The sequence below is a fragment of the Colwellia psychrerythraea genome, assembly GCF_000764225.1.
In the GTDB taxonomy this organism is placed as follows: Bacteria; Pseudomonadota; Gammaproteobacteria; order Enterobacterales; family Alteromonadaceae; genus Colwellia; species Colwellia psychrerythraea_D.
On the sequence record NZ_JQED01000005.1, the window covers coordinates 230,687 to 288,357 of the forward strand.

53 protein-coding genes (2 of these 53 running past the window's edge) are annotated in these 57,671 nt (G+C 38.1%); 21 read left to right on the top strand and 32 right to left on the bottom strand.

What is annotated here, in order from left to right; genetic code table 11:
- From ND2E_RS18110 to ND2E_RS18095, 5 genes are all read right to left on the bottom strand, one after another.
- Positions 1-354: the 5' end (the start) of a methyl-accepting chemotaxis protein gene (locus ND2E_RS18110; RefSeq protein ID WP_033092398.1), read on the bottom strand. 1,248 nt of this gene lie to the left of the window's left edge; only the first 354 of its 1,602 coding nucleotides appear in the window; its start codon is at positions 352-354; the stop codon falls past the left edge of the window.
- Between the two features lie 215 nt (positions 355-569).
- The gene (locus ND2E_RS18105; RefSeq protein ID WP_190277797.1) at positions 570-2,129 is read right to left on the bottom strand and encodes a bacteriohemerythrin; all 1,560 of its coding nucleotides are present in this window, start codon (positions 2,127-2,129) and stop codon (positions 570-572) included.
- A 35-nt stretch (positions 2,130-2,164) separates the two neighbouring features.
- The gene (locus ND2E_RS0121200) at positions 2,165-4,213 is read right to left on the bottom strand and encodes a GGDEF and EAL domain-containing protein (protein WP_052056227.1); all 2,049 of its coding nucleotides are present in this window, start codon (positions 4,211-4,213) and stop codon (positions 2,165-2,167) included.
- A 265-nt stretch (positions 4,214-4,478) separates the two neighbouring features.
- Complete coding sequence (locus ND2E_RS18100) at positions 4,479-5,255, bottom strand: DUF4097 family beta strand repeat-containing protein (protein WP_033092400.1); 777 nt, start codon at positions 5,253-5,255, stop codon at positions 4,479-4,481.
- 149 nt (positions 5,256-5,404) lie between these two features.
- Positions 5,405-6,394 carry a YeiH family protein gene (locus tag ND2E_RS18095; RefSeq protein ID WP_033092401.1) on the bottom strand — a complete coding sequence of 330 codons (990 nt, stop codon included), beginning with the start codon at positions 6,392-6,394 and terminating at the stop codon, positions 5,405-5,407.
- 208 nt (positions 6,395-6,602) lie between these two features.
- Here ND2E_RS18095 and ND2E_RS18090 point away from each other — a divergent pair, with 208 nt between their 5' ends.
- Positions 6,603-7,478 (top strand): LysR family transcriptional regulator, encoded by an 876-nt coding sequence (locus tag ND2E_RS18090; RefSeq protein WP_033092402.1) that lies wholly within the window; start codon positions 6,603-6,605, stop codon positions 7,476-7,478.
- A gap of 10 nt (positions 7,479-7,488) precedes the next feature.
- Positions 7,489-7,788, top strand: coding sequence for an ATP-binding protein (locus tag ND2E_RS18085; RefSeq protein WP_033092403.1), 300 nt, complete (start codon positions 7,489-7,491; stop codon positions 7,786-7,788).
- 19 nt (positions 7,789-7,807) lie between these two features.
- On the opposite strand, the gene ND2E_RS18080 is transcribed toward ND2E_RS18085, so the two are convergent.
- On the bottom strand, positions 7,808-8,788 hold the full coding sequence (locus tag ND2E_RS18080) for a WD40 repeat domain-containing protein (protein ID WP_033092404.1): 981 nt from the start codon (positions 8,786-8,788) through the stop codon (positions 7,808-7,810).
- 336 nt (positions 8,789-9,124) lie between these two features.
- On the opposite strand from ND2E_RS18080, the gene ND2E_RS22145 reads away from it, so the two are divergent.
- The 3 genes from ND2E_RS22145 (at position 9,125) to ND2E_RS18075 (ending at position 10,184) form a co-directional block, all read left to right on the top strand.
- Complete coding sequence (locus ND2E_RS22145) at positions 9,125-9,490, top strand: hypothetical protein (RefSeq protein WP_223303524.1); 366 nt, start codon at positions 9,125-9,127, stop codon at positions 9,488-9,490.
- 18 nt (positions 9,491-9,508) lie between these two features.
- On the top strand, positions 9,509-9,640 hold the full coding sequence (locus tag ND2E_RS23455) for a hypothetical protein (RefSeq protein WP_263281868.1): 132 nt from the start codon (positions 9,509-9,511) through the stop codon (positions 9,638-9,640).
- A 130-nt stretch (positions 9,641-9,770) separates the two neighbouring features.
- Complete coding sequence (locus tag ND2E_RS18075) at positions 9,771-10,184, top strand: hypothetical protein (protein ID WP_033092405.1); 414 nt, start codon at positions 9,771-9,773, stop codon at positions 10,182-10,184.
- A 61-nt stretch (positions 10,185-10,245) separates the two neighbouring features.
- Here ND2E_RS18075 and ND2E_RS18070 read toward each other — a convergent pair whose 3' ends face one another.
- Entirely contained in the window at positions 10,246-11,136 is an 891-nt protein-coding gene (locus ND2E_RS18070; protein ID WP_033092406.1) for a TIGR01777 family oxidoreductase, read from the bottom strand.
- Positions 11,137-11,225: 89 nt separating this feature from the next.
- Between ND2E_RS18070 and ND2E_RS23035 the strand changes: the two genes are divergently transcribed.
- Together ND2E_RS23035 and ND2E_RS18065 are read left to right on the top strand one after the other, a co-directional pair.
- Positions 11,226-11,378, top strand: coding sequence for a hypothetical protein (locus ND2E_RS23035; RefSeq protein WP_190277798.1), 153 nt, complete (start codon positions 11,226-11,228; stop codon positions 11,376-11,378).
- A 169-nt stretch (positions 11,379-11,547) separates the two neighbouring features.
- Positions 11,548-13,359 carry a methyl-accepting chemotaxis protein gene (locus ND2E_RS18065; protein WP_223303525.1) on the top strand — a complete coding sequence of 604 codons (1,812 nt, stop codon included), beginning with the start codon at positions 11,548-11,550 and terminating at the stop codon, positions 13,357-13,359.
- Positions 13,360-13,477: 118 nt separating this feature from the next.
- Here the strand turns inward: ND2E_RS18065 and ND2E_RS18060 are convergent, their stop codons facing one another.
- From ND2E_RS18060 to ND2E_RS17995, 15 genes are all read right to left on the bottom strand, one after another.
- The gene (locus ND2E_RS18060; protein ID WP_033092408.1) at positions 13,478-13,819 is read right to left on the bottom strand and encodes a YdbL family protein; all 342 of its coding nucleotides are present in this window, start codon (positions 13,817-13,819) and stop codon (positions 13,478-13,480) included.
- Positions 13,820-13,827: 8 nt separating this feature from the next.
- The gene (locus ND2E_RS18055; protein ID WP_033092409.1) at positions 13,828-14,010 is read right to left on the bottom strand and encodes a YnbE family lipoprotein; all 183 of its coding nucleotides are present in this window, start codon (positions 14,008-14,010) and stop codon (positions 13,828-13,830) included.
- Between the two features lie 13 nt (positions 14,011-14,023).
- On the bottom strand, positions 14,024-16,687 hold the full coding sequence (locus ND2E_RS18050; protein ID WP_033092410.1) for a YdbH domain-containing protein: 2,664 nt from the start codon (positions 16,685-16,687) through the stop codon (positions 14,024-14,026).
- A gap of 145 nt (positions 16,688-16,832) precedes the next feature.
- The gene (locus tag ND2E_RS18045; RefSeq protein WP_033092411.1) at positions 16,833-17,555 is read right to left on the bottom strand and encodes a hypothetical protein; all 723 of its coding nucleotides are present in this window, start codon (positions 17,553-17,555) and stop codon (positions 16,833-16,835) included.
- 266 nt (positions 17,556-17,821) lie between these two features.
- Entirely contained in the window at positions 17,822-19,393 is a 1,572-nt protein-coding gene (gene ahpF, locus ND2E_RS18040; protein WP_033092412.1) for an alkyl hydroperoxide reductase subunit F, read from the bottom strand.
- Positions 19,394-19,632: 239 nt separating this feature from the next.
- Complete coding sequence (gene ahpC, locus ND2E_RS18035) at positions 19,633-20,202, bottom strand: alkyl hydroperoxide reductase subunit C (RefSeq protein WP_033092413.1); 570 nt, start codon at positions 20,200-20,202, stop codon at positions 19,633-19,635.
- Between the two features lie 279 nt (positions 20,203-20,481).
- On the bottom strand, positions 20,482-21,069 hold the full coding sequence (locus tag ND2E_RS18030; RefSeq protein WP_033092414.1) for a PEP-CTERM sorting domain-containing protein: 588 nt from the start codon (positions 21,067-21,069) through the stop codon (positions 20,482-20,484).
- 229 nt (positions 21,070-21,298) lie between these two features.
- Positions 21,299-22,198, bottom strand: coding sequence for a DNA-binding transcriptional regulator OxyR (oxyR, locus tag ND2E_RS18025; protein ID WP_052056228.1), 900 nt, complete (start codon positions 22,196-22,198; stop codon positions 21,299-21,301).
- A gap of 152 nt (positions 22,199-22,350) precedes the next feature.
- Positions 22,351-22,968 (bottom strand): LysE family translocator, encoded by a 618-nt coding sequence (locus tag ND2E_RS18020; RefSeq protein WP_033092415.1) that lies wholly within the window; start codon positions 22,966-22,968, stop codon positions 22,351-22,353.
- A 264-nt stretch (positions 22,969-23,232) separates the two neighbouring features.
- Positions 23,233-23,358, bottom strand: coding sequence for a hypothetical protein (locus ND2E_RS23460; protein WP_263281869.1), 126 nt, complete (start codon positions 23,356-23,358; stop codon positions 23,233-23,235).
- Between the two features lie 208 nt (positions 23,359-23,566).
- Entirely contained in the window at positions 23,567-24,598 is a 1,032-nt protein-coding gene (locus ND2E_RS18015; protein ID WP_033092416.1) for an isoaspartyl peptidase/L-asparaginase family protein, read from the bottom strand.
- An 86-nt stretch (positions 24,599-24,684) separates the two neighbouring features.
- The gene (locus ND2E_RS18010; RefSeq protein WP_033092417.1) at positions 24,685-26,100 is read right to left on the bottom strand and encodes a Na+/H+ antiporter NhaC family protein; all 1,416 of its coding nucleotides are present in this window, start codon (positions 26,098-26,100) and stop codon (positions 24,685-24,687) included.
- 395 nt (positions 26,101-26,495) lie between these two features.
- Positions 26,496-26,687 (bottom strand): hypothetical protein, encoded by a 192-nt coding sequence (locus tag ND2E_RS18005; protein WP_033092418.1) that lies wholly within the window; start codon positions 26,685-26,687, stop codon positions 26,496-26,498.
- 188 nt (positions 26,688-26,875) lie between these two features.
- A complete protein-coding gene (locus ND2E_RS18000) occupies positions 26,876-28,066 on the bottom strand; it encodes an anhydro-N-acetylmuramic acid kinase (RefSeq protein ID WP_033092419.1) in 1,191 nt (396 codons plus the stop codon).
- Entirely contained in the window at positions 28,059-29,555 is a 1,497-nt protein-coding gene (locus ND2E_RS17995; protein ID WP_033092420.1) for an OapA family protein, read from the bottom strand. Before ND2E_RS17995 ends, ND2E_RS18000 begins: the two co-directional genes overlap by 8 nt.
- 514 nt (positions 29,556-30,069) lie before the next feature.
- Between ND2E_RS17995 and tyrS the strand changes: the two genes are divergently transcribed.
- The 9 genes from tyrS (at position 30,070) to ND2E_RS17950 (ending at position 43,645) form a co-directional block, all read left to right on the top strand.
- Positions 30,070-31,269: a tyrosine--tRNA ligase gene (gene tyrS, locus ND2E_RS17990; RefSeq protein WP_033092421.1), complete on the top strand. Its 1,200-nt coding sequence runs from the start codon at positions 30,070-30,072 to the stop codon at positions 31,267-31,269.
- Positions 31,270-31,554: 285 nt separating this feature from the next.
- Positions 31,555-32,949, top strand: coding sequence for a DcaP family trimeric outer membrane transporter (locus tag ND2E_RS17985; RefSeq protein WP_033092422.1), 1,395 nt, complete (start codon positions 31,555-31,557; stop codon positions 32,947-32,949).
- Between the two features lie 15 nt (positions 32,950-32,964).
- On the top strand, positions 32,965-33,966 hold the full coding sequence (gene glsA, locus ND2E_RS17980; protein ID WP_033092423.1) for a glutaminase A: 1,002 nt from the start codon (positions 32,965-32,967) through the stop codon (positions 33,964-33,966).
- A 561-nt stretch (positions 33,967-34,527) separates the two neighbouring features.
- Positions 34,528-36,705, top strand: a complete 2,178-nt coding sequence (nosR, locus tag ND2E_RS17975; protein WP_395858395.1) for a transcriptional regulator NosR — start codon at positions 34,528-34,530, stop codon at positions 36,703-36,705.
- Positions 36,706-36,784: 79 nt separating this feature from the next.
- Complete coding sequence (gene nosZ, locus ND2E_RS17970; RefSeq protein ID WP_033092424.1) at positions 36,785-38,686, top strand: TAT-dependent nitrous-oxide reductase; 1,902 nt, start codon at positions 36,785-36,787, stop codon at positions 38,684-38,686.
- Between the two features lie 1,300 nt (positions 38,687-39,986).
- Entirely contained in the window at positions 39,987-41,375 is a 1,389-nt protein-coding gene (locus ND2E_RS17965) for a nitrous oxide reductase family maturation protein NosD (RefSeq protein ID WP_033092425.1), read from the top strand.
- Positions 41,376-41,379: 4 nt separating this feature from the next.
- Complete coding sequence (locus tag ND2E_RS17960; protein WP_052056229.1) at positions 41,380-42,324, top strand: ABC transporter ATP-binding protein; 945 nt, start codon at positions 41,380-41,382, stop codon at positions 42,322-42,324.
- Positions 42,324-43,142 (top strand): ABC transporter permease, encoded by an 819-nt coding sequence (locus ND2E_RS17955; protein ID WP_033092426.1) that lies wholly within the window; start codon positions 42,324-42,326, stop codon positions 43,140-43,142. Before ND2E_RS17960 ends, ND2E_RS17955 begins: the two co-directional genes overlap by 1 nt.
- Positions 43,142-43,645, top strand: coding sequence for a nitrous oxide reductase accessory protein NosL (locus ND2E_RS17950; RefSeq protein ID WP_033092427.1), 504 nt, complete (start codon positions 43,142-43,144; stop codon positions 43,643-43,645). The genes ND2E_RS17955 and ND2E_RS17950 overlap by 1 nt, the downstream gene beginning before the upstream one ends.
- A 72-nt stretch (positions 43,646-43,717) precedes the next feature.
- On the opposite strand, the gene ND2E_RS17945 is transcribed toward ND2E_RS17950, so the two are convergent.
- Positions 43,718-44,608, bottom strand: a complete 891-nt coding sequence (locus tag ND2E_RS17945) for a TraB/GumN family protein (RefSeq protein WP_052056230.1) — start codon at positions 44,606-44,608, stop codon at positions 43,718-43,720.
- A gap of 223 nt (positions 44,609-44,831) precedes the next feature.
- On the opposite strand from ND2E_RS17945, the gene ND2E_RS17940 reads away from it, so the two are divergent.
- From ND2E_RS17940 to ND2E_RS17925, 4 genes are all read left to right on the top strand, one after another.
- Complete coding sequence (locus ND2E_RS17940) at positions 44,832-45,317, top strand: DUF4136 domain-containing protein (protein ID WP_223303526.1); 486 nt, start codon at positions 44,832-44,834, stop codon at positions 45,315-45,317.
- A 100-nt stretch (positions 45,318-45,417) separates the two neighbouring features.
- Positions 45,418-45,741 carry a ribonuclease E inhibitor RraB gene (locus ND2E_RS17935; protein WP_033092429.1) on the top strand — a complete coding sequence of 108 codons (324 nt, stop codon included), beginning with the start codon at positions 45,418-45,420 and terminating at the stop codon, positions 45,739-45,741.
- A gap of 22 nt (positions 45,742-45,763) precedes the next feature.
- On the top strand, positions 45,764-46,420 hold the full coding sequence (locus ND2E_RS17930) for a lysophospholipid acyltransferase family protein (RefSeq protein WP_033092430.1): 657 nt from the start codon (positions 45,764-45,766) through the stop codon (positions 46,418-46,420).
- A gap of 177 nt (positions 46,421-46,597) precedes the next feature.
- Positions 46,598-49,228, top strand: a complete 2,631-nt coding sequence (locus ND2E_RS17925; protein WP_455549941.1) for a TonB-dependent receptor — start codon at positions 46,598-46,600, stop codon at positions 49,226-49,228.
- A gap of 112 nt (positions 49,229-49,340) precedes the next feature.
- Here the strand turns inward: ND2E_RS17925 and ND2E_RS17920 are convergent, their stop codons facing one another.
- The 9 genes from ND2E_RS17920 to acuR all read right to left on the bottom strand — a co-directional run bounded on the left by ND2E_RS17920 (position 49,341) and on the right by acuR (position 57,298).
- On the bottom strand, positions 49,341-49,994 hold the full coding sequence (locus tag ND2E_RS17920; protein ID WP_033092432.1) for a trimeric intracellular cation channel family protein: 654 nt from the start codon (positions 49,992-49,994) through the stop codon (positions 49,341-49,343).
- Positions 49,995-50,084: 90 nt separating this feature from the next.
- Positions 50,085-51,050 (bottom strand): cobalamin biosynthesis protein CobD/CbiB, encoded by a 966-nt coding sequence (locus ND2E_RS17915; RefSeq protein ID WP_033092433.1) that lies wholly within the window; start codon positions 51,048-51,050, stop codon positions 50,085-50,087.
- A gap of 31 nt (positions 51,051-51,081) precedes the next feature.
- Positions 51,082-51,813, bottom strand: coding sequence for a 5'-methylthioadenosine/S-adenosylhomocysteine nucleosidase (mtnN, locus tag ND2E_RS17910; protein WP_033092434.1), 732 nt, complete (start codon positions 51,811-51,813; stop codon positions 51,082-51,084).
- 84 nt (positions 51,814-51,897) lie between these two features.
- Positions 51,898-52,647, bottom strand: a complete 750-nt coding sequence (locus ND2E_RS17905; protein WP_033092435.1) for a pantothenate kinase — start codon at positions 52,645-52,647, stop codon at positions 51,898-51,900.
- Positions 52,644-53,645, bottom strand: a complete 1,002-nt coding sequence (gene birA, locus ND2E_RS17900) for a bifunctional biotin--[acetyl-CoA-carboxylase] ligase/biotin operon repressor BirA (RefSeq protein ID WP_033092436.1) — start codon at positions 53,643-53,645, stop codon at positions 52,644-52,646. The genes ND2E_RS17905 and birA overlap by 4 nt, the downstream gene beginning before the upstream one ends.
- Complete coding sequence (murB, locus tag ND2E_RS17895) at positions 53,638-54,714, bottom strand: UDP-N-acetylmuramate dehydrogenase (protein ID WP_033092723.1); 1,077 nt, start codon at positions 54,712-54,714, stop codon at positions 53,638-53,640. The genes birA and murB overlap by 8 nt, the downstream gene beginning before the upstream one ends.
- A 148-nt stretch (positions 54,715-54,862) precedes the next feature.
- Entirely contained in the window at positions 54,863-55,519 is a 657-nt protein-coding gene (locus ND2E_RS17890; RefSeq protein ID WP_033092437.1) for a nitroreductase family protein, read from the bottom strand.
- Between the two features lie 126 nt (positions 55,520-55,645).
- A complete protein-coding gene (gene acuI / locus ND2E_RS17885) occupies positions 55,646-56,629 on the bottom strand; it encodes an acrylyl-CoA reductase (NADPH) (protein WP_033092438.1) in 984 nt (327 codons plus the stop codon).
- 45 nt (positions 56,630-56,674) lie between these two features.
- Complete coding sequence (acuR, locus tag ND2E_RS17880; protein WP_033092439.1) at positions 56,675-57,298, bottom strand: acrylate utilization transcriptional regulator AcuR; 624 nt, start codon at positions 57,296-57,298, stop codon at positions 56,675-56,677.
- Positions 57,299-57,626: 328 nt separating this feature from the next.
- On the opposite strand from acuR, the gene ND2E_RS17875 reads away from it, so the two are divergent.
- Positions 57,627-57,671, top strand: partial view of a hypothetical protein gene (locus ND2E_RS17875; RefSeq protein WP_033092440.1) — the 5' end (the start) only. 282 nt of this gene lie beyond the right edge of the window; the window shows 45 of its 327 coding nt (coding positions 1-45); the start codon lies at positions 57,627-57,629; the stop codon falls past the right edge of the window.

Below are 57,671 nucleotides of genomic sequence, written 5' to 3' on the forward strand. Positions count from 1 at the left end.
AACAGCAAACAACACGCTGATTTCTTCAACAATAACGGGGTATTCTTGGTGCGATGATAATGCACCGCTGGCCATCAACAATTGTTCAAGACCTTGATTTTTCTCATTGATAACATTAGCGAATTCACCTGCCTCGATCATAGTACCGTACAAGCCGTACGCTGCTATTTGAATAGCATCTAAAGACTGTTTCACTTGTTGCAAATCACTTAACTCAGGTAGAGTTGCCCCAATAAACTGGCTAGTCCGTTGTTTTACTTCACTCGCAGCACCAAACAAGGTTACTGAAGCCGCAATGGCGACAAATAACACTAATAAGTAACCTAGTAAGACTTTTTTACTAATTGAAACCATTTAATTTCTCTTGAGTTAATAAGCTGAGCAGCATACATTTATACACTAAAAAGAAAGCAAGTATAGGGATTCCTCATAAAAATAGCGTTTCCTCAGAGCTGTACCCCACCTCTTTTCGGATAATAACTATAAGGTTAGTAAAATAAAACTATCAGCTTGAGGTAGCATCAAGGTAAATATCACAAAGCGACATAATAACAATTTCACCCCTAGGGTTAAGTAAAGCTCGACTCTTCTATAGATAACGCATAAGACTTATATTCCATATCTGCTTTTAAGATATGCTTCGCAAGCCAATTATAAAGAAACATAGCTATTTTATGGTGTACGTCAATATCATAATCATCGAGTTTCCCCCGTAATAAATGAAATTTTTCTCTTAATTCTCCATGTTTGTTAATATGTTCTTCGGTATCTGGATAATTAATTTGTCTTAATAAGTTTTCTTCCGCTTCAAAGTGCAGATCAATATAAGAGGATAGGCTTTGGAATAGCATAATCGCGGCTTCCTTATTATCTTGATGGAAGAAATCGTTGATCATAGCAAAGAGCACTTTATGCTGTTCATCAATTTCTGTATTGCCTATCGAATATTCCTCAATCCATGCAATGCCAACTTTATCGGCTACTTTATTATGAGAGATAATCTCTATTGGGTTTTTAACCGCTTTAGTCACACTATTTAAAATAGCACTTTTCTTTAATGGTTTAATCAGATAACCGCTTAAACCAAATGGAATCCAGCGCTTAATCTCCAATTTATCTTGATCATGTGCATAAGCGATCACAGGCATTTTATTACCTGCTTCGCGAAGTGTTCGTGTGATTTCCAGACCATTAATACTCGGTAAATCATAAGCTAACAGTGCAACATCAGGTTTAAAAGATTCAATTTTTTCTAGGGCGGCCTGACCATCATTCACCAAAGCCCATCTAAAGACAGTGTCAGCAAATATTTCCTCAATAACTCTAGCAAACATATCAGAAGGCTCAGCAATGAGTACTTTATAGCGCGATGTTTTCGGACATTCATTTTCAGGTGTATCTTTTGTTAAAAGCTCAGTATTAACACCAACCACTGATTTATTTTTTGGTATTTGGAGCTTTTCAAAGCCTAGTTTTATAGATTGATTATTGGCCTTTAATTTTATTAACTGGTCTAGAATCGTTTGAATGCTAGCCGACAGGTTTTCACTCATCTCTCCAACCGAAAGACCTATTAAGTTCTGCAAAACTCTTTTAGCTTCCTCATTATCTAGTGATTCATTCGCTGCCGATAAAATTGCACTTTCACATTGATTTACTCCTTCCGTAAATGATTTTTTCAAGGCAACGCCATGCTCTATACATGATGCCAATTCATCTTCACCATCGGAAATAAGTTGCTCTAAACTGCTATTTTTATGGTTTTCTATTATCTGTAATTCCTGCAATAGCACCAGTTTTAATCGGTATGGCTCGTTTAACGGGTTGATAATGACATAATTATCAAAAAGGCCATTTTCACAGGCTAAATAAGCACGGTAGGTTTCACGATTGCTAATCAGTAAAATAGCGCTATGGGGTGCAATTTTTTGTTCGTATTCTTCTAAATAATTTATATAAAACTGAATGGTATTTTTAACATTATTAGACGCCAATAATAAAACTTTAGGTTTCAGTAAAGTGATCTCGTGCAGCTTTTTTGGATTATATCTGTAAGATTTAAATGAAAGCTCTAATTCCAGTATTTGTTGAATAGCTGGTTCTACGCTGTCACGATCTTGGTAAACCATAATAACATCGGGGTGATTTGCTAAGGTTATTTGACTCATGAGTTATTCACCACTTGAAGTATTTTTCGCTCTTTATGTTGCAAAGTAAAGTCGGTGAGCCAATCTTCAAAATCATGTGCTCTAAGAGGGCGACTATAAAGGTAACCTTGTTGGTTAAAGCAGCCTAATTCACTTAATTTATCAGCTTGTTCCTGTGTTTCTATGCCTTCAGCAATCAAACCGACTTTAAAAGTTTTTGACAATAAAATGGTTGCCATCACAATAGCTACATCTTCAGAGCTGTGTTCAATATTATCGACAAAGCACTTATCAATTTTAACATTATCAATGGGTAAGTTTTTCAACCGTTGTAAGGAGGAATATCCGGTACCGAAATCATCAATAGCTACTTTAACCCCTAACTCTCTCAACGCCAATAAAATAGGAGTATGGTAGTTATTGTCTTCTGAGAAGAGTGACTCTGTTACTTCAAGTTCAATAGACTCAGCTGGCAGCATTTCATCGATTAATGTCTTTTTAACTTGGCCAAGCAGATCATTTCGTTCAAATTGGCGTAATGATACATTAATCGCCATCACGCCTGTGAAGACGTTATTAATACGCCACTGTCTAAGTTGATGACATGCTGTTTTTAATACAAAATAACCCAACTCTTTAATTGAACCATTTGCTTCGGCAATGGGAATAAATAAATCTGGAGTGATAATCCCTTGCTCTGGATGATTCCATCGAATTAAACATTCAACCCCGTATACTTGATAGGTTTCAGTATTAATTTGTGGCTGATACCACACTTCAAATTGATCCTTTTCAATGGCTTGGAAGATTTCACTTTCAAGCTCTAATCTTTGCTGTATAAATGATTTTTCTTTAATATCAAAAAATGAATAGTGATTACCCCCTGATTTTTTTATCTTATACATGGCAATATCTGCAAACGAAATAAGTTCTCGTACATCTTTAGAGTCTGCAGGAAACTGACTAACACCAATGCTAATCGAGGTTTTAAATTCTCCATATTGAGTATGAAAAGATTTTTCAAAAAGAGAGAGTATTTGTAAACAGATTTTATCGAGGTTTTTTAATGCTTTTTCGCCTTCAATAACGACAATGAACTCATCACCGCCTGTGCGCGCTATAATGTCATTACTTCGTAACTTAGTTTCAAGCCTGTTAGCCACGCTCTTTAATAGTTCATCTCCAACATCATGCCCTAACGAATCATTAATCATTTTGAAGCGGTCTAAATCACAAAAAAGCACGGCAAAATAAGTCGGCTGCTCTTGATTAAGAAGACATAAATGTTTTAGTTTTTCAAAAAGTAGATGCCGATTAGGTAGGCTAGTTAAAGAATCATGGTAGGCATGAAAGTGTAGTTCTTCTTCTGATTTCTTTCGATTGGTAATATCGGTGAACTGACATATATAATTAGATATTTGACCATGCTTGTCTCTGATACTACTGATATTAAGCCATTCTGGGTAAACCTCACCATTTTTACGTTTATTCCAAATCTCTCCTTGCCAAGCACCTTGACTAATTATTTCTTTCCAAAACTTTTTATAAAAATATTTATCTTGTTTTCCCGAGTTTAAAATTGCTGGTGTTTTACCAACAACTTCTCTTTCTGAGTAACCAGTAATTTCTGAAAAACTTCGATTAACCGTTTGGATAAAACCTTTATTATCAGTCACGATAATAGCTTCATTTGTGTGATCGAATATTTGTTCAATAATAGACGTTTTAGCAATTTCGACGTAATTACATTCTTGGATAAAGAGTAATATCTGTGTTAAATCTTGAGTCTGCTGACGAAAATAGCACACTTTTATTGGAAGATTACTGCCATCTTTTCGTATGAGGGTTGAATGATAATGCCCAAAAATATCACTTTTATTTGAAAAAACTTTTTTGGCCGAACAGATCTCAAAATCATCAATTTTTTTGCCGAGAATTTCTCCTTTTTCAAAGCCAGTCATCACAAGATATTGAGCACTAACGTCCACTAATTCACCAGCTAGATTTAGTGTCAATATAGCAATATCAACATCTGATTGTGTTAGTCCCTTATCTAAAAACAGCATCCTTGATAATTCCTTTTTGAAGATGAGAATTCACTACTGAAATATATTCTTCATATACTTATATATTAGTTATAATTCAATATAATGCAATTTTTTTACCTTACCTGTATTGTCTCTTTTTTGTACACCTCTATGACGTAACAAATAAAGGCGTAATCAATTTTTTTATCAGCAATCAAGGTTTTTTGGACATAAAAAAAGCGCAATAGCTAACTATTACGCGTTAAAAATAATTGTAGAGGTAAGCTGAATTAACAGTTCTGCGTTATATCTCTTTTATACGCACACTACCACCGCTGGTTTTTAATACTAATTCAGGACCACCACCATTGATCTCGCCTTCAATTGAACGTTTAGTGGTCTTTCCATCCACAACAAACTCGCTAGATACACGACCACCACTCGTTTTAGCAGAAAGATTTACCGCAACATCTTTTGCTAAATAGGCGGTAATCGAACCACCAGAAGTTTTTACTTTGCTATCTTTAGTCGGATTTGTTGGTAATTTAAGTTTAATGCTGCCGCCCGAAGTATGGGCATCAATTTTTCCAATGATATTATCAAGATCCAAACTGCCTCCTGACGTTTTAATATCAACATTCCCCTGTATATCTTCTAATGAAATAGAACCACCGGAGGTATAAGCGTCGACTTCTCCTTCAAGATCTTCAATTTCAATAGAGCCACCGCTGGTATTCAGCTCGACATTATAACTTTGCGGTAAAGTCACTTTATAAGTGATTCTAATATGGCTATTACCAAAGCTACTTCGATCGAAATCACCTTTTATGCTGATATCATCTCCATTCTTTTTGAAACTGACATCCATATCATCTTCATTTTTTCCGGTCACTTCTACTTCAACTAATACAGTTTCTTTTAGGTGGGTTTCAATATCAATAGCGCCAACATCAGTCGCAATTTTCAGTAAACCGCCATTAGCAACCGTAAACTCTTTATTAATTGTTTTTGCCTGCAAACCACCAGCCATTAATAAAAGTGCTATCGGGGCATAGGTAAAAGCATTTTTCACGTTTAACATTGGGTATCTCCATATATCGTTATTAAAAGATTCATAGCAATCCGGTTGATTTACCAAACACTTTGCCAAAATTTTATTCATTGCTAAGTGAGATGCAACATAGCAGTAAAAGGTTTAAATTTAATAGTTAATTAAATGCTTCTGACTCATTAGACTAAACACGAACTTAAGAAGAAACCACCTAATATGAGAATAATAAACAGCAAGAATGCTAGTATCAGAGGCTTAGGGCCTGCTTCTTTAATAGTTGCCCACTGAGTTTGCGCACCTAAAGCCGTCATTGCCATCGCTAAAGAAAATTGACTCGAAAAACTCAATACGGTTTTAATAGCTTCAGGTAAAATAATGATGCTATTCATCATAGCCGAAGCCATAAAGCCAAAAACAAACCAAGGAATAGTAATAATATGCTTTTTGCATTTGGTGTCGCTATCTCGATTAAGACGATTCAGTGCGACACTTAACATGAGAATAAAAGGCGCTAACATCATTACTCGAATAAGCTTAACCACGACGGCTGTTTGCATCGTTTCGCCATTGATACTTTGTCCGGCAGCAACCGCTTGTGCTACTTCATGAGCAGTACTCCCAATATAAATACCAAAAGACTGGTTAGTCATATCAACCCACTGATAAATAAATGGATAAATAAACATAGCTAAAGTACCAAAAAGTACAACGGTTGCGATGGCAATTGTAATATGTTGTTGTTTTGGTTTAAGAACAGATTCAGTGGCGAGTATGGCTGCTGCACCACATATGGCACTACCCGCTGCCGTTAAAATGGCAACATCACGATGTAGCTTCAAGACTTTAATACCGACAACAGTCCCGACAGTAAAAATAGTACTAATCATCACTAAATCAATGACAACAGCTTGCCAACCTACCGCGATTATTTGTTGAAAACTCAAGCCAAAACCAAATAAAACGATACCGAACCTAAGTAGCTTTTGTTTGCAAAAATTTGCAAAACCTTGATCATGTTTATCTGCCACTCTCAACGAAAAATGCCCATAAAACATGCCAAAGACAATCGCTAATGGCAAGGCACTCAAGCCAAAAGCTGAAACTTGTTCGACTTTTGCTAAGGCTATTGCTAACAGCGCAATAATGGGAAAAACGATATAGGTAGGCATAAGGCATCTCTTTAGGTATTTATGCGTGACCTCAAAAGAGTAATCACTTTATGGAATATAATATAACCGAAGGTTTTAGATAAGAATAATGGATTGATTCGATGTATAGTATCCATAAAACCGAATTAACTGTGCTAGATTAAAACCGAGTTAATACTGGGTTAATTACCCAATACTCAGGTCAATAATTCCTAAGGTAAATGAATCTATGAGTATATCGATAAAAAAACTTCAACTGTTTGAAGCAACTGCACGCTTAGGAAAATTAACTAAAGCAGCCAGTGAACTCTCTTTAAGCCAATCCGCCGCTAGCCAAGCGTTAAAAGAATTAGAAGTGAGTTTAGGTTACCCATTATTTGAACGGACGGGTCGAGATTTATTGATCACCGAGAATGGTCTTAAATCGTTGCCTAAAGTTCGCCAAATAAGCGATTTACTCGATAGCCTAAAACTGGCCAACTTAAACAGCATGAGTGGTGCCTTGAGAGTGGTTGCCAGCGCTACTATCGCCACTTATTTATTGCCTCAGTTGATTGCAAAATTTGTAAACGTTTATCCTGATGTTACACCTGAAATACATATTGGCAATACCCAAATGGTGATAGATTATCTAGACAAGGGTAAAGCCTCTATTGGTTTAATAGAAGGCCCCGCAGTACATAGACATTTACAAATTACACCTTGGCGAGTCGATAAATTACAAGTTTTTTGTTCACCCGAACATTCATTGGCAAAAGGCGCAATTATCACTCTCGAGCAGCTGCAGCAACACTCATGGGTATTGCGTGAACATGGCTCAGGAACACGCGCCATATTTGATGCCGCAATTGAGCAAATGGGTGCCCAAATTAGCTTGGGCATTGAACTGACGAGGCAAAGTGCTATTAAAGAATCGGTCAAAGCCGGTTTAGGTTTAGGCTGCTTGTCGCAGCTTAGCATTGCTGAAGAACTAAATAATGGTGGGTTAATTGCCTTGCATTCCCCGTTAAACCTGTCTCGTCGGTTTGCATTAGTCACCAATAAAAATAGCTATCACAATTCACTAAGCCAAACATTTTTTGATTTTTTAATCTCTGAACCTTAAACAAATAACGATGAGAGATGAACCTAAGCAGAGCAACAAAAGCAACAAAAGAGAAGAAAACTTGTGTGCCAGAATAGCATTAAACACTTTTTTAAATATTCGTGAGCAGGCAGTCATTGACATGGCAGATAGTGGTAAAGCGGTTGATAATAAAAATATGACACAAATTTTTGTGCCTTTATTCACCACAAAAAAAGAAGGCTCAGATATCGGTTTAGCGTTAACAAAACAACTAATGTTAGCGCAAGATAGCAAAGTTGCTGTGCGCAACAATAAACAAGGTGACGCAACCTATAGTTGCGCTTTTTAAGTGTTGCGCCAATTTTGATTTACTCGCTATGGTTAGGTAGCTGCCATTGTTCAAATAAACCATCACTATTGATCGTGACAATCTTATCATGATCCAAATAAGCCACACTAAGTACTGACGAACGACCCCGAGTCATTTCAGATTGCCATTCGGCAACTAATGCACCATCAGATACACGCCACAGTTTAATAACTTGTTTAGGAGATCCCGTTAAAAATAGTGAATTATCAACGGAAAATAATGAATCATTAAATTCAAAAAAGCGTAATTTGGTGTCTAATTCAGCGAGGACTTTACCGGTTGATACCTCCCAAAAAGTACGATCTTTTATTGCATCTAGTGTAAAAGCAACCTTAGCATCACCACTAATCTTGACATGATTTACCCTAGAACCGTGAGAAAACTCCTGAATATTTTCTCCTGAAGTTGTATGCCATAAACGTGCTTTTTTATCACTTGAGCCAGTAAATGCAATGGCACCATCCTCAGATAAACTCACTGAATTTATATCTAACCGATGTTTATCAAAAGTACTAACCTGATTGCGTTTAACATCAATAACACTCGCTTTACCGCTGCGAAAGCCTAATAATATTTTGCTGCCATTCTCAGAGATATCCATATCGTTAATAATATTATTGGCCACTTGCCATTCACCTATCCGTTTATTACTTTGCATCGAATATAAACGCACCGACACTTGATTTGAGACTAAATAAAATTGATTATTTTCACTAATATCAAGTAATTCGATGAATTGTGCATCATTACCCATTAAGCAATGTACGGGCGATTCTGTTTGACTTATACTCCATAAACACACGGTTTTACCATCAGCAACTAAATTAAACTGACCATCTTTAGAAAGTGCTGAAGCTGTAATAATGTTATCACTATGATTTAACGCTAATTCTGACGAACCAGTATGAACATCTTGTTGACTGCAACCCAAAAGGTTCAATACGCTTATCGCAGTTATTAGCATTACTACTTTTACCATAGTCAATTATTCCGTATAAATTTGTGATGACATTGAGAGTTATCGCCAACTATATACGATTACACTCGGTGTTGAAAATAAAGCCATATTATATCGCTTAGCCTTATGAAAATAGCAGTTACAGATGGAAATTCATCTTAGAATACCTAAGCTATAAAAGTAAGAAATAGCTAACGACTCAACGACAACGTATACTCAATAGGCTCAGTATTCTAATATGTTTAACTGTATTTAATCGTAAAATAAAGTACTTGGGAACATACGCAAATATAGCTATAGTTATCTCACTTTCACTTAATCAATTTAATTAAATATTCGGTCACAAAGGAAGTCACCATGGACAGTATTAACACTTCAAGTTTGGCAACACATTTCTCTGTCAAGGACAATTCGCATTCAGCGCAAGCCACTAAGGTGCCCGTTGCAAGTATCCCTATTGTTGATACTCCTCAACAATTAGACAGTGCGATACCAAAGAAAAGCCAGCAATTACAACCAGATCAGCTAGCGTTATCTGAAGAAGCGAGAGCTAAATCCGCTGAAGATGAAGCAAATACGAAAGAAAAAGATGATACTAAAAAAACCATAGATGCGAGTAGCTTAAGTAGTGCTATGTCACCAGAAGAAGCGGCTGCGGCAGAAAAAGCTAAAGAAAGTGATATGGATAAAAAAATTCGAGAATTATCAATGGAAATTCTCTAGTTAAGTGTCCAGATTCAGATGTTACAAGATAAAGAAGATAAAGAATCGATAAAAGAGCGCCAATCGCTTGAAGTAGACCTCGCTATGAAAGAAGGCGAACTTGAGGCATTGCTAGATGCAAAGTTACAGCAGGCTAGTGCTGGCCAATAGTCCCTAATCAATGAGAAAGTGGCGACTGTGTTCTAATAGCATTGTTATCGACATGCTAATCCACTTTTATGTCATCCATTAGTGTTAGGGCATTAAGGTCTGACCCACAGCTTCTATAGAGTAATGCCTAATGCGTATTATCATTTGCCTGTTATTTTCATTACTTTCGGCCTCAATACTTGCCGAAACAATTAAGCCCTTTAGCTCTGATGGCTGCAGTGCTTTTCCTGATGGTACCTATCAGCAGAAAGAGTTATGGTTATCTTGTTGTACCGCGCATGATTACGCCTATTGGCAAGGTGGTACATATGAAGAGAGGTTAATTGCCGATGAGCAGCTTCAGCAATGTGTTGCTAACGTTGGCGAGCCTAAAATAGCTAACCTCATGTTAACTGGTGTTCGTATTGGTGGCAGTCCATATTTACCAACACCATTTCGGTGGGGATATGGTTGGTCATACCCTCGACCCTATAAACCATTAACACCAGAAGAAAAAAGACAAATTACCCAACTAGAAACAAATTTAGTGGAAATAAATCATTAGAATACTGGTCGCTTGGTATCACTACACTGCCATCAGGCTTAAATAGTTGAACAAGTAACTGTCAGTCCTCAGTCATTAAATCTGCAAGTGCATCTATAATTTCACAATGATTAAAATGAAAACCATGACTGAGTAATTTTTGCGGATAAATGTTCTGACTTGTTAACAGTAATTCTGCACCTTGCCCCATTAAAGTAGTCAGCATGAATGCTGGTACATTAAACCAAGTAGGCCGTTTCACCTCTTTACCGAGTGCTTTAGTAAAGGCTTCATTAGTTATTGCCTGCGGAGAAGTGCAATTAATAGCACCTTCAATGCACTCTATCTGTAAGCTAAAATGAATAGCATGAATCATATCGTCGATATGTATCCACGACATGTATTGTTGCCCATGACCAAGTTTTCCACCTAAGCCTAAAGAAAAGGGTAATCGCATTTTTTCTAACGCTCCACCATCATTAGCTAATACCACCCCAGTACGTAATAACACCACACGGCAATATTCATTGGCTTTTAATGCAAGTTCCTCCCATTTTTGGCAGAGGGTATGAGCAAAATCAGGATGAGTAATTTGTGCATTTTCATGGGTTGATTCACTTCCCGTTTCACCATAATAACCGATCGCTGAGCCACTAATTAAACAACTTGGTTTGTCTTTAGACAGTGCAATCATGGCAACAATCTTCTCAGTGATTATCCATCGACTCTGACAAATATTTTCTTTTTGCTCTCGAGTCCAACGTTTATCAACAATAGGCTCTCCAGCAAGGTTAATTATCACATCAAAATAATTTTGCTCTGGTAACTGTTCAATATATTCAATATTTTGGGGTAAATATAGCTGCGCTTTTTGAGTATTGCGCGTTAAAACAGTGAATTGGTACTTGTGATGAAAGGCACTAATAAAGTGACGACCAATTAGACCTGTACCACCGGTTACTAATATTTTCATATTCACTCCGCTACATATAAAGCTATCACTCTTAAGAATACGTGAGGATTATCAAATTCGATCAATGATGAATGAAAAAGTAAAAACGAATGACATTAAGTAAAGTCGCTTTTAATTATGAGTATAGTCGCTTTAAATTAAGCCAAGGGGCAGAGTTCAAAATAATCTACGGTAGAGTCATGCCAACAATCCTGAACGGTGATATAACTTTTGCCAAGCGACCACTGCTTCTTGATATATAAATGAAATAGGCTTAAATATTCAAATATTTCAATCCATAAAGGATTCTGGCCCTAAGATGGTTACATAAAAGGTTTTATCATCATGCAATTTGGATTCAAAAATCTATTACTGATTACAATCACAATATTAGTCGGATTGTCAGTATCTTTAACCAGCTATTTTTCCTATATGAAAGAAGAAAAAACCCTGACTGCTCTTATTATTAAAGACAATAGTGCATTTGTTCAGCAACAAGCTAAGCTTATTGAAAAACAGCTCAATGAAAAGGCGCTAGGTCTAGCAAAGATTGCCAAGCTATATGATAAACAAGGAGAAGGTGGCGATATTGAGTACTTTGTTAACTTGACTCAGACTATTGCTTTTGCCATGAATCTACATAGCTCTGCGATTGGCTTTGAAAGCGGTGTGGCTTACTGGAATCAAACAAGTAATACTTGGCCTAATCACAAGTTTTCAGGCGACATTAGGACTGAATCTTATTATCAATTAGCGCGGAAATCATCAGGTACAGCAACCAGTGAGCCATACTTTGGTTCAATGACTTATTGGATCAGCATTGTTCATCAAATAAAAAATGGCATGATTTCTGTTGATATGAAATTAGATTTCTTGAATGAGTTGGTTGAAAAGTCAGCTGAAATACCAGGGGCGGTTGCACTCATATTAAACCAAGATAGCACAGTGCTAGCCTCGACAAGTCAAACGGTTGAAAACAAAAAATTAGCAACAAGTTATCCTTGGTTTAAAGAGGCCGTGTTAGGTGCTGTTAGTCAGGAAAGCAACATACAAACCTACCAATTAGATGGTGTGGATAAGCTGCTTTTTTCTCATAAAATCCAAGTAGCAGATAAGCATTGGTATTATACGCTAGGGCTTGATACAGAAGTTGCCTATGCAGAACTTTATCAAGCGAAAAAAAACGCTATTATTAGCTCATTGGCCGCAACACTGGTAAGTGTTGTATTAGTGTTCATTCTATTGCAATTCCTCTATCGACCTATTCTCGTATTAAAAGAAACAATCATGGCACTTGCTCAAGGTAACGTCGATTTAACTCAGCGACTTAAGGTAAATTCTACGGATGATCTAGGTCAAATTGCCAATGGCATTAATAGCTTTATAAAAAACCTGCAGTCAATGTTGTTAGAAATAAAAGAGGCGACAATAGCACTAGACGGCAATATTATTAAGCTAAAAGACCAATCTGAGCTTAATGCAGTAATATTAAATGGCCATGTTCAAGAAACGGAGCAAGTTGTAACAGCTATTGAAGAAATGAATGCGACAGCAGGCTCTATGGCAAGTGATATTTCTAATGTCTCTCTTCTAACCGACAGTGCTAACAGTGCTGGTCGCGAATCGATAAAAACCGTAAGCCAAGCACAAGGAACGATCGCTGAGTTGGTTTCAGATGTTGATAACTCAGTAGAAAGTGTCAGTGCAATGAGTGATAAAACCGACGGTATTAATTCCATTTTGAGTGTTATTGGTGGCATTGCCGATCAAACTAACTTATTGGCACTTAATGCTGCGATTGAAGCCGCTCGAGCTGGTGAACAAGGCCGAGGTTTTGCCGTGGTAGCCGATGAAGTACGTAGCCTCGCCAGTCGAACAAAATCCAGTACAGACGAGATTGAAAATGCCTTAGTGAGCCTACTAAAAGGCAATCAAACGGTTGTAGACTCTATGAGCGTGACAAAAGAGCGCTGCCACAAAGCGGCAACGGGCACAGGTAAAGTATCATCTAGTTTGAATGAAATGACGGAAACTGTTTCAGAAATTAATAACTTAAGCAGCCAAGTTGCCACTGCTGCTGAAGAACAAAGTAATGTTACGCATGAAGTCAGTAAAAATATGACCGCCATTAATGACATTGTTGTTGAGCTAGATACTAACGGTAAGCAAGCATTTACAGAGATCCATAGTATTAATGATATTAATCAAACCTTAACCGATATTGTTAGGCGCTTTAAAGTGTAGCTAATTTCAGGTAATCATAGACAGCTTGCTTTAACTAATAATCACAAAAAAACCGTAGCACATAAAAGCGATACGGTTTTTTATCTACAGCGCAACGGGTGTCAGTCGTTGTTGTAAGTTATTTTTTTACCCACTGCCCGTCAGCATTTTGAATTAAATGGCCTGATTGAGTTTTAGCCATAGACTTTTCACCCGCTAACATCGTGACTTGTTGCATAGTGATTTTATTTTTTCGTGCTAGGTTTAGGTAAATATCTTTCCGCTTTTTATTTACCATTTCAACCAACTCATTTACTTCAGCGCTTGCAACGACTACACCTAAATAACCGTTAGACATTTCACCGACAAGGCCTTGCTGCTTGGCTTGATCAAGAGTGACAGCCCAAGCTGAAAATGCCATGGTAGAGGCAATAATCACTAGGCTTACTTTTCTAATTGAGTGCTTTATTAATTTATTCATTGTTGCTCCTAAAAGATATCACTATCGTCACTGAAAATATCATCAAGTTCTTTATCTACTTTAACTCGAATCTCATGATCAATTTTTAAATTCAAGTTAATCGTAATTGGCTCTTTAGCACTTACTTCAACTTTATGAGTGCAAGCAGTAAATAACAAAACTGCCAGCAATGGTGCCAGTATTTTAACCATAAATATTCCTTAATTATTTTGTTCTTAAACCCTTGATAATTTTGCTTTCAAAATCCTCAGTAATATTGAGTGATTCGATTAACCCTAATAAATCATAGCTAAGATTTAAATTCAAATTTACATCGTTATCCAAATCTGGATTTCGGCCCTTAATGGCTGTATCTAATAACATATAGCCGTCATTAGCCATTGAAACATCAGACGACAGGTGGTGATAGTGCAAATTTTCCAAAGCATCAAACGCCAGCTTTAATTCAGTGCTGCTGGCTTTGAGTTCTTCAACCGCAGGGTTATTATAAACTTGGATAATACCATCACCGACATTTTTTAAGCTACCGCCATTAATGAGAAAATTTTCACCATCATAGTGAATGGGAAACAGCCCTGAGACTCTTCCTGTCACGACTATACCTTGCTTTTTATCCAGCTCGAGTAGCTTTTCTAAATCTATTTTAGTGAGTGCCACTTTCACAGGCAGGTTTGTCCTAAAAGGCCACTGCACTTGCGGTATAGCAAAACGTCCACCTAATAAGTGTCCGTGAAGGTTGTGTGCAAATAACTGTAGACTACCTGCTGAAAAATCAATAAAGGTACTTGTTGAAAAGTTCTTAATGGGAGTAGCGGTTTCAATCTTAGCAATAGTCAGATCAGGTGATAGCTGAGTCTGGTTAGGCATTGATTTGATCTTGCCATCTTGTATTGTCAGCTTATGCTGCCAATTAAACTCTTGTAGCCAAGTACCATCGACTTCCCCGGTAACATCTTGCACTATTAGCTCGAGAATCATGGGGTTAGCTAATAGATTTTCATTATTGTTAAATTGACCACTTAAGTGATAATCGATATTGCCATCAATGAGCTTTAACTCAACAGGTAGGTTTAACTTTAAAGCTAATAAATCGGTAAGCAAGACATCTTGGGCCGAAACAATCACACTTGGATGTTCCAACGCACCCGTTATGTTGGCGGTTGCAATAGGGATGTCATCGGCAATCACTTCTGTTTTTACCGCTAACTCTTCCATAGTACCACTGAGCTTTGTAGCTAACTCAAGTTTATTAATTTTGACGATAGTGGGATAATTAAGCTGCTTGATCTGACTTTTAACATCGAGTGAAAACATTACCGCGACATTCTGTTTTAGCTGCTGTAGATTTTCATTTTTAGCAATCGACACGTTACCTTGCCAATGACTGCTTAATGATTTCAAGCTAGCTTGAGTTTCAAAAGTTGGCTGTTGAGTTTTTCCTAGTGCTATCATCGCTGACTGATTAGAAGGCAAACTTAACTGAGCCAATTCGAATGCTGTTCCCTCGGCAAGTGTTAACTGCCAACTGTCGCTGCTCTGCTTCACTCCTCCAATAATACTTAGTTTTACTGGCTGTCTGCCATAAGGATGTAATTGTGCAATGCTTGCTTGGCCTGTCAGTAATAACTTAGCTTTTTGTAAATTCATTGTTAACACTGGTTCGTCGTTAAAAGTAAAGCCTACATTGCTTAACGATAGCTTTATTGGACCGTGTAAATTTCTACTAGAGATGTCGACACTATCACCGGTCAAGGTTTGCTGACTAAAATCAATTGTTAGCTTCGCTGATGGCTTAACGTTCAAGGTATTAATGGCATTATCTCTGAGCACATTTATTATCTGCTGGTCAACGGCTTGCGCTGTCAGTAGCGCAAGTAGTTTTTCTGAATTAAAAGCTAGCTGTATATTATTATCTTGATAGTTTTTACCATTCTTCGTCTTAGCATTTTTTTTCTTATCGACGTGAGTAAAGTCAAATTGTAAAGTTTCCCCCACTAATACGGCTTGCCACGATAACGTTGTCTCTAGCTCAATAGGTCCAAATGGAGAAGAACCTTGCGATAATTCAAGAGAAAAATTCGTCATTTGGTTGGTCAAGTGCAATGTATTTTGCTGCCAATCAAGTTGACTGTTAAGTTTCCCCTCAGCAGACCAATCATCATTAAGTAACAACGCTGAAATACTATGAGGAAAAACCATCTGATGTCTAACAAGAAAAGGTCTTAGTAGAGCTAAATCAGTGGCTAAACTAGCACTGATATCCTCACCACTTTTCGTCAACGCCAATGCAAGTACACTATCATGCTTTGGGTTAACTAAAGAAAAGGCAAGTTGTTGATCATGGAGTAGAAGATGACCTCGATAGGTCTGATTTTCGGTTTTTTTATTGCTGCTAAAAGTCTGGTAGTAAACCGTTTGAATATCAATATTAATTGGCATTGATAACAATGAAAGATCATGTAGTTGCTTTCTAATGAATAAAGGCAATTCACTTGGTTTTATGTTGTTTGAAGCAGAACTTCCAGAGAATTGGAAATCACTCTTAGCGCGTACTCTAGCTAGCTCAACATTTATCGATGAAATGGCATCTAAGAGATTATCTACGTCTATTTTGTTGGGGTCGAATCGCCACTCAATCAGGCTATTAATTAATTCTATTTCCACATCAGGAGAATCAATACATAAGCGGGTGATCAGCAAATCAAAGTCGTTATTTACTTCAAAATCAATGCAGCTTAACGCACTATTATACTGGCTTAGATAATCATTGACGAGTGATGTTACCACTGAGCTTCGACTATAAAATACCGCACTGAATGTGATAACAAAGACTAAGCATGTGACTAAGGTAAATTTAAACAACCGCAAAATAATCCCTTGCCTTAAAAATAACTGTGAAATAGCGTATATCCATTACCCTATAAGTACTCAAATTTAGTAGAGAGTATAATAACATTCGCTGAAGTCAATTGTACGACGAATTAAGTCACCCAGACATAACACCCTAAATAGATTACCTATACGATAACTTAATATATTGGTTCACTTTATCATTATTCAGTCGTTGTGGAGATAACCGATCAACTATTTCTAATGCCTCATGCACTTTACTGAGCCCTATTTTGTCATCTAAAGGTAATTTTTCAAATGACTCATCATTGATCGTTTCTTTTAGCAGCGCTAATGCCTCCTTAAGAGAAGTTTCAAAATCAGTATGCTGTTTCTGTTCTTCGACATTCGTCAAGATTGCTTTTGCGCTAGTTAACGCCCCTGTTAAAGCAATGATTGTTTCACTTTCTGTGACTTCTTCGTCACTGTCGCTATTCTCATCACTATCATCTTTATTTAAGCGCTCAATAAAGTCGCCAAGAAAATTAGTTAATGTGGTCGTCGACGAGATCTCATGCGATTCGTTAGTGGTACCTTCCGCTGAAGTACCGGTTAACGTGGCATATTCCCCCTTGGAAATAAGTCCAAATTGGTATAATTTTTCTTTTAATGCGCCGACATCATCAAACGTTAGCTCCGCACCGCTAAAAAATTCACTGCTAATAGCATTAATTCTTTGCGCTCTGCTTGATAAATACAAACTGTTATCAACAGCAGCAGGTTCTTCACTTTTAACACTGCTTTCTGCATATTTTTCAGTAATAGCTTGTATTTCAGTAGTATTTTGCTGACTTACAGTTGAGTTACTATTAAAAGTGGCGCTATATAGCCCTAGGTTAGTGATCATTTGGTAAATACCGTAATAAATTGACAGTTTTATTACGAGCAATTTATATACCAATTACAGAAGTTATTTTAATGACACTGACCTTAGTAGACCTTTGTTGACTCAACCGTGACACTACCTCGTATGCTTTACTCAGTCATACAAAAAACCACTTAAAAATAGTATTTAAGTGGTTTCTTTTCTAACTCACAATATCAACTGAAAAGTAATGAGTACGGTTTTATCTGATCATTCATCAATAAATTAACTCTATAGTCCAAAGTGGATTAGACATCTTGACGAATAAGGTAATCAAAAGCACCTAAGGCGGCATTTGCGCCACTGCCCATCGCAATAATAATTTGTTTATACGGACTATTGGTAACATCACCTGCGGCAAAGACTCCTGCAATACAGGTTTCACCTTGACTGCCGGCAATAATTTCACCACGATTAGTTAACTCTATTTCACCCTGTAAAAACTCAGTATTTGGCATTAAACCTATTTGCACAAAAATACCTGCCAATGCCAATGAATGTTGTTCCGTTGTATCTCGGTCAGTATAACTTAAGCTGGTCACACGTTTGCCATCACCCTGCACTTCTGTGGTTTGTGCATTAGTAATAATCGTGACATTGCTTAATGAATTAGCTTTTTTAACTAATACATCATCTGCACGTAACGTGTCGGCAAATTCTAATACTGTCACATGCTCTACAATCCCTGCTAAATCAATAGCAGCTTCAATGCCTGAGTTACCGCCACCAATAACGGCTACGGGTTTGCCTTTAAACAGTGGTCCGTCGCAATGAGGACAATAAGCAACACCTTTACCACGATATTCATTTTCGCCAGGTACATTCATTTCTCTCCAACGAGCACCCGTTGCCAACACTACTGATTTACTTTTTAACACTGCGCCATTTTCTAAGCTAACCTCAACGAGGCCCGTTCTTTCATTGCGTTTCACTTTATTCGCTTTATTACTGTTCATGATATCTACATCATATTCACGCACATGCTCTTCCAAGCTGGCGACCAGTTTTGGTCCTTGTGTCGCTTTAACTGAAATAAAGTTTTCAATCGACATGGTATCACTAACCTGACCGCCAAACCTGTCCGCAACTAAGCCGGTATTAATACCTTTACGTGCAGCATAAATTGCTGCGGCAGCACCAGCAGGCCCACCACCAACAACTAAAAAGTCATAAGTCTCTTTATTTTCTAATGCTTTAGCTTGGCGAGCACCAGCATTTTTATCTACTTTATTCAATATATCAGTTAAGGAAACACGGCCTTGACTAAATGATTCACCATTTAAATATACACTGGGCACTGCCATCACATCACGGTCAAATACTTCCGTTTGAAATAGCGCACCATCAATCATGGTATGTTTTATATTGGGGTTAATCGTTGCCATCATATTTAAGGCTTGCACAACATCCGGACAATTCTGACAACTTAATGAAATATAGGTTTCGAAAACAAAATCCCCTTCCAGGTTGCGTACTTGTTCTATTTGATCGGCCTCAATTTTTAACGGATGTGAACCACTGTGCAATAACGCCATTACTAATGAGGTAAATTCATGTCCCATGGGTAAACCTGCAAAACGTATTTCGCTATTGCTAGCAACACTGCGTACTAACATAGATGGCAGTCGTTCATTGGCTGTTTTTTCTGTGTTATTACCATTAATTTTGGTAATTAACGGTGATAATTCAGCAATTTGTGTCGCTAGTTGAGCAAGTTCTTTTGCCTTAGGGCTTTCATCAGTAAAGGTAATTAGCTCAACTGGTGTTTTTAAGTTATCTAAATAACCCTTTAATTGCGTTTGTAAATTTGTATCTAACATAATGACCTCTGAGAATATTTGATGGAAAGTGGAAAGTAATAAGGGAAAGGAACTTTAGATTTGCTACTAATTAGCAAGTGCGAAACATCCTTATTCCGCCGAAATTTGACTTTAGATTTGAATTAAATGCTTTCTGCTCAAGGCGCGAGGGCTGTAGCATAGCTTGCCTATGTGAAGCGCTCGTAACGCAGAGCAGTAAGCATTTAAACGAATCTAAGGAAAATTTGACTAATCCTAATTTAGATTTTGCCTACTAGGTCTAAAGAAGGAGCTAACGTTTCAGCACCTGGTTGCCAAGCAGCAGGACAAACTTCACCGTCATGTTCGGCAACATATTGAGCTGCTTTAACTTTACGCAGTAATTCTGAGGCACTTCGACCTATGCCTAAATCATGTACTTCCGCAACTTTAATTTCGCCTTCAGGGTTAATCACAAACGTACCACGTAGTGCTAAACCATCTTCTTCAATCATGACACCAAAGTTACGTGTAATTGCACCTGTTGGGTCACCAATCATTGGGTATTTAATTTTATTGATGGTATCTGAAGTATCGTGCCATGCTTTATGTGTAAAGTGGGTATCGGTTGATACTGAGTACACTTCAACACCCATTTTTTGTAACTCTTCATAATGGTCTGCCATGTCACCTAATTCGGTCGGACAGACAAAAGTGAAATCAGCAGGGTAGAAGAAAAATACTGACCATTTATCAGCAAGATCTTTTTCACTTAATTCAACAAACTCACCATTGTGAAAAGCAGTCGCGTTAAAAGGTAATAATTTAGTATTAATGATTGATTGGTTCATTATTGATTCCCGTTGTTTAATAAAAGTTAAGTATTTAAAAAGCTAAAATGAAACGTTCATATACTTCGTTTCGTTGAAGACGGGATTATAATAAAATGAACAGTATGATTAGGATAATCGATAGTATTTATCAAATAGATAGGAAAAAGCTATTAACAAAAATAATGAGTAAGATCTCTATAGCTCTGTGGTTAGCTTATGAAGTTTAGAAAGGTCTAAAAACAAAAAAACATCAATCATGACAATTGATGTTTTTATAATTAACTTACTAAGTATACATTAAAACGATTTCTTCGTTTTACGAGCAGCCAAACCTAAAAGGCCGATACTTAATATAGCAATAGTTGATGGCTCTGGTACTGAAACAGCTGAGAAGTTTGCTACCTCAGTTGTATGACCATCTCTCAATTGACCATACACTAGAATTGAAGCTGCACCACCATTTTCCCAGAACAATAAATCAAAAGATGTCATGCCCGTATCAGCAAAAGTCTTCCAACCACTATTTCTTAAGCCAGTGTTAGAGTCATACGTATATAGGCTATCACCGCCTAAATTAACCTCTATGCCATCATCATGGAAAAATTGTAATCCTGAATATAATGAAGTATCGATCATACCTGAAGCTGTTAATACAAATGTATTATTATGTCCTCCAGGGAAAGCCGAAGCACCATGGTGGCCCCAATCACTAAAGAAAATATTATCGCTGATAATAGATGTATCTGCCGAAATAGCGCTGTCAATAACAGACTGTGATTGTGCAATACTAGAGAGATTTGAGTTACTTTCGTAAATATTAATAAGTGTTGCATTGGCATTTAACGCTAATAATAGAGTTAGTGCCCCTAAAATGATTCTTTTCATTACTGCTATGTCCCTTGGGTTACTGTCTGTAGTCTGATGCTAAGTTGTACTTCACAAACTTTTAGCAACGATCATGCCACGATATACTTATTAAATATAAACAATAAGTTAGTGATATTTAAATGCAACTAAATAGCGTCGATGTAAAATATCAGGACACTTATTTTGTGTCAGAAATTGAGTACTTTAGCACGAAATACAAACCTAGCTTCAGTAAAGTTTTTCTAATTTAGTTAATAATATCTTTAATTGATTTTCTAACACTGGCTACTATCGCTCTAACGCATTGCATCCGTGAATAATTAGGTCTGATCACCAAAGAAATGCCACGTACAGGCACTGGTTCCTTAAACGGGCCATAATGAATCGTATCACTCGCTAAATTACCTTGCGCAGCAAGCGCAGGTAATAATGTGATGCCCATACCACTGGCCACCATATGACGTAACGTTTCTAAACTTGTCGCTTGAAAACTATTATCTTCTTTAGCGCCCGCAGAAAAACAATACCCCATGGCTTGATCTTTAAGGCAATGTCCATCTGCTAAGGTAAGGATTTTCTCATTATGTAAATCAGAAAGCGTTAACTCTTTTTTATGGGCAAGTCGATGATTTTTTGGCGTTGCCAGCATCAATGGTTCATCAAATAATTGGTATGATTCGAATTTTTCCATTTCTTCAAGATATGGTAAAATTAACACATCTAATTTACCTTCATCCAATTGCTGCAGTAACACCTTGGTCTGGTTTTCATGAAGAAAGAAGTTAATGTTGGGTAATGCGGTATTAAGCTCTGCCATGATATGTGGTAACAAATATGGTGCTAAAGTGGGTATCAAACCAAGATGTAAATCACCGGCAAATGGGTCAAGCAAGGCTTTAGCACAAGATTCAAATTGTCCTGCGGCTTGTAATACCTTTCGCGCTTCTTGAACTAACTGCTCCCCAGCAGGTGTTAACATAACATTGCGGCGATGACGCTCAACCAGTTGCAGCCCTAATTGCTCTTCAAGCTTCATTAATTGGCCACTTAGCGTTGGTTGACTTACAAAGCAAGACTGTGCCGCTTTGCCAAAGTGCTTGTGTTTATCAATAGCGGTTAAATATTCTAAATCGCGCAGCTTAATCATAGTTAAAGCCTATCCTTTAATAAAAAAACAGAGTCTTTGACTATGGTAATAGGATCACGTGATGAAAGCGAGTTTCAAGACGTATGAAAGTATAAATGTTGCCAAAGATTTACCTTGTTCTGGTATGCGACTAATTACCTACTCAACCAGTACTAACTCACTGCGAGCCAAATACCGACAGCGATCATCAAACTACCAGCAATACGATTCATCCATTTGACGTTATCACCGCGACTTAAAAACAAGCGTAAACTCTTACCACCCGAAGCGTAAGCCATCATGCTAGTGAATTCGGTAAATATGATAACGGCTAATAAAACCAGTAATTGTGGCGCTACTGCGCGATCGACATTAATAAAAGGAGGTAGCAAGGAAATCATAAAAGCCCAGCCCTTCGGGTTCGCAATCGCGGTGACAAGCCCTTGCGTGAATAAAGAATAACGGCTGACATCGCTTGGCTTATTATCACCGATTGACATCTTCCCTTTCGAATGCCACATATTAACGCCTATGTACGCTAGATATGCCCCACCCACCCATTTCAATACGTCGAACACGTCAGGATAATTAAGCATGATACCAGCAACGCCAAAAACAGCAGCTATAGCTACAAGAGCAACACCAATGAGTTCACCGATCATCATCCACATAGTGCGACGAACACCAATGCTCATACCGAGCGTCATTGCTAATGTCATGCACATACCGGGTGTGATTGAGACAAAAAAGAAGGTAGGAATAAAAACAGCAAGAGCAGCTACATCAGGCATTTGATTCACTTTTAAGTTAATGACAGGAGAATTCGGAAACACTGTACCAATAAAATGCATCATTGATTAGAAAATAATGATGAATAAACGAAATTAAAAGACTAAATACAGTATGTCCACAGCGTAACCGTGATATTAAATTTTACTGGGAATGACAAAAGTGCTGATTGCTATTAAATAAAAAGGAGAGAGAATAGAATTAATGCAGAAATGAATAATTACCGTGAGGAGCATGTGCCCCTCGCTAGTAATAAATAGTATTGCTTAACGTAAAAGCGTAAACCAACCCATCACCATAGGTAATAGTGGCATAGCAAACATTGCCACAAGGATCATTGCTAAGTGCTTGAAAGAGGCTGGATCTTTAAAATCTTCTTCATGGTGAGACATGGTCTAGTTTCCTGTACTGCGGTTAAACAACTAAAATATGGCGCGGATTCTAGCCGATATCGTTATTGATAGACAGAAAAACTTGATCTAGATCAAAGATTACAACAGCAAAACACTAAAAATAGAGTCACTAATCTTCGCATAACCAATAACTTACCAAGCAGAATTTTTTGCTATTCTATTTTGTTATTTGATATTTAGTATTTGATTAATCATCTTTAAAGATACCCACATAAGTCGCTTGGTTTGAAGATTTACTTGCTCTATACATACCTTTAGTATTGAACGGAAGGCTGATATTGCCTTTAGTATCGATGATGATCACACCGCCCGTACCGCCAACAGGCATGAGTACATCATGAATCACTTCTTTACCTGCTTGTTCAATACTCTTACCTTGGTATTGCACTCTGGCACAAATATCTGCCGCAACATTATAACGGATGAAATATTCACCGTGACCCGTCGCTGATACAGCACAAGATCTATTATCCGCAAAAGTACCTGCACCAATTACAGGGGAGTCACCAATTCTACCAAAACGCTTGCTAGTCATTCCACCCGTCGATGTTCCACTTGAGATATTTCCATTTTTATCAAGAGCGACAGCACCAACAGTTCCAACCTTGTATTCCACTTCTAATGCATTATGAGCAGCTTGGTAGTCTTTATTTTGTTGCTTCGCTTTTTCCATTTTAAACTTGGCGCGTTGCAATGATTTGTATCTATGCTCAGTATCAAATATTTTATTATCCACCAGCTCAACACCTTGAGTCTTAGCAAATTCTTCTGCACCTTCACCGCTAAGCATTACATGGACTGACTCTTCCATCACTAAACGAGCAAGGTTTATCGGGTTCTCAATGTGCTTTACACCAGCTACAGCTCCAGCTTGGCGATTTTTTCCATACATAATTGAAGCATCCATCTCATGGGTTTCATTATATGTATAAACAGCACCTTTACCTGCATTAAAAAATGGTGAATTCTCTAGAATTTTAATTGCCGTGGTAACCGCATCAAGGCTGTTACCACCTTGATCTAATACCGTATAGCCAGCTTCTACTGCTTCTTTTAGCTTTGCTCTATACGCTTTTTCTTTTTCTGGTGTAAAGCGGTTTTTCTCAATCGTTCCTGCACCACCGTGAATAGCAATTGCAAAAGGAACATCCTTTGCAAAAGCATTATTAACCATGGCTGATAAACATAAACCCGTTAATATCAGTAACAATTTTTTCATTATTTTTCCTCATCATTTTTAGTCAGCAAATCTTAGGCAATTAATCTAACGGCTGTTCAACTTATAGTAATCAAAGAAGTTATCGATTAAATCATGACAATACTTGCGATAACATAAGCTATAAGTGTTAACGCACCACCAACTAAAGCATAAGGCATTTGGGTTTTAACATGCTCAAGTAAGTCACAACCTGACGCGATAGCTGAAACACAGGTTGTATCAGAAATTGGTGAGCAATGATCTCCGAAGATACCGCCACCAAGAATAGCAGCAATGACGAGTGAAGGTGGTAAGCCAAGTGCTTGAATTAAGGGTACGCCAATAGGGATCAAAATGGCAAAAGTACCCCATGAAGTTCCCGTACTAAATGAAATAACAGCACCCGCAATAAATAACATAGGCACAACAAGAATTAAGGGTAAATACTCTCCGACAATGCCAGCAATGAAATAACCTGTGCCGAGTTCTTTCAAACTAGCGCCAAGGGTCAATGACAATAATACTATCGTTACTAACGGCAGTAATTCGCCAATACCTTTAAATCCTATATCCACTAGCTGTTGATGTTCAAATCGTTTAGAGAAACGCAATAAAAAGTAGCTAACCGCCAAGCCTAAACACGTGGCATAAAGTACCGACTTACTGCCATCACCTTGTGTAATATCACCCTGACCACTCCAGTACATAAAGAAAAACATACCGAAGACCATCGTCAATAAGGGAACCAACATGTAACGTGCTTTAGTGGCTGGTACCATACTTTCTTGTAATATGGCTTGTGATACGGTTTGTTGTGAGCTCGACTTTTGAGGCATCTTCGAATGCAAAGCTAACTCTGCCTTTTTCATTGGTCCATGTACTCTATCCGTTACCACGGTATAAACCACCATAAGCAAAGCGATGATAGCGTAGAAATTAAAAGCCACTGATCCCCATAAAATAGACACTGATGATTGTCCTAGCTCATAGTTATTCAATAGCGCTAGCACATAGGCACCCCAACCATTTAGCAGTACTAATATACATACTGGTGCGCTGGTACTGTCGATTATATAGGCTAAGCGTGCACGACTCATTTTGAACCTATCGAATAAATCACGAGACAAAATACCGGCGGTTAATACACTAAGATTGGATTCGATAAAAATAACCATGCCGGTGAACATAGTTAAACTGCCTACTTGTCGTTTACTTTTGGCAATACCGTTATGTACTAATTTTTCTACTGTTGCAGTAACACCACCTGAGTCCCTAACATAAGCCAACAAAGCGCCTATCAGTAAACTGAAAATCAAAATGCGTGCATTTCCACCTGAAGAAACCACATGAATAACACGTTCAAGTGAACCAACAAAACCATAAAAAATAACATTGTTATGGTGCTGAAATGCTAATAATAACTCAGAAACAAATACCGCGGTAAGTAAAGCAAGAATGACTTCTTTTTTCCAAATAACAATAATAATAGCGACCAAAGGAGGTAGCACAGACAACCATTCCATAAAAAACCTTAATGCATGAGTTTGATAACGAGTTCAAATAGTTTAAAGATATTCATTCTAATCGTTTACTTGGTAATAGTTGCGCAGTGTGGCAAATACCTAAGTCAGATTCAATCTATTTAACCTGAACGCTATATAAAGGCTGTTTGCCATCTTACTAAAACAACAAAACTAAAGTCTCTAGTGCCTTATGCATGTTGCAATTTATTGAGTTATCTAAATAAAAAGATATTACAACACTCACTATTTATTAAGACATCAATAAATCAAAACATTAACTTGGGATAAGGTGTGAATGACTGAGGACAGGTTATTTACTGAATGAAAATAAAAACCCGGCAGGATATTAATCTGCCGGGTTTCTAATTAATTGTTAAAGATAGATTTAAAAACCGTTAATAGTAATCATCTTCTTTATTGTGCGCTTGTGGATCTTCAATAATATCGCTGATGTTAACTTCAAAGTTATCATTACTATTGCAATCAACCATATAAATCGTATGTGTTGAGCCATCAACCCAAGTAACAGTACCGCTGCCTTTCTTACTGCCACATTTCATACCAATATGAATATCTTTAAACTCCATAAGCCCTCCTCGACACTAACTTCCAAGGTGTGCTGAGTTAGACTTCAGCACACCAAGTCAGTTCATTTTTTGAACACCCAGTAGTTAAGTATAGTATTGATGTAATGAAATACTAGTAAATTAACCCCTGATTTAGGCGTGCAGTTGCTAAACGTAACCTAGATATGGAAAAATTTTGAAAAGAAGATTTAAGGAAGAAAAGTACTACCCAAAGTACAACGTGCACTTGCGCCAGTTACCGCAGGCAGATTACTGTCTAACCCTTGATCAAAAGCGTAGGCAAGCCAAGCAAACGCCATGGCTTCAAGACTGTCGCCATCAATGTTCACAGCTTCCATCGTATGCATTTCAAAGGTTTTCCCTGAGGCATTTAAACACTTGTTAAGTGCTTCAACTAAACCGTGATTATGCACGCCGCCGCCGCACAAATAGACTTTAGCCTGTGATGTTAATGCTGTGATAGCATTGCTAATACTCTGTGCGGTAAACACCAATAATGTCGCTTGAATATTCGCGCTATCCAAGGCAAATACATCGTTATGTGAATGACTTACCTTGTTAAAAGCCATCAATTGCTGTTCAAGCCATTTAAGATGAAAATATTCTCTACCGGTACTTTTAGGCGCAGCAGCGTTGATGTAATCATCTTGCATCAACTGCGTTAGCAGTAATGGAATAACTTGTCCTGTCGCAGCCCAAGCACCACTTTTATCAAAAGAATCGTCACTGCTAGGGTGATGTTTAGCGAACCAATCATCGAGTAAAGCATTGCCAGGGCCAGTATCAAAACCCAACACCGCCTGATTAGAATTTAGTGCTGGCAAAAAGGTTATATTAGCAATACCACCTATATTTACCACAAAGCTCGGCAAGTCCGTTTGAGCAAATAGTTGCTGATGAAACATGGGGACTAAGGGGGCACCTTGGCCTCCTAATGCCATATCTTTACGACGAAACTGCCCTACCACACGGATCCCTGTCAAAGTTGCCAATGTTTGGCAGCAACCGATTTGAAGTGTATAAGGGTTATTACCTGTTGGCCGATGGCGTATGGTTTGTCCGTGATTGCCAATAGCGATAATATCGTCGGGAGTCAGCTTTTCTTGCTGAAGAAATACGTTAATAGCCTGAGAGAATAAATGAGCTAACTCAACATCTAAATGAAATGCCCGATCAACTTCATTATTTCCGGGTTGATAAAGTGAGGTAATTTTATCGGCAATAGCAGTGGTATAAGGTTGATAAAAACTGGCGATTAATTGAGGCTGTTGCTCACTGCTAGTAAACTCTACTAGCACTAAATCAATACCATCGGCACTGGTGCCTGACATTAAGCCAAGATAATATTTTCCCTCTGCTATCATTTCATTTTTATTCATTAGTCGCTATATCACTTGCTTGTGTCGACAACAATGCATTTTTAGCCCCTGATAATGCCGTTAAACGTTCATCTGCTAATAATAAAAAGTTGGCTTTGTATTTTTTAGCAATCGGCCTAGCATCAGGTAATTTAACGGTTCGTGGATTACGATGTACACCATTAAGTAAAAATTCATAATGTAAATGTGGGCCTGCCGCTAAACCAGTAGCGCCGACATAACCAATAACCTGCCCTTGTTTGACACGTTGACCTTTTTTTACTGCACGTTTAGAGAAGTGTAAGTACTTAGTTACTATGCCATTACCATGCTGAATAAAGACATAATTCCCGTTGTACTTGTTATAAGTTGCATGCGTCACTTTACCATTACCTGCCGCAACAACGGGGGTGCCAGTTTTAGCGGCGTAATCAATGCCACGATGTGCTTTCCAACGTTTTTGCACTGGATGAAAACGTTTTCGTTTAAAACTAGAGCTTATATATTTAAAATTAACCGGTGCACGTAAGAAAGCCTTACGCATACTTTTACCATCAGGGCTGTAATATTCATCATCTGTAAAACGAATCGCTTGGAATACTTCACCTTGGTTCGTTATTTCTGCCGCTAAAATATTGCCTGGACCGATATAGTCACCGTCAATATATTTCTTTTCATAGGTAATATGAAAGCTATCCCCTTCACGGATATCTAAAGCAAAATCAATATCCCAGCCAAAAATATTGGCAAAATTAATAATTTGGCTATCATTCAAGCCCGCACTAACGCCTGCATTCCAAAAACTTGAATTGATAGTGCCGTAACTAAAACTCTCTCGTATTTCTACTTCTTTGCTTTCTCGATGAGATTGGTAACTATCTCCGACTAAATTAATGAATAGGGTATCTGTTTTAGACAGAGGGTATTCAAGCGCAGCTAATTGCTTTTCCTCATTGCTGGCAATACGTAATTTATCACCCACATTCAGTTTCTTGAGTAGTTTACTCTCTTTACCTTTAGCAGTACTCACCGCATAGGTTGTTTGAGCACTAAAACCCAAACGTTTTAATATTAACGCTAAAGAATCACCACTGCGCACCTTGACTGTTTGCCAACTTAGTTGGGCAAGAGTTTCAAGTGAGTCTTGTATTTTTTGCTTTTTTTCTAATTTACCACGCACTAAGCTACCTTCATTTGGCGAACTACTGGTTTTAGCTAACGAGGGCAATTGTTCAGTTGTTACTTTGTTTTTGACTTTGCTTATACTTCGTTGTGGTAAAGCACTTTGCTTTGGTATTGTACCTTTAGGCACTATATCTTCTGGCAAAGATACCTGTATACGTTTGCCAACCTTAATATCTTCAACATCGAGATTTTCTTCACTCGAAGGAAAAATCAATAAAAGTAGTAAAAAACAACCACTGACAATTATTATCTGACGATGTAACTTAGGTAAGTTTTTAAATATTTCTAATAATTTATTCAACAGGGTACGACTCGAAACTTTCATAGCGGGAACAGAAAAATGAATAACAAATTCAGGTAATTTACCGACTATATCAAAACTGTCGTTAAACTACAGAAAAAATAGCGCGATAAAGGGCGGTGTTAGTCAATCAAAGCGAGGCCATTTGTAAACAAATGTTATTAATTATATAAAAATGCAAAGTCGCTAAGGAACATCAGCATAAATTTTGTGCATTGCTAAGAAAAAGAAACAAATGATCTTTAATTATTTATTGGTCAGAAACACCGGTAAAAACTAAAAATTAGCTTAATTCGAGTCAGTTAAGCCTTTATTGACTCTGTTTATGGTCAGGATCATCATTTCTTTTACTAAAAAAGCCATTATAAGGTTTTATCCCACTAGCAAAGTACAGTAGAATTCGACCATTAAATAAACTTTACCTAGTCACTATAACCACGCATTTATCAAAGGTGGTGCGCATCACTTCCAGCGCAACTACTCAGTAGTTATCACTTATTAATAGACTAAGTACTCAAAGCCAAACAGTGGAGTCCTAATGACCGAAGTTAACCAAGCATTCGCCGAGCTAAAACGCGGTGCCGAAGAAATATTAGTTGAAGAAGAGTTACTTACAAAGCTAAAAACGGGTAAACCGCTTAAAATTAAAGCTGGATTTGATCCAACTGCACCTGATTTGCATTTAGGCCACACAGTGTTAATTAACAAACTTCGTCAATTTCAACAATTAGGCCATGAAGTTATTTTCTTAATCGGTGATTTCACCGGCATGATTGGTGATCCAACAGGTAAAAATGTTACCCGAAAACCACTGACCAAAGAAGATGTTCTAGCCAATGCAGAAACTTACAAAGAGCAGGTTTTTAAAATTTTAGATCCCGCTAAAACAACCGTGGCTTTTAATTCTACTTGGATGGAAAAGTTAGGTGCTGCCGGTATGTTACAACTGGCTTCTCGTCAAACCGTCGCCCGTATGATGGAACGTGATGACTTTAAAAAACGTTACGCTAACGGTCAAGCAATTGCTATCCATGAGTTTATGTACCCGCTTGTACAAGGCTGGGATTCAGTTGCATTAGAGTCAGACGTTGAGTTGGGTGGTACAGATCAGAAGTTCAATCTATTGATGGGTCGTGAATTACAAAAATCTGAAGGACAACGTCCACAAACAGTGCTTATGATGCCATTACTTGAAGGTCTAGACGGCGTACAAAAAATGTCTAAATCATTAGGTAACTACATTGGTATTACTGATTCGCCTACTGAAATGTTTGGCAAAATAATGTCTATTTCAGATGTATTGATGTGGCGTTACTACGAGCTACTTAGCTTTAAGCCGCTTGAAGAAATCGAACGCTATAAAGTTGACATTAGTGAAGGTAAAAACCCACGCGATGTAAAAATCGATTTAGCTAAAGAATTGATTGCTCGTTTTCATGATGACGCTGCGGCACAAGCTGCCCATGATGAATTCATAAATCGCTTCCAAAAAGGTGCTCTACCTGATGATATGCCAGAACTTACAATCGCTACTGAAAATGGTGAAATAGCCATTGCTAACTTGCTAAAAGAATCGGGGTTAGTCGGGAGTACTTCCGATGCTTTTAGAATGATAAAACAAGGTGCGGCTAAAATTGATAGCGAAAAAGTAACCGACCGTAGCTTAGTTGTTAGCGCTGGCTCAACGGCAGTTTATCAAGTAGGTAAACGCAAGTTTGCTCGTATTACCGTAAGCTAATTTACTTAAAATTTCATTATCTTACTATCAAGCCAGTACTGACGTTACTGGCTTTTTTATGCCTTTTATTTGCTGCATTGTTTACTTGTAATGAAATTTGTCATAACGGGTTATTTTCTCCTGCCACCGGAAAGCTAGCGATTAATCATTATTTTCATGGCTGGCACGACAATAATAATATTCTCACTTATATCTCTTGCTACTTACCACTTCTTTTACTTAACTAAGCTTAGCCAAATAAAATTATTTAAATCAATGAGTACGATTCACACTATGAGGTGATAAATGACTAAACCTGTCCAAGTATTTCTATCATTTCGACACCCCAGCGTTACCCATTCTTTAACGCTTTATTTAGCGGCACTAAGCATACTGTGCTCCCTGAGTGCTCATAGTGAACAAACAGATAAAGAGCGCATTAAAAGTTTAGAACTACGCTTGTTAGAACTTGAGCAACGAGTACAAAAGCAAAGCAAAAAACACTCAACAATAGCTCCAAATTTACAAAAGAAAGCAAGGAGTAGCAAAAAAGCCATGGTCATACCTAAAACGACTCAACGACCTAGTCATTATTTTGAAGCACCAGATAAAAGCATTGAACTGAGTAATAGTGATACCACCCTACAGATTGGTGGACAGATTTGGTTAGATGCCATTTATAATAATGGCAAAATGACCAATCGGGCAGGCTTTCAAACATCTTCCATAGCTTATGAAAGCAATACAACTAAAGACAACACGTTACTGAGTGTTGGCCAGTCTAATTTGTCCTTTAAAAGTTATACACCAACTCAGTTTGGCGCAATGACCACTCGCTTTGAATTTGATATGTTTGATGACCAAGGTAATGCTGACTTTAACCTAACCCATTTATGGGGAGAAATAGGAGATTTTGGTGCTGGTCAGACATTTAGCGGTTTTATGGATATTAACTCATTCCCTAATATTTTAGATTTCTGGGGGCCTAACTCTATGGTCTTTACCCGTCAACCCCAAGTACGCTATAGCACAACAGTGAGTAAAAGTGGCCGAATAATGTTTACCATAGAAAAATCTTCCAGTGATTTTGCTGTGCCAAAATCATCTACAAAAGCAGATTATGACGATATTAATGAGTTACCTGATTTAACCGTGTCTTATTTGCACAAGGCTGATTTTGGTTACATAAAATCAGCAATCGTATTGAGACAACTCGGCTATGAAACATTAACAACGAAGGACTCTACGTTAGGCTGGGGACTCAATCTTTCAGGCGCGATAACAGTAACGACTGAGGATTCTATCAAGTTTCAACTAACCTATGGTGAAGGTATAGGGCGTTACGTTAATGATGCTTGTTGCAGTTATTACAGTGAAGAAACGGGTGGCGTTGATGCTGGTATAGACGGTAAAGGCCGCTTGAAAGCTATTCCAGTAACGGGTGGTTTTGCCTACTATAATAAGCAGTGGAATAAAAAATGGAGCAGTGCTATTGGATATAGTTACTTAACGATTGATAACCTAGTCAGCCAAAAAGGCAGATCACTGAAAAATAGTACTTATACAACGGCAAACCTTATTTGGTATCCAGCTAGCCAACTAAAAGCTGGGGTTGAATTACAATATGGTGATGTTCAAAGTAAAGCACACCTTGAAGCGGATAACTTTAGAGTACAAGCCTCAGTCGGTTTTAAATATTAACAAGGAATTAATGACATGAAGTTAACACATTCTTTAATCATTTTTGTTCAAGTACTGGTATTAACCTGTGCCAGTCCTGCATTGGCAAAGTCGCCACAAAAACCCATTATTCAGAGTATACTAGATGACACCTACCAGAAATTCAAACATGAAGAATCAGGAAAAAATGCTGACTATATTCCTGCCTTAGCGAAAGTTGATTCAACTTATTTTGGTTTAGCCGTGGCCACTCCACATGGTGAAATTTACACCAAAGGTGACGTTAACCAGCCTTTCTCTATCCAATCTATTTCAAAAGTATTCACCCTAGCATTAGCAATGGAGCAAAAAGGTCCACAAATAATTGTTGATAAAATAGGTGTAAACGCCACGGGTTTGGCATTCAATTCAGTGACCGCTATAGAGCTCAATAAAGCACGCAGCGTAAACCCTTTAGTCAATGCCGGAGCGATAGCCACTGTCAGCTTGCTTGATGGTAAAAATGAACAAAGTAAGTGGTCAGTTCTTTCTGCTTGGTATGATAACTTTGCCAACAGAAAACTGAGTGTTTTAGAAGATGTCTATGAATCTGAATCTGAGACTAACGGTCATAATCGCGCAATTGCCGAACTACTAAGCTCCTATAATCGTTTTTATGGTGATGTTGATATTAATCTGGCGGTATATACCCGTCAATGTTCAGTTGCCGTTACTACCAAAGATCTTGCTGTGATGGCATCGGTACTTGCCAATAACGGTGTGCACCCGTTAACAGACAAGCGTTTAATGAGCAGTGAAAATGTTTCTCGAGTATTGGCGGTAATGACAACAGCAGGGCTATATGAAAATAGCGGTCAATGGGCTTATCAAGTAGGTTTACCCGCAAAAAGTGGTGTTGGTGGCGGTATTATCGCAGTATCACCGGGCAGGTTTGCTGTCGCTGTTTTCTCGCCTAGACTGGATGGCGCAGGTAATAGTGTGCGAGCACAACAAGCCATCAATTTTATTGCTGAGAAATTACACGCCAATATTTTCTAATGACTAAAAATGCAGTTTGATATTGCATTTTACGGATTGAATTGCAGCACGTCTCGATTAATTGAAGGCGTGCATATTGCGCCAAAACTATCGAGGAGATATTTAAAAAAAGTTCGCCATCACAATAAGAAAATACCTAATCCCCGCCTGTGAATGACTCTCTTTATCCCGAAATTCTTACCTATATTGCTTCAAAGCTTCTTTTCTTCAGTCACAACGGCACGGCTAATTTATTACTATGTTGGCCATTCACCATATATTCATAACATAAAAATATGCCTATAAAACATGCTGATGTTGCACTAAAACTGTCATTATTGTGGTTTTATCAAATGAAAAAAATAATAATCTTCTATTAGATCATTTTACAATATATCCAAGTAAGCAATATAAATACCCATATTTTTTCTAGGGAATTAAAGGAGTTATACCCAGACATATTTATTTACATAGCTTGATCTATATCATAATGATTTTGAAGCGAAAGCGTAAACTGTGACATATTGTCGCAGTTGGTTATTTTTATGCCATACTGCATGAACACAACACATTGGCGATGTCATGTTAGTAAATAATTTTTTTAATGTCTTAATGCGCTTTCCCAGACAAACAGTTTCTTCCCTAAGAAGCACGCTCACCCAAGCATTGCTTTTATCTTTATGTGTCATCATGCCTGCGCAAGCTCTTTTTGTTAGCCCACCTAAAGATCCTGTACCGTTAATTAAGGAAATATTTGCCGAGCAAACTAACATTAGTGAAAAGCAAGCCGCTACAGCAGAAGGTCCGTTAGTTTGGACTGTTTATAAAGGTGAAGACATTCTAGGTTACGCCTTTGAAACCAACGACATAGCTAAAATACCAGCCTACTCAGGCGAACCAGTAAATATGTTAGTGGCTATTGATATTAAAGGCGTTTATTTGGGTGCAAAAGTATTAGAGCACCATGAACCAATTATTTTAGCGGGTATTCCTGAAAGTAAATTGCACAATTTTATCAAGCAATATGACGGATTACATGTCAGTGATCGCCTAAAAGTTGGTGGTAACAAAACCGAAAACGTTATACATATCGATGGCCTTTCTGGCGCAACCGTTACCGTCATGGTAATGAATGTTGGTATTGTCAAATCAGCAACACAAGTGGCTCGTGCATTAGGCATTATTAGTGCTAGCCAAGAAATCATTCAACCAATGGGAACCATTTACCCCGACGTTTTTGCCAAGTCAGACTGGACTACCCTTACAGGTGATGGTTCTATCCGTAAGTTATACCTAAACAGAAAAACGGTTGATGAAGCATTTGTTGGTACTGAAGCCGAGCATATTGAGGAAGCGACTGACGAACAAAAACAAGATATGTTTGCCGAGGTGTATTTTGCACAAGTAGATATTCCTACCGTTGGTCGTAACTTACTAGGCGATAGTGAATATGACTATATGATGTCTTCGCTCAAACCTGGCGAACACGCGGTTATTTTAATGGGTACTGGTTATTCATTTAAGGGATCAGGTTATGTTCGTGGTGCTATTTTTGATCGTATTCAAATATTACAAAATAGCGAAGCATTTGCCTTTAGAGATTTAGATCATAGTCGTGTACCTGATATTTATATTGATGGGGCACCACAGTTCAATGAACGTTCAATATTTATTATTCGTGAACACCACAAATTCAACCCTGCTTCTGATTGGCAGTTAGAGTTACTTGTTCGTCGACAAACCGGCCCTCTAGAAAGCATATTCACAAGTTTTAAAGCGGATTATCATACTTTAGACAAATACCTAGATCGCCCAGCTGTTATCATGCCTGAGCCAGAATTAACACTGGTTCAGCAAGTGTGGAAAGAGAAAGAAGCAGAAGTCATTATACTCATTATTTTGCTTATCATTGTTGTGATGAGCCTGTTTTTCCAAGATATTCTCGTACGTCACCCAACGTTTATGCATAACTTCCGTCATTTGTTCTTGATTGTCACGGTAGTATTTATTGGCTGGTCTTGGGGCGGACAACTTTCTGTAGTGAACGTATTTACTTTCTTACAAGCCTTCATGACTGATTTTTCTTGGGACTTATTCTTACTTGACCCAGTAATTTTTATTCTTTGGGGAGCAGCAGCGGTTACCATGATTTTATGGGGTCGCGCAGTTTACTGTGGTTGGTTATGCCCATTTGGCGCATTACAAGAGTTGATGAATATTTTTGCTCGCTACATCAAAATTCCACAGTTTGAATTACCTTGGGCCGTCCATGAACGTTTATGGGCTATCAAATATCTCATTTTATTAGCGCTTTTTGGTTTATCGATGGAGTCTCTAGCACTGGCAGAGCAATTCGCTGAAGTAGAACCATTTAAAACAACTTTCTTACTGAAGTTTGATCGTGAATGGCCGTTTGTTTTATATGCATCCATTCTCCTCATTATTAACATTTTTAACCGCAAGTTCTTTTGTCGTTACTTGTGTCCATTAGGTGCAGCGCTTTCAACCAGTAATAACATACGCTTATTTAGCTGGTTACGTCGTCGTCCTGAATGTGGTCAGCCTTGTAAAACATGTGCTAAGGAGTGTGAAATTCAAGCCATAAACCCTGACGGTGTTATTAATATGCGTGAATGTCATTACTGCCTTGATTGTCAAGTGACTTACTTTAATGACGAAAAATGTCCACCACTGAAGAAATTAGCAAGAAAGAAAGCAAAGTTTAAAGAAACAGAAATTGAAATAACCGAAGTAGCTTAATTGGATCAAGCGACCTAAATTGAATCAAGACAGTTAAATTACAAATTTAATTACATTATAAGTAAAGTGGAGAATACCAATGAGTAAAGAAGAGTTAAATTTAACGAATGACTCCAATGAAGTTACATTGGAAAGCGAAGAACGTCGTAAGTTCTTTGGTAAAAGTGCCCTAATTGGCGCTGGTGTTGTGGCAGCGCCAATGACAGCAGCCATGTTCGCTTCAACTGCACAAGCACAAAGAAAAGAAATGGCTATGAGCGCAGTTGTACATCCAGGTGAATTAGATGAGTACTATGGCTTCTGGTCAGGTGGTCATTCTGGTGAGGTACGTATTATAGGTATCCCTTCAATGCGTGAATTAATGCGTATTCCAGTATTTAATACCGACTCAGCAACAGGCTGGGGCTTAACTGAAGAGTCTAAGCGTGTTAAAGGCGACAGTGCTGATCTTATGATGGGTGACTCTCATCATCCTCATATGAGTATGACCGATGGTCAGTATAACGGTAAATACGTTTTTATTAATGATAAAGCTAACTCTCGTGTAGCACGTATTCGTTGTGACATCATGAAGTGTGACAAAATGCTTACCGTACCAAATGTACAAGCAGTTCACGGCTTACGCGTACAAAAAGCACCATACACTAAATATGTAGTTTGTAATGGTGAATTTGAAATTCCAATGAATAACGATGGTAAAGATGGCATGAAAGATGTCAGCACTTACCGCTCGTTATACAACGTAATTAATGCAGAAACCATGGAAATGGCTTTCCAAGTTATGGTTGACGGTAACTTAGATAATACTGATGCCGATTTTGACGGTAAATACTTCGCTTCTACTTGTTACAATTCAGAAATGGGGATGAATTTAGGCGAAATGATCGGCGCTGAGCGTGATCACGTTGTTATCTTTAGCTTAGCCGCTTGTGAAGCAGCATTAAAAGCAGGTAAGTTCAAAACTTACAACGGTAATAATGTACCTGTATTAGATGGTCGTAAAGGTTCAGATTTAACACGTTATATCCCAGTACCAAAATCACCTCATGGTTTGAATACATCGCCAGAAGGTAAGTACTTTATGGCAAATGGTAAATTATCACCAACAGTAACGGTAATTTCTATCGCAAAACTAGATGATTTATTTGCTAATAAAATTAAACCTCGTGATACTGTTGTAGCAGAGCCAGAGCTAGGATTGGGGCCATTACATACAGCTTTTGATGGCCGCGGTAATGCTTACACTACATTATTCCTAGATAGCCAAATTGCTAAATGGAATGTTGACGATGCGATTAAATCCTATAAAGGCGAAAAAGTTAATTACTTACGTCAAAAACTAGATGTACATTATCAACCAGGTCATAACCACACAACACAAGGTGAATCACGTGATGCTGATGGTAAATGGTTAATTGCGCTTTGTAAGTTCTCTAAAGATAGATTCTTACCTACTGGTCCACTTAAACCAGAAAATGATCAATTAATTGATATTTCGGGTGATGAAATGAAGCTTGTTCATGACGGTCCAACATTTGCTGAACCACATGACTGTATTATGGTACACCGTAGTAAAGTTAAGCCTAAGAAAGTTTGGACTCGTGATGACTCTATGTTCGCTGAAACGTTAGCAATAGCTAAGCGTGATGGTGTTGACCCAATGAGTGATAACAAAGTTATTCGTGATGGTAAGAAAGTACGTGTCTACATGACATCAGTTGCACCAACGTACGGCATGGAATCATTTAACGTTAAGTTAGGTGATGAAGTAACGGTTATCGTAACAAACCTTGACCAAGTTGAAGATGTAACTCATGGTTTCTGTATGACTAACCACGGCGTTCAAATGGAAATTGGTCCACAACAGACAGCGTCAATTACCTTCACTGCAAACAAACCTGGCGTACAGTGGTATTACTGTAACTGGTTCTGTCATGCACTACATATGGAAATGCGTGGTCGTATGTTCGTTGAAGCTTAGGCTTTAATAACGCTACAACAGTAAACTGAATACAAAAACCGAAAGCCCAAGACTGAGAAGTGTTGGGCTTTTTTGTGATCTTAAGAACAGAAAACTGGTTCTGTCATGCAGTTAAAATACTACAAGCATGGAAATGCGTGGCCGTATGTTCGTTAAAGCTTAATAATAGCTTTAAGCGTGATATTACCGAACAGGTTCTGTCACGCAGTTAATATACTACAAGCATGGAAATGCGTGGTCGCATGTTCGTTGAAGCTTAGGCTTTAGTAGCGCTTCAACAGTAAACTGAATACAAAAATTGAAAGCCCAAGACTGAAAAGTGTTGGGCTTTTTTATGATCTTAATAACAGGAAACTGGTTCTGTCATGCAGTTAATATACGACAAGCATGGAAGTGCGTGGCCGTATGTTTGTTGAAGCTCAATAATAGCTTTAAGCGTGATATTACCGAACAGGTTCTGTCACGCAGTTAATATACTACAAGCATGGAAATGCGCGGTCGCATGTTCGTTGAAGCTTAGGCTTTAGTAGCGCTTCAACAGTAAACTGAATACAAAAATTGAAAGCCCAAGACTGAAAAGTGTTGGGCTTTTTTGTGATCTTAATAACAGGAAACTGGTTCTGTCATGCAGTTAATATACGACAAGCATGGAAGTGCGTGGCCGTATGTTTGTTGAAGCTTAATAATAGCTTTAAGCGTGATATTACCGAACAGGTTCTGTCACGCAGTTAATATACGACAAGCATGGAAATGCGTGGCCGTATGTTTGTTGAAGCTTAGGCTTTAATGGCGCTACAACAGTAAACTGAATACAAAAATTGAAAGCCCAAGACTGAAAAGTGTTGGGCTTTTTTGTGATCTGAATAACAGGAAACTGGTTCTGTCATGCAGTTAATATACGACAAGCATGGTAATGTTTGATCGTATGTTCGTTGAAGCATGGCTTTAGTAACGCCACAATAGTAAATTAAAGGCAAAAATTGAAAGCCCAATACTGAAAAATGTAGGGCTTTTTTGTCATCTAGATGACAAGAAATAGCTTAAGGCTGCTAGTTAAATTGAAGCAAGGTAAAGTGTGTATTGTACGTATCCCATCCCATTAGTTATTGAAATCACCCTTGTAAATAAGCGAAATATCGTGCCCTGAACACCAAAAAACACTTTTCCACGATATTGCAAGGTATTTTACAATTTAATTCCCTATATAGGGCTATAAATGAAACTTATTTAATCGAGATCAACTGATTTTCATTGAATAATGTTATGCTGCATTTAGTTACCCTTTTATAGATTAATTGTTTTGCTACTCTTCAAAAAATCACTTGTCATCTTATTCATCATTAGCAGCTTTTGTGCTCAACAAGTCAGTGCGCAAGAAATTCAATTATCACCCGCTGATGATTTACAACAAGCACTTGATAACAGCCAAAATGGCGATGTTATTACCCTAGCGCCGGGAAGTTACTTTGGTAATTTCACCATAACTAAACAAGTGGTACTTCGAAGTAACAAACGAGGTGAAGCCACGATAGATGCGCAAAGTAAAGGGCATGCTTTGTTGCTCAAAAACTCTCACATCACTATAGAAAACCTCACCATAATCAATTGGGGTGATGATTTAACTGAGCAAAATTCTGGCATCTATTCCAATGAAAAAATTAACTATGAAAAAGTTCCCGAATTAATCATTAAAAACAATCTGTTAATAGGCGATGGTTTTGGTATTTGGCTTAATCATGTCACCAAAGCCAAAGTTATAAATAATGAGGTCAAGGGCAATATTAAACTGCGATCAGCTGACAGAGGCAATGGCATACAAGTAGCCAATGTTACTCACAGCCATGTCTATAACAATGAGGTTTATGAGACCCGCGATGGTGTTTATGTCATCTCAAGCCAAAATAATCTTATTGAACAAAACACTATGCATGATTTACGCTATGGTGTGCATTACATGTATTCCTACGACAATACGGTAAAAAATAATGTTGCTTATAAGACGCGTGCGGGTTACGCCCTCATGAGTTCACGTCGATTAACCATTACTGGCAATAAAACCACTGATAGCGAAGATTATGGTTTTTTACTAAATTTTATTACTGAATCTACCTTTAGTTATAACCATGTTAAAAGCGTTTGGACCAAACCTGAAAACAAAGTACTTGGCCGAGATGGTAAAGGTTTATTCGTATACAACTCTGGTTACAACACCATAAAACACAATATTATTGATACCGCCGAAATAGGTATTCACCTTACTGCTGGCTCTGAAAAGGTAAAAATATTCGGCAACAGTTTTATCAATAACCCCACCCAAGTTAAATATGTCTCCAATAAAAAACAGGAATGGAGCAAAGATGGACGAGGTAACTACTGGAGTAATTATTTAGGCTGGGATATGGGTAATGATGGGATTGGTGATACAATTTTTGAACCCAACGATGGCATCGATAAACTAGTCTGGCAATACCCTGAAATGAAAATGATTATGGACAGTCCTGCTATTTTAATTCTACGCTGGGTACAAAGGCAATTTCCAGTACTTAAACCTCCGGGCGTTAAAGACAGTTTTCCATTAATGAGTGCTCCAAGTTTATCAATGAACGAGCAAACCGTTTCAGCATCTACCCTGACAAAAAGTAATTCTGCGCAGTCCGCAAATATCACTAGCGCAAGCTTGAAGGAATAATTTTATGAGTACTCCACTAGTATCACTAATCGATGCAGGTAAAAGTTACCAGCAACTCGATGCGTTAAAATCAGTGACAATGCACCTCAATCAAGGTGAGGTTATGGGTTTATTTGGTCATAATGGCGCTGGTAAAACAACCATGATGAAACTTATCTTAGGCGTTATTTCTCCGAGTCGTGGCAAGATTGAAGTCATGGGTATGGCCCCTGATTCAAAAGAAGCATGGCATTGCCGTAGTAAAGTTGGTTATTTACCTGAAAATGTGAGCTTTTATGAACAGCTTACGGGTCTAGAAGTATTAACTTATTTTTCAAAGTTAAAAGGTTTCACTAAAAAACATGCGATTGATCTACTTGAGCAGGTGGGTATTACCCATGCGATGAAAAGACAAGTAAAGACTTATTCCAAAGGGATGCGTCAGCGATTAGGTTTAGCCCAAGCATTTATCGGTGAACCCAAATTATTATTACTTGATGAGCCAACCGTTGGCTTAGATCCCATTGCTACCCGAGATTTTTATAAAACAGTTGATCAATTAAAGTCGAACGGATCCAGTGTCATTTTATGTTCTCATGTTTTACCCGGTGTTGAACAACATATTGACCGTGCAATGATTTTATCAACAGGACAATTGTTAGCGATGGGCACTTTAGCCGAACTACGCCAACAAGCGGCATTACCTGTTGCTATCAAGCCAATTGGACTAAATGGTTCAGTTGCTAACGATAGTAAGCTGAATGTTTTTTTAACAGCCAATTGTCCAAATACCCTAATGGTACCTGAACAGGAAAAAATTCAAGTGTTAAAGCAACTCCTTAGCCATGAAGGCTTAGATGACTTACAAGTAGAAACCGCCAATTTAGAGCAAGTTTATCAGCACTTTCTTTCTTTGCATGAAAGCTCTGCTCAAACACCTTCGACGAAAACACCAGGAGTGCAAGGCTAATGAAACAAATATTAACCGTTGCCAATAAAGAATTTCACGACGGTTTAAGAAACCGTTGGTTGATTTCTATTACCCTTATTTTTGCTTTGCTGTCTATTGGCTTGACTTATTTTGGTGCTGCGGCTTCCGGAGCTGTTGGTGTTGCTTCACTTTCAACAACCGTTGCCAGTTTAGCCAGTTTAGCCGTTTTTCTGATCCCTCTTATTGCTCTGCTACTTAGCTACGATAGCTTTGTCGGTGAACAAGAAAGTGGCACCTTATTATTACTATTGACATACCCGTTAAGTAAAAGTCAGTTATTACTTGGCAAGTTCATCGGTCAAGGCAGTATTATAGCTTTGGCGACCTTACTTGGTTTTGGCTCTTCTGCCGTTTTATTGTATTTTCAACTAGGTGACACAGCAATAATAACTAGCTTTGCAGTCTTTATTGTTAGCGCAATTTTACTTGGCTTAAGCTTTACTGCAATTTCATATTTAATTAGCTTATCGGTAAGTGAAAAATCCAAAGCTGCTGGTTTTGCTTTGATTACTTGGTTCCTCTTTGCGTTAGCTTTTGATTTAGCTTTATTAGCGTTGCTTGTTGGCGTTGAACAGGGCATTAGCCAAGGCGGTTTAACACAATTAATGATGCTTAATCCTGCGGATATTTTCCGTTTAGTTAACCTTTCAGGGCTTGACAGTAGTGATGTTAACGGCGCACTTGCCGTAGCGATTAACGCTAGCCTCTCACAAGAACAGTTATTCACTGCTCTATTTGCTTGGGTTGTCTTACCCTTATCGATTGCCATATTTATCTTTAAAAGGAAAAAACTGTAATGTCAGCTATTTTTAAAATCTTCGGCGCACTATTTTGTTTGCTCATCATCTCAGCTTGTTCAGATAATTCGGCTCAACAAGAGGTTATTCATAAAGCTGTTGCCATGGAAAGCAGCGATGAATGTCACTTATGTGGCATGCTTATTACCAATTTTGATGGTCCAAAGGGTGAAGTTTTCAGAAAAGAGCAAGGTGAAAATGTCTTTAAATTCTGCTCTACCCGCGACATGTTCAGCTATTATTTAGACCCAGAAAATACGCGTAATGTCAGCCAAATATTAGTGCATGATATGAGTAAAATGCCATGGGGTAGTGACAGTATTGATGATAAGTATTTTATTGATGCAAAAAAGGCTTGGTTTGTTACCGGCTCTGAAAAAACAGGCGCCATGGGGAAAACATTAGCAAGTTTTAGCTTACAATCAGATGCGCAAGCTTTTGCCGAAGAGTTCGGCGGTAAAGTACTTAGCTTTAAAGACGTGAATCAAGACAGTCTATGGTAGGTTGAAAGTAAAATACCCCCCCTTTAACAGCCACTTAATTACTGTTAAAGGGGTCAACTTAGATAAATAATACTATAATTTCTCTACGCGATATCCTTTAGCTTTCAATAACGTTAAAACGCTTTTATCGCCAGCTAGATGCGCGACACCTACTAAGACAAACTCTTTATCTGTACTTTGACCATTGTCAGCAAACATACGCTCAATATGTGGTATCCAAGTGCGGTTTCTATCTGTTAGTAATTTTTTAAAGGTTTTTGGATCATCCTTCATAGGCTTAATAGCTAACTTCATAAGTTGCTTATCGTCACCTGCCCGCCATGCTTTAAGTAAACCGGTAAACATTGCTTTGAAGTCTTTCATCTGCTCAAGGTTTGATTTGATGAAATGTTCCTCATCGCCAATGCCCATATCAGCAATCATATTCATTTGAAATTCAGCACTTTCCAAATAGGCGATAGATTTCTTGTCCCTATTAGCTTGGTTACTATAGAAAACATCAACACCTTCCCCCGATAACTGTGCTTTTTGCGCTTCTAATAACGCTAGCATGGTAACCAAAAATCCCGGTTTAAAATGCTCAAACATTGCCATATCTACACCTAAACTCGAAACATAATCGTTGAGTTGTTGTTGCGTTTTTGTCGTTAAAAAACCGCTAATTGTTTTACCGTTAGCATATGTCATTTGTCGCATCATATTCATTTGAAAATCAGCATCACTGGCATCAGCTAATTTAGCCTCTAATACGATGCTATCGCTTTCTTTATAAGCTTGTTGAAACTCTTCAGGTAATGGGAATTCTGACGGTGGTAAAATATGTACTGTGCCACCAATAAAAATATGGTCATTGCCTTTACTCACTTTCCAGACGGAGGATTGCGCTTGCGCTGTTAATGACACAACACTCATTGCAAGAAGTGATGCCCCAATAAATAGCTGCTTGTATGTACTTTTAATCATTAAATATCCTTATCTGTATTGTAAAAAGTGACTTAAGGTCAAAAAGCGATGAAATCATATAATTTTGTTAGTTTCCCTGTTCAAACCTCAAGCCAATTGTTAGGCTAGTATTTTATTTTTACTGTATTTATTACTCTGTGTTGACTAACTGATGGTATTGACATTGCCGATTAAATTATTGCTACTTTGCCTAATTATATTCACTGTATCTGGTTGTAGCTCAATGAACAACCCTGTCATTTATCATACTGCTTTTGATTTTTCTAAGGTAAAAACCTATAGTTTTTACCTTAATGATTCTGACTTTTTTGATAGTCAAAGCCTAAGTTATGCACAACGAAACCGTATTGAAATCGCAATAGAAAAAAGCCTAAACGCGCAGAAATTTGAATATAGCAACCTAAACGATGCAGATATTATAGTCACTTATTACTTAGTTAAGGGTAAACGCCAAGATTACCAAAATTACAATAAAGTCGTCTTATTTTGTCCTCACTGCTTAAAAGCGAATACTTGGCAACAAGATAATAACGAGTGGGCCATATATCCTGGTGGTTTGATTATTGACTTAGTTGATCCTAAACGTCATCGTTCCGTATGGCGCAGTATCTATCCGCTAGATTTCGAAGCAAAAGATAACAGCACGACACAAAATGAAAAAACAATGGAAGCGGTGAATACTATGCTGACTCAATACCCGAGGAATTAAAATAAGTCAGAAAATATTTATTTATCACAAGCTCTATTCAAGTCGCTTATAGCAACTTATAATGCTTCCATTAATATTACATAAGATATAGTACTCCTCTATGAACTACCCAGATGACGAAACAGGCCAAGTGTTAGCCGAAATGCACCAAGCAGGTATAAACTTGAGCCAACCACATGATGTGGTATTTTTCCATTTGTTCGAAAAAGAAAGCCAAGCACAAGCGATGGTTGATCATATAAAAGAGCACTTACCCCAAATAAAATGTCACTTACATCCAGATGAAACACCTAATGTTTGGGATGTAGACTGCACCATTGCTATGGTACCATCGCACGAAGCTATTATTACCCAAGAACAAGCTTTTGATAAAATTGTTACTCAATTTAATGGTTACACTGATGGCTGGGGGATTGAAGCTTAAGTAAAGCTTCTGAAGATTATTCATGTTTGCCTTCTATTTTAAAAAATACAAAATGTATGTTGCGATTGCAGCTCAGTCTGTTGCTTTATCTTTATGTGAACACCACGGAATACGTTTTAATCGCTTTCGTCGACTTTTTACTTCGCTGATTATGCGTAGTGTTGGTGCCCAGGTAAATCTGACTGGAACGATTGACGCTGATACCGATATTTTAATTATTAATCATCAAAGTATGTTTGATATATTCTGTCTTGAAGAGATAGTAGGTAATGATATACGTTTTATTGGCCGAACAGGTATCATGGATAAGTGGCCCGTTTCTAGTATCGTCGATAGAGTAGGTCACATTACCGTTGATCAAAAAGACAATCGTGCCATTATCAAATTACTAAAAGATGTAAAAGTTTGCAAAGGTAAAAAAGTCATTATTTTTCCTGAAGGAACACGTTCACAATCAGGAAAAATTGAACCCTTTGAAGCAGGAGCAAAATTACTGGTTGAAAAGCTTAAACTAAAAGCTCAGCCCGTTGTTATTAAAAACATCTTAGATATTTATAATGAATCAAGCAAAACAGCGACTTCGGGTACCATTAAAATAGAAGTATTACCCGCAGTAACCACTACAGACAATTGGTACAATGATATTCAACAGCAAATGAATAAAGCCTTTGAGCAATAGCATTAAAACACTGACTAATTTGTCGTCAGATCCTCTAATTGCGGCAATATGTCACATCACGTTATAGTTTGTAACTGATAAAATCTCGGCACCTTTTTAGCTCGTGACAACAACGAGTTACTTTACTTAGCTTGGTGCTTTTCCATGAAAAAATCCCTCTTATTTACCGCCATGTTGATGGCATTTCACAGTGCGTATGCTCATGCAAATGTGCAAGACACTAATGCAGCTGAAGAAATTGAAAAAATTTCTATCACTGGCTCTCATATTAAAAGGGCAGATTTTGAAACAGCCAGCCCAATTAGCGTAATCACGGCCGAACAAATAGCACTAACAGGCATAGTGAATGTTGAAGACTTATTACAACGTATGCCTTTTTCAGCAGGTGTTGCTGGTAATGCTACAAATGCTTACTGGACCAGTGGCGGTTATGGTACCGCCCAAGTCAATTTACGTGGCATGGGTATAAAACGTACGCTGGTCTTACTTAACGGTAGACGTATGGTTAATGGCGGCACGGGTGCAAATAGCTCGGTCGATCTAAACACTATTCCCACAGGACTAATTGAGCGCATCGATATTTTAAAAGATGGTGCATCTGCTATATACGGTGCAGATGCTGTCGCTGGTGTAGTTAACATTATTACCAAGAGTGAACTTGAAGGTGCTACGTTTACCGCAAAAGCCGGTGCTTCAGATGAAGGTGACGGTGAGCATCAAGAACTAACTTTAAACATTGGCTCATCATTTGAGCGTGGTAATTTTGTTTTTAGTGCGAACTACGTAAATACCGAAGCAGTTAGACAATCAGATAGAATCGATTGTGCTAAGTCTGAAACTGTGAACGATGATGGTACCAGCCAATTAGCTTGTTTTGGTAGCTCGTCTACCGAGGGCGGACGTGCTTTGCTCGCTGATGGTCAAAGTGTGCAATTTAACCAAAACCCTCAAGGTGATGGGAATAGTTATGAAACTTATGATAGTAACAAGCACGGTTTTACATGGATCCCCTACTTAAATGCTGTCAGTCCGAGTAAACGAATTAACTTAGCAACAACGCTTAATTATCAATTAACAGAGCAAATTAATTTATTTACCGAAGCCATGTATAGTAATCGTCAATCTGAGCAGATTGTTACCCCTCGAAGCATCGGCGGTATTCTGGTTTCAAAAGATTTTATTTATAATCCAACAGGACAAGATCTAGAGTTAACAAAGCGCCGTAATACTGAGTTGGGCGCACCTTTCTTTTTTCAGGAAACTCATACTACACGCCTAGTTTTAGGGCTAAACGGTGAATTCAATAACGACTGGCACTGGGATATGGCGTATAACTATAGCCGCAACACTGGGAATGATGGCTGGACCTTCGATTTAGATAAACAAAGAGCAAGTCAAACACTTGATGAAAACCTTTGTAGCCCGGATGTGGGCGCGAGTATTCCTTGTGGTGATTGGTTTGGCGTTGATGAGTTAAGCCCCGAAGTCATTGATTACGTTAAGTACCGTCGCGAAGGTAATGGAGGTAATGAACTTAAATCATTTACCTTAAATGTTACCGGTGACATCACTCAACTGCCCGCGGGTACCCTTGCCTTTGCCGCAGGACTTGAAAGTAGATATGAAAGTGGCTGGCGTAACCCAGACTCAACCGTATTACGCAATGGTGGTGAAGATAGCATTAATGGCCATTATGACGTCAATGAAGTCTACGCTGAATTTTCGCTTCCTTTACTCGCGGATTTACCCTTTGTTAAATCACTTAATGCTGAAATAGCCACTCGATATGCTGATTACAGCACCTTTGGAGATAAAACGACCTACAAAGTTGGCTTAACTTGGCAAATTGTCGATAGCTTAATGCTTCGTGGTGTGAAATCGACGGCCTTTAGAGTACCTATGTTAACCGAACAGTTTGGTGGCACTAATTCTGAAAACCTTCGCACGATTGACCCCTGTGAAAATGCCAGCGGAGACATCGCTACCAATTGTTTAGCAGATGGCGTTCCCGTTGATTTTGTACAAGATGGCACTACGGTTTTAACCGCTGTCGGTGGTAATCCAGAAGTAGAGCCTGAGTCTGCAGACACCTTTACTTTGGGTCTTGTATGGCAAGCTAGTTTTATTGAAGGTTTATCAGCAACGATAGATTATTTCGATATAGAAGTTGAAGAAGCTATCACCTCAGTCAATGGCTCTGATGTGCTTAAGCTTTGTTATACCGACCCTGATGCTTACAGTGATTATTGTAATAGTTTTGAACGCCATAGTGTTAGTAAGCAAGTAACGTCACTTAATCAACGCCCCGTCAATGCAGCATGGGAAAAAGTAAGCGGCATTGATTTCAATATGCAATACCAAGGATCATTATTCAATTTAACAACCAAGGTAGATTTAGAAGCGACTCATTTACTTAATCATGAGAATAAACCATTACCAGGACAAGCTACTCATGAATTATTAGGTCTTATCACTGAAGATCAAGGCAGTTATACTGAGTGGCGCGCTAATTTAGGCTTTACCGTACAGGCAGAGAATTGGGGAACTTACTATGCCATTCGCTACATTGGCACCGCGGATGATGTTAACGGTGGCGGCCCTATTGGCAGCTCGGTGCCCAGTATTTTTTATCATGACATTCAAGGCAATTATTATTTAACTGATGATGTCAGTCTCTCTGCAGGTATCGATAATATCTTTGATAAAAAGGCCCCCTTCTTAACTTCCTGGAATGATGCAAATACTGATGTAATGACCTACGACTTACATGGCCGACGCGGTTATGTGAAGGTCAGTGTTAGCTTTTAGTTAACTAAACAGCGCAATAGACTATGAAAAAAGCCAGTACTGCTTGAAGGTACTGGCTTTGATATTTTTTAATGTACTGCAGAATTACCAGATGTCTAGTTAAGGGCGTGATTTATTTTCTCTTTGCTGACTTATCTTTTTCTTTTTTTGGTTTTTCAACAATATGAAAAGCAGGTAATGAAACGTGCCAATAAATAGCTGCTAAGCGCAGAGTCAACGCAGCAGAGATCGAAACTGTCATCGCCTGAGTATCACTCCAATTTAGACCACGTAATAAAATAAATAAACTGCCCCCTAACATGGCCGCCAGCGCATAAATTTCTTCGCGTAAAATCATCGGGATTACATTACATAAAACATCACGAATCATACCGCCAGCAATCCCTGTAATCGTTCCTAAGACAACAGCCACAGGAATTGGTGCGCCTAAGTACAGTGCTTTTTGCGTACCTAAAACAGCAAATAAAGCTAAACCTAAAGCATCAGCAATTAGTAAGAAACGTTTTGGAATACGTTTAGGTTGTCTTATCAGCACTATAGTGAGTATTGCAGTCATTAAAATGACATAAAGATAGTAGGGCTTTTCCACCCAAAAAACGGGGGTTTGTAAAATAACATCACGAATGGTACCACCACCTACAGCAGTCACTGAGGCCAGCACGACAACACCAAAGGGATCAAGCTGATAGCGACCAGCCATCAGTGCACCTGATAAGGCAAAAACGATAACACCGAAAATATCTAAATAAAATAATAAGTCATTCATATATATTCAAGTTACCTCAAGATGCAGAATTTAACTGAAACTAGCAACTCACATCTTGAAGTATCATCGGTATAAAGTCCAATTGAGGGATTAGCTTTGCATGGTTAACTGCCAGATCAGAGCTAGCAGCACGAGTAAAATTAAACTGCTAATGATACAAAAACTCACCTTACGGTTTGCTTTGATTATATCCCTTGGCTCAGGTTGTTTACCAAGATCGTTAAACGCAGCTTTACGTAATTTCTCCCCTTGATACATAGCCACTCCGCCAAGCCTCACTGCAAGCGTAAAAGCATGTGCAGCAATATAAAAATCATTATTTAGTTTAAAAATATGGTCTCGTGTTAAACGCCAAAACAATAAACTTCCCTGCCCTAACGAACTCAATAATATCAATACTGCCATTAACCGGCTTGGTAACCATTGAATAAGCTGGGTAAACAACTGACTATAAAAGCCAAAGTCTTTATATTGCTGTAACTTGGTGTTCCAACAATAATGCATTTCTAACATTAATCGATAGCTAAGCGCGGTTAAGGGGCCAAAAATAAGAAAGAGGAAGCTAACGACATAAATTTGCTGCAAGCTGCGAAGTATCTGCATTTCGATAGCAGCTTTACTTAATCCTACCTGTGAGAGTTGCTCGGTTTCTCGTAACAGAAGTGGTTTGAGGGTTTGTTTTGCTAGGTAATTTTGTTTCGCGACTAGAGCTTGTGCAATACCTACATTTATTTGTCCTAGATTTAAACTGCCGAGAGCAAGGTAAAGTAATAGTCCCTGCCAGACATAATCAACAGCAACAAAGTCAGCGAATAACCAGAGGATGATCACTATTGGAACCAGTGTGATTAATAATGCTAACAGACCTGCAATGGTTTGGTGCTGTGCACTATTTTTACTGTTATTAACCTTATGAGCCAACTGAACACAGTAAAATTGAAAAAAACGTAATGGCTCATGTGCAATAAAATGGCTAACTAACGACTTAATGAGCAGCACTATCACGAGAATCAACACATGATAGCTAAAAGGCGTTAACTCGGTGAGTACTGTCATTAATTGTCCGTTCCCTATTCTGACAAGTTACTTAGCTTGCGCTAAGTTCTTTTCCCTTAAGTTGGCCTAACATATTTAAAACAAGTTGCGATGAATTGACCGCTGCTGTTTCAAGGTACTCTTCGAAGGTATGCGGTGATTCTTTACCAGCAATATCTGAAAGTGAACGTATTACAACAAAAGGAGTTTTTAACTGTAAACATGCTTGCGCTATCGCAGCACCTTCCATTTCAACTGCAGCCATTGTAGGAAAATTAGCACGTGCTTTGGCAACATCCTCTTCTTTGGTCATGAAGGTATCCCCTGTAGTAATCAATCCTACTACAGCTTTAATATTTTCCCCAGCGGATTGGCTGAGTTGTTCAATACCTTTTTTCGCTGCTGCTACTAAATCACTGTGTGGCATAAATGCCGCAGGATTAGCGGGTAATTGACCTACTTCATAGCCAAATGCTGTAAGGTCAACATCGTGATAGCGAACTTCTGAGCTCACAACAATATCACCTACTGTCAATGTCTTATCAAAACCTCCAGCAGAGCCAGTATTTACAACATAATCTACATGGAAACGGTCAATTAGTATTGCGGTTGCTAATGCCGCAGCCACTTTACCAATGCCTGATTGGACAATAACAACCTCACTACCATCTAATTGGCCTTGATAAAAAGTGTAACCTGCATGCTCTGTGCTTTTGGCATCAATTAATTTTTCTTTTAAAATGGCAACTTCTGGCTCCATTGCGCCAATAATTCCTGCTTTCATGTTAATTCCTAACTGTTTAATTTAATTCTGTTCGAGTAAATAAAGATAATAACTTATTTCATAATGGCAAATAGACACGCTGTTTTATGCATATTCCTGCAGACCGAAGAAAATAAGGTTATCAATAAATTGAATATTTTCTACCGCCAAAATATTTTCCGTAGTCTGTGCTAACAATAACGTTGTTAACGCCTTACCATCGCCACCGGTTAAAATAATTCGATTAATATCACCTAACTGCTGTGCTTGCGCAATGGCTTGTTCAACCATGCCCAGTGTTGCTGCCCAACACGCATTATTGACATTATCCGTAGTGTTAGCGCCAAATGATAAGCTAGGTGTTGTCTTGTTTTTTGCATGAACCAAAGTGCTATGGCTTAAAATACTGCTAAATAATGCGTTAATACCTGCCAATATCCAACCGCCTTGATGCTGTCCATTAGCCGCTAATAAATCAACAGTGGTCGCAGTGCCAGCATCTATTATTAAGACATTTTCATCTGGGTAAAGGTGCATAACTCCTAATAACGCCAACCAGCGGTCAATACCTAAGCTCGTTGGTTCTTGATATGCTGAAATTAACCTGTTTTTTTGCTGTTCACTGTGCACTTGTTTAAAACTGATTTTTTGTCTTTTGCACCAAGCCATAAGCTCGTCAGTTAACGACGAGTGAGCTACATTAGCAACTATGATCTGGCTAGCTTGGCTGAAATATTTGACAAAATAAGCTTCAGAAAACTCGTCATTATTAAGCTGTGTAGTCGCTGACAACTCACCACTAATGAGGTGCACATATTTTGTTCGGCTGTTACCGATATCAATTAAAAGAATCATTCGTCCATCCTGAGACTAACTTCACCACCGTAGACAGGTTTAACCTGTCCATCCACTTCTAACAACAAAGCACCTTGATTATTAACTCCTCGACATATGCCGTGAGTTATTCGCTCGCCAGTAATTAATTTTACCCGCTTATTTAAAAAAGCATCATGCGCATGCCACTCTTCTAACATAGGTGCTAAACCCACTTGCTGATGTTGCTGTAATCGCTGTCTTAAACAACCAATCAATTGCGCACTGAGTCCATTTCTATCGATTTTTACCTTACTGTGTGATTGTAAATCAGTCCATTTTTGTTCAATTAACTTACCTGCTTCTACTGGCATATGTAGATTTAAACCAATGCCAATAACGCAGTGGCTCGGCTCTAACGCCTGTCCTTCAAGATCAATCAAGATACCCGCCAGCTTTACGCCATCCAGATAAATATCATTAGGCCACTTGAGCTGTACTTGTACATTGCTATGGGCTTTTACGGCATCACTAACCGCCAATGCCGTCACTAAGCTTAAACCCATTGCCGCAGATAATCCTTGTTCTAAATACCAATACATAGACAAGTAAATTTGTGAGCCAAAAGGTGAGATCCACTGTCGACCTCGTCGGCCTCTTCCTGCACTTTGGTACTCTGCTAAGCAAACCTGTCCTGATGTGACTTGATTAGGTAAACGCCTCATTAAATAATCGTTAGTAGAGTCAATTAAGCTATGTACTTCAATTAAGGGCAAATCGTTTTGCTTCATAGTCTGCTTGTTTGTTTCAAGCGCAAGTAAACTAATAATTTTGTCTTTCTCTAACAAATGCAGAGGATGCGCTAATTTGTAGCCCTTGCCAGTGACACTGTATATATCTAGGCCTATTTCAGTTAGCACTTTAATATGCTTAGCGACAGCCGTTCTGCTGATACCTAAATCTTCACCGAGTAGTTGTCCTGATACAAACGTTCCTGAGGCTAAAGACTTAATTAAATGCTCTTTAACGGCTTTAGTCATCGACTTGACCTCTAGTAGGCTGAATATCTACAATGGGATTAAGATCGCTTAGCGACGAGAACGCACTTTCACCATCATGTGTAATCATGCGCACTTCTGGTATTAAAGAGACTGAAAATTTTTCTTTGACTTTTCGTTGAATATATTTAGCTAAACTAATGATATCTGTTCCTAAGTCACTGTCGTAATTTACTAAAACTAAGGCTTGATGCTGATGAACTCCAACACCACCATGGCGAAAACCTTTTAATCCTGCTTGATCTATTAACCAACCCGCTGCTAATTTTATCTCACCATTACTTTGCGGGTAATAAGGAATTGTTGGATATTTCTGTTGTAAGTGAGCAAAATCTAATTCACTTACCAAGGGGTTTTTAAAAAAACTACCCGCATTTGGTAAATCTTTTGGGTCAGGTAACTTGCTACTACGTAGTGCAATGACTTTCGCCATAACCTGCTCAGCAGTACTCTCTTTTGCAAGCATATCTAAACCCGCATAGGAGAGGTTTGCTTGCCACTTCTTAGGAAAGTTAAAAGTCACCTGAGTAATTAAACCTTTGTTATAACTTTCTTGCTTAAAAATACTATCACGATAGGCAAAACGACAAGCTTGTTTAGTGATTGAATGCATTGCTTTACTTGCAAATTCATACCACTGTATTTCTTGACAAAAGTCAGCAAACTCGACTCCGTAAGCACCAATATTTTGTACCGGTGCGGCACCAACGCTACCAGGAATCAAGGCTAAATTCTCTAAGCCATAAATGCCTTGTTCTAAACAAAAACACACCAAATCATGCCAGTTCTCTGCAGCGCCAACCGTAACAATAAAGTGATCATCTTGTTCAGAAACCTCAATACCGTTAAATTTTGGCCGAATAATAATGGGTGCTTGAGACTCGACAAACAAGGTATTACTGCCCTCGCCTAGGATGTAGAAATTTTCAGCCGATAAATCAGGTAATTGCTGCAGTTCTATCAAAGAACTTGGGAAAAAGATGCGTGAGCAACTCGCCTTCAGATTAAAGCTGTTATTGCTTTTTAAGGAGTAATTGTGATTAGAGTGCATAGCCACGAAAATGAAAAATGAAAGAATCATTATTGTACTGAAAAATCAACTCAACTCCAATTATTCAGTACGATTAACTAAGATAAGATAACAAAGGATTTCTTGCCACCTTATCTGAATAAATGCTTTATTTTACGCTACAGTGGGACTATATGCGCAGCAGAACATCGTTTAGTGCTAAACGAGATTTGGGTAACTTAGCATTAAAATCATCTTCAGGGTGGTGATAACCAATCGCTAAGGCAACATCACATTGATAGCCATCAAGCTCTTTACTGAACTCTTTATTTACTAGATCAATATCAATACCTTCCATTGGCGTCGAATCAATATTAAGTCGAGCCAATATATGTAAGGTGTTACCTAACGCTAAATATGTTTGTGCTTTGGTCCATGTACTGGTGTCACCTGTATCACTGGTATTAAGCTCAGCAAATAAGAAGCCACCAAAGGCTGCTTCACGTTTATCTGGCGCTGTACGTTTATCGACAATACCTTTATCGACGACCTTGGCATAGTCATCACGATTATATTTAGGGTTATAAGCAAATAAAATAATCTGCGAGCTATCAAATACATGCGGTTGATTATAATGATGCATATTGGCAAATGTTTTACTCATACGTGTTTTCGCTTCATCACTTTCGAGTACGATAAACTTCCATGGCTGTGAGTTAATAGAAGAAGCGGAAAGGCGCATGGCTTCATACAAGACATCTAAGTCTGCTTGGGGGATCTTTCTTGTTGCGTCGTATTTTTTTACCGTATGGCGGCGGGCAAGATCTTCGATAATAGGGTGAGTCATAGTGATTCCATCAAGAAAAGTAATATCCACATAAGGTAGTCTCTATATCATTGAGATTCAATGGCGCTAAGCTAAGTTTTTACTTTAGCGCCATTTTTCTTACAGAAGTATTATTTCGTACATAGGTTACTTATTTACGTCAACAACAACTCGGCCCGTTACTTCACCTTTAAGTAACTTCTCAGCGACCTCAATAGAAGATGCTAAACTAATCACTTCTGCTATCGATTCCATTTCCGTTGCAGGTAATATTTCAGCTAATTTTTTCCATGCTGCCACTCTATCTGCTCTTGGACGCATCACACTATCAACGCCTAATAAGGAAACACCTCGTAAAATAAATGGTGCAACGGTAGCAGGTAAATCCATGCCTTGCGCTAAACCACACGCCGCGACAGCACCGCCATATTGGATACTTGCACAGACGTTAGCAAGAGTATGGCTACCGATAGAATCAATTGCGCCCGCCCATTTTTCTTTCATTAAGGGTTTACCTTGCGCTGATAATTCTTCTCTGTCTATTATCTCACTTGCACCTAAATCATATAAATACTCATGTTGTTTATTACTGCCTGTTGAAGCGACAACTGTGTAACCCATCAAGGAAAGTAGTTTCACTGCAAAGCTACCAACGCCGCCAGTGGCACCTGTCACAAGAATTTTGCCACTTTGTGGATTAATGCCGCCCTTTTCCAATGCTTGAATGCATAACATAGCAGTATAACCAGCGGTACCAATTTCCATGGCCTGCAGAGGTGAAATGGCTTCAGGTAAAGGAATTAACCAATCACTGTTTACTTTTGCTTTTTGAGATAAGCCACCCATATGTTTTTCACCAACACCAAAACCATTTAGCAATACCTTATCGCCGACCTTAAACTCATCACTTTCACTGTGCTCAACAATACCACTGAAATCTACCCCAGGTATCATAGGGAAGCTTCTTACCACAGGCGCTTTGCCAGTAATCGCTAGCGCATCTTTGTAATTCAAGGTGCTATAGAGGACTTTTACTGAGACATTACCTTGAGATAAACTTTCCTCAGCTAATTCAGTGATTGATGTTTTGTAGCCATTTTCATCTTTATTTACCAGTAAACAATTAAACATATGAACCTCCAATATAGACCGGTCGTCTATTAATTAATAAAAAAATTATTTTTTCAACAAAAGTAAGTAATGATTGATAAAAAGATCAATCGGCTGAGTTGTTTGTACTAATTTGCAGCGACTCACCGCGCCTTCCCAGCCAATCCAAAAAAACTCTGCTAACAAGTGACGTTCTTCTTGCTCGGTATCAGGGTAAAGCACCTTGAGATGGTCAGAGATTTTACGCTGCCAGCCCCGCATTACCATGGCCAACTTTTCGCGGTGGCTATCAGGTAGTACTGCAATTTCTTGCTCAAGGTTCCCCACTAAACAACCTCGATTAAAATTATATCGTTCGATACCCGCTTTAGCATCTTCAACAAAACTCAGTAATCTTTGTTCGGGAGCTAGCTGGTCATTTTTTAAATGTGAATCAAGCTTACGACTGAAATAACTGTTGTAGTAATCAATTACCGCTAAGCCAAAGACTTCTTTGTTGGCAAAGTAATGATAAAAGGATCCTTTGGGTACGGACACTTTTTTTAAAATTTGCTCTAAACCTGATGAAGCAAAGCCAAATTGCGTAAAGTGCTCAACGCCACTACTGATTAATTCAGTTTTGGTATTAGTAGTATCTCGACCAGACTTAGGCGGTCGACCTCTTCTCTTTTTAATAGTATCTAATTGCATAAAACCATATTAGACCGATCGTCTATTTAATTGCAAGCATTACTTTGTATAAATAGTAAACAAAGGAATAACCTCAACGATTTCTAACATGGTCAAATAGACTATTTTGATGGTTAATTTAACTAAAAAGTTAAATTAATTTTTTACTCTTGATTTTAAGAAAATCACATAAAAAATTATATGCATTATTTATCAACAACTTAAATGATTAATGCTCTTTGGCACAGCACTTGTAATAACTATGACATACCAAGTGATGTTTAACATCAAAATAGAAAACTTACACTACAACGTAACCAACAAATACAAAGAGAAGAAGGAATTTATTATGAGCACATTTAACATGACTACAAATACTAGCAGCAAAATTAAA

Bases quoted from the DNA above. Each gene is read 5' to 3' on its own strand.
- ND2E_RS17950 (WP_033092427.1), top strand. From the start codon at position 43,142: ATGTCAGCTATTTTTAAAATCTTCGGCGCACTATTTTGTTTGCTCATC.
- ND2E_RS18020 (WP_033092415.1), bottom strand. From the start codon at position 22,968: ATGCCTGATGTAGCTGCTCTTGCTGTTTTTATTCCTACCTTCTTTTTT.
- ND2E_RS18015 (WP_033092416.1), bottom strand. From the start codon at position 24,598: ATGAAAAAATTGTTACTGATATTAACGGGTTTATGTTTATCAGCCATG.
- ND2E_RS17995 (WP_033092420.1), bottom strand. From the start codon at position 29,555: ATGAAAGTTTCGAGTCGTACCCTGTTGAATAAATTATTAGAAATATTT.
- ND2E_RS18030 (WP_033092414.1), bottom strand. From the start codon at position 21,069: ATGAAAAGAATCATTTTAGGGGCACTAACTCTATTATTAGCGTTAAAT.
- ND2E_RS17905 (WP_033092435.1), bottom strand. From the start codon at position 52,647: ATGATTCTTTTAATTGATATCGGTAACAGCCGAACAAAATATGTGCAC.
- ND2E_RS18000 (WP_033092419.1), bottom strand. From the start codon at position 28,066: ATGAATAAAAATGAAATGATAGCAGAGGGAAAATATTATCTTGGCTTA.
- ND2E_RS18100 (WP_033092400.1), bottom strand. From the start codon at position 5,255: ATGTTAAACGTGAAAAATGCTTTTACCTATGCCCCGATAGCACTTTTA.
- ND2E_RS18095 (WP_033092401.1), bottom strand. From the start codon at position 6,394: ATGCCTACCTATATCGTTTTTCCCATTATTGCGCTGTTAGCAATAGCC.
- ND2E_RS22145 (WP_223303524.1), top strand. From the start codon at position 9,125: ATGGACAGTATTAACACTTCAAGTTTGGCAACACATTTCTCTGTCAAG.
- ND2E_RS18080 (WP_033092404.1), bottom strand. From the start codon at position 8,788: ATGGTAAAAGTAGTAATGCTAATAACTGCGATAAGCGTATTGAACCTT.
- ND2E_RS17920 (WP_033092432.1), bottom strand. From the start codon at position 49,994: ATGAATGACTTATTATTTTATTTAGATATTTTCGGTGTTATCGTTTTT.
- ND2E_RS18060 (WP_033092408.1), bottom strand. From the start codon at position 13,819: ATGAATAAATTAATAAAGCACTCAATTAGAAAAGTAAGCCTAGTGATT.
- nosZ (WP_033092424.1), top strand. From the start codon at position 36,785: ATGAGTAAAGAAGAGTTAAATTTAACGAATGACTCCAATGAAGTTACA.
- oxyR (WP_052056228.1), bottom strand. From the start codon at position 22,198: ATGATTAAGCTGCGCGATTTAGAATATTTAACCGCTATTGATAAACAC.
- ND2E_RS17935 (WP_033092429.1), top strand. From the start codon at position 45,418: ATGAACTACCCAGATGACGAAACAGGCCAAGTGTTAGCCGAAATGCAC.
- ND2E_RS23460 (WP_263281869.1), bottom strand. From the start codon at position 23,358: ATGTCTCACCATGAAGAAGATTTTAAAGATCCAGCCTCTTTCAAGCAC.
- ND2E_RS17890 (WP_033092437.1), bottom strand. From the start codon at position 55,519: ATGACTCACCCTATTATCGAAGATCTTGCCCGCCGCCATACGGTAAAA.
- tyrS (WP_033092421.1), top strand. From the start codon at position 30,070: ATGACCGAAGTTAACCAAGCATTCGCCGAGCTAAAACGCGGTGCCGAA.
- ND2E_RS18070 (WP_033092406.1), bottom strand. From the start codon at position 11,136: ATGAAAATATTAGTAACCGGTGGTACAGGTCTAATTGGTCGTCACTTT.
- ND2E_RS18010 (WP_033092417.1), bottom strand. From the start codon at position 26,100: ATGGAATGGTTGTCTGTGCTACCTCCTTTGGTCGCTATTATTATTGTT.
- ND2E_RS17945 (WP_052056230.1), bottom strand. From the start codon at position 44,608: ATGATTAAAAGTACATACAAGCAGCTATTTATTGGGGCATCACTTCTT.
- ND2E_RS17915 (WP_033092433.1), bottom strand. From the start codon at position 51,050: ATGACAGTACTCACCGAGTTAACGCCTTTTAGCTATCATGTGTTGATT.
- ND2E_RS17930 (WP_033092430.1), top strand. From the start codon at position 45,764: ATGTTTGCCTTCTATTTTAAAAAATACAAAATGTATGTTGCGATTGCA.
- ND2E_RS0121200 (WP_052056227.1), bottom strand. From the start codon at position 4,213: ATGCTGTTTTTAGATAAGGGACTAACACAATCAGATGTTGATATTGCT.
- ND2E_RS17955 (WP_033092426.1), top strand. From the start codon at position 42,324: ATGAAACAAATATTAACCGTTGCCAATAAAGAATTTCACGACGGTTTA.
- acuR (WP_033092439.1), bottom strand. From the start codon at position 57,298: ATGCAATTAGATACTATTAAAAAGAGAAGAGGTCGACCGCCTAAGTCT.
- ND2E_RS18055 (WP_033092409.1), bottom strand. From the start codon at position 14,010: ATGGTTAAAATACTGGCACCATTGCTGGCAGTTTTGTTATTTACTGCT.
- ND2E_RS18045 (WP_033092411.1), bottom strand. From the start codon at position 17,555: ATGATCACTAACCTAGGGCTATATAGCGCCACTTTTAATAGTAACTCA.
- acuI (WP_033092438.1), bottom strand. From the start codon at position 56,629: ATGTTTAATTGTTTACTGGTAAATAAAGATGAAAATGGCTACAAAACA.
- ND2E_RS18005 (WP_033092418.1), bottom strand. From the start codon at position 26,687: ATGGAGTTTAAAGATATTCATATTGGTATGAAATGTGGCAGTAAGAAA.
- ND2E_RS18075 (WP_033092405.1), top strand. From the start codon at position 9,771: ATGCGTATTATCATTTGCCTGTTATTTTCATTACTTTCGGCCTCAATA.
- ND2E_RS18090 (WP_033092402.1), top strand. From the start codon at position 6,603: ATGAGTATATCGATAAAAAAACTTCAACTGTTTGAAGCAACTGCACGC.
- ND2E_RS23455 (WP_263281868.1), top strand. From the start codon at position 9,509: ATGTTACAAGATAAAGAAGATAAAGAATCGATAAAAGAGCGCCAATCG.
- ND2E_RS17940 (WP_223303526.1), top strand. From the start codon at position 44,832: ATGAACAACCCTGTCATTTATCATACTGCTTTTGATTTTTCTAAGGTA.
- ahpF (WP_033092412.1), bottom strand. From the start codon at position 19,393: ATGTTAGATACAAATTTACAAACGCAATTAAAGGGTTATTTAGATAAC.
- ND2E_RS17925 (WP_455549941.1), top strand. From the start codon at position 46,598: ATGGCATTTCACAGTGCGTATGCTCATGCAAATGTGCAAGACACTAAT.
- ahpC (WP_033092413.1), bottom strand. From the start codon at position 20,202: ATGAACCAATCAATCATTAATACTAAATTATTACCTTTTAACGCGACT.
- glsA (WP_033092423.1), top strand. From the start codon at position 32,965: ATGAAGTTAACACATTCTTTAATCATTTTTGTTCAAGTACTGGTATTA.
- ND2E_RS17985 (WP_033092422.1), top strand. From the start codon at position 31,555: ATGACTAAACCTGTCCAAGTATTTCTATCATTTCGACACCCCAGCGTT.
- ND2E_RS18105 (WP_190277797.1), bottom strand. From the start codon at position 2,129: ATGGTTTACCAAGATCGTGACAGCGTAGAACCAGCTATTCAACAAATA.
- ND2E_RS18085 (WP_033092403.1), top strand. From the start codon at position 7,489: ATGAGAGATGAACCTAAGCAGAGCAACAAAAGCAACAAAAGAGAAGAA.
- nosR (WP_395858395.1), top strand. From the start codon at position 34,528: ATGTTAGTAAATAATTTTTTTAATGTCTTAATGCGCTTTCCCAGACAA.
- ND2E_RS18065 (WP_223303525.1), top strand. From the start codon at position 11,548: ATGAAAGAAGAAAAAACCCTGACTGCTCTTATTATTAAAGACAATAGT.
- murB (WP_033092723.1), bottom strand. From the start codon at position 54,714: ATGCACTCTAATCACAATTACTCCTTAAAAAGCAATAACAGCTTTAAT.
- ND2E_RS17960 (WP_052056229.1), top strand. From the start codon at position 41,380: ATGAGTACTCCACTAGTATCACTAATCGATGCAGGTAAAAGTTACCAG.
- mtnN (WP_033092434.1), bottom strand. From the start codon at position 51,813: ATGAAAGCAGGAATTATTGGCGCAATGGAGCCAGAAGTTGCCATTTTA.
- ND2E_RS23035 (WP_190277798.1), top strand. From the start codon at position 11,226: ATGACATTAAGTAAAGTCGCTTTTAATTATGAGTATAGTCGCTTTAAA.
- birA (WP_033092436.1), bottom strand. From the start codon at position 53,645: ATGACTAAAGCCGTTAAAGAGCATTTAATTAAGTCTTTAGCCTCAGGA.